The organism is Nonomuraea sp. NPDC059023, assembly GCF_042740095.1.
Classification (GTDB): Bacteria; Actinomycetota; Actinomycetes; order Streptosporangiales; family Streptosporangiaceae; genus Nonomuraea.
Map to the genome: position 1 here is coordinate 1 of NZ_JBHYIO010000003.1, position 55,796 is coordinate 55,796.

General features: G+C 72.0%; 54 protein-coding genes (1 of these 54 running past the window's edge). 11 read left to right on the forward strand and 43 right to left on the reverse strand.

Annotated features, from left to right (window positions below):
* Positions 1-278: 278 nt before the first annotated feature.
* From ACFWYW_RS05945 to ACFWYW_RS05985, 9 genes are read right to left on the reverse strand one after another with little or no spacing between them, the layout of a single operon-like run.
* Positions 279-1,481 (reverse strand): beta-ketoacyl synthase N-terminal-like domain-containing protein, encoded by a 1,203-nt coding sequence (locus ACFWYW_RS05945; protein WP_379618519.1) that lies wholly within the window; start codon positions 1,479-1,481, stop codon positions 279-281.
* Positions 1,478-2,767 (reverse strand): beta-ketoacyl-[acyl-carrier-protein] synthase family protein, encoded by a 1,290-nt coding sequence (locus tag ACFWYW_RS05950; RefSeq protein WP_379618521.1) that lies wholly within the window; start codon positions 2,765-2,767, stop codon positions 1,478-1,480. Before ACFWYW_RS05950 ends, ACFWYW_RS05945 begins: the two co-directional genes overlap by 4 nt.
* Positions 2,764-3,585 carry a cupin domain-containing protein gene (locus tag ACFWYW_RS05955; RefSeq protein WP_379618523.1) on the reverse strand — a complete coding sequence of 274 codons (822 nt, stop codon included), beginning with the start codon at positions 3,583-3,585 and terminating at the stop codon, positions 2,764-2,766. The genes ACFWYW_RS05950 and ACFWYW_RS05955 overlap by 4 nt, the downstream gene beginning before the upstream one ends.
* Positions 3,582-3,827 (reverse strand): acyl carrier protein, encoded by a 246-nt coding sequence (locus ACFWYW_RS05960; protein WP_379618525.1) that lies wholly within the window; start codon positions 3,825-3,827, stop codon positions 3,582-3,584. Before ACFWYW_RS05960 ends, ACFWYW_RS05955 begins: the two co-directional genes overlap by 4 nt.
* A gap of 10 nt (positions 3,828-3,837) precedes the next feature.
* Entirely contained in the window at positions 3,838-4,659 is an 822-nt protein-coding gene (locus ACFWYW_RS05965) for an SAM-dependent methyltransferase (protein WP_379618527.1), read from the reverse strand.
* A complete protein-coding gene (locus ACFWYW_RS05970; RefSeq protein ID WP_379618529.1) occupies positions 4,656-5,822 on the reverse strand; it encodes an FAD-dependent oxidoreductase in 1,167 nt (388 codons plus the stop codon). The genes ACFWYW_RS05965 and ACFWYW_RS05970 overlap by 4 nt, the downstream gene beginning before the upstream one ends.
* On the reverse strand, positions 5,819-6,127 hold the full coding sequence (locus ACFWYW_RS05975; RefSeq protein WP_379618531.1) for an antibiotic biosynthesis monooxygenase family protein: 309 nt from the start codon (positions 6,125-6,127) through the stop codon (positions 5,819-5,821). Before ACFWYW_RS05975 ends, ACFWYW_RS05970 begins: the two co-directional genes overlap by 4 nt.
* Complete coding sequence (locus ACFWYW_RS05980) at positions 6,124-6,843, reverse strand: SDR family oxidoreductase (protein ID WP_379618533.1); 720 nt, start codon at positions 6,841-6,843, stop codon at positions 6,124-6,126. The genes ACFWYW_RS05975 and ACFWYW_RS05980 overlap by 4 nt, the downstream gene beginning before the upstream one ends.
* Complete coding sequence (locus ACFWYW_RS05985) at positions 6,840-7,193, reverse strand: SchA/CurD-like domain-containing protein (RefSeq protein WP_379618535.1); 354 nt, start codon at positions 7,191-7,193, stop codon at positions 6,840-6,842. The genes ACFWYW_RS05980 and ACFWYW_RS05985 overlap by 4 nt, the downstream gene beginning before the upstream one ends.
* Before the next feature lie 353 nt (positions 7,194-7,546).
* Between ACFWYW_RS05985 and ACFWYW_RS05990 the strand changes: the two genes are divergently transcribed.
* The 6 genes from ACFWYW_RS05990 to ACFWYW_RS06015 all read left to right on the forward strand — a co-directional run bounded on the left by ACFWYW_RS05990 (position 7,547) and on the right by ACFWYW_RS06015 (position 13,030).
* A complete protein-coding gene (locus ACFWYW_RS05990) occupies positions 7,547-8,359 on the forward strand; it encodes a sensor histidine kinase (RefSeq protein WP_379618537.1) in 813 nt (270 codons plus the stop codon).
* Complete coding sequence (locus tag ACFWYW_RS05995) at positions 8,338-9,003, forward strand: response regulator (protein WP_379618539.1); 666 nt, start codon at positions 8,338-8,340, stop codon at positions 9,001-9,003. Before ACFWYW_RS05990 ends, ACFWYW_RS05995 begins: the two co-directional genes overlap by 22 nt.
* Before the next feature lie 161 nt (positions 9,004-9,164).
* Entirely contained in the window at positions 9,165-9,503 is a 339-nt protein-coding gene (locus tag ACFWYW_RS06000) for a TcmI family type II polyketide cyclase (protein WP_379618541.1), read from the forward strand.
* Positions 9,500-11,221, forward strand: coding sequence for an acetyl-CoA carboxylase carboxyltransferase subunit alpha (locus ACFWYW_RS06005; protein ID WP_379618543.1), 1,722 nt, complete (start codon positions 9,500-9,502; stop codon positions 11,219-11,221). The genes ACFWYW_RS06000 and ACFWYW_RS06005 overlap by 4 nt, the downstream gene beginning before the upstream one ends.
* Positions 11,214-11,663, forward strand: coding sequence for an acetyl-CoA carboxylase biotin carboxyl carrier protein (locus tag ACFWYW_RS06010; RefSeq protein WP_379618545.1), 450 nt, complete (start codon positions 11,214-11,216; stop codon positions 11,661-11,663). The genes ACFWYW_RS06005 and ACFWYW_RS06010 overlap by 8 nt, the downstream gene beginning before the upstream one ends.
* The gene (locus ACFWYW_RS06015; RefSeq protein WP_379618547.1) at positions 11,660-13,030 is read left to right on the forward strand and encodes an acetyl/propionyl/methylcrotonyl-CoA carboxylase subunit alpha; all 1,371 of its coding nucleotides are present in this window, start codon (positions 11,660-11,662) and stop codon (positions 13,028-13,030) included. Before ACFWYW_RS06010 ends, ACFWYW_RS06015 begins: the two co-directional genes overlap by 4 nt.
* Positions 13,031-13,190: 160 nt before the next feature.
* Here the strand turns inward: ACFWYW_RS06015 and ACFWYW_RS06020 are convergent, their stop codons facing one another.
* Genes ACFWYW_RS06020 through ACFWYW_RS06030 form a run of 3 tightly spaced genes read right to left on the reverse strand, consistent with a single transcriptional unit; the run spans position 13,191 to position 15,036 of the window.
* On the reverse strand, positions 13,191-14,120 hold the full coding sequence (locus ACFWYW_RS06020; protein ID WP_379618549.1) for an RluA family pseudouridine synthase: 930 nt from the start codon (positions 14,118-14,120) through the stop codon (positions 13,191-13,193).
* Positions 14,117-14,683, reverse strand: a complete 567-nt coding sequence (lspA, locus tag ACFWYW_RS06025; protein ID WP_379618551.1) for a signal peptidase II — start codon at positions 14,681-14,683, stop codon at positions 14,117-14,119. Before lspA ends, ACFWYW_RS06020 begins: the two co-directional genes overlap by 4 nt.
* Entirely contained in the window at positions 14,647-15,036 is a 390-nt protein-coding gene (locus ACFWYW_RS06030) for a TraR/DksA C4-type zinc finger protein (protein WP_184960723.1), read from the reverse strand. The genes lspA and ACFWYW_RS06030 overlap by 37 nt, the downstream gene beginning before the upstream one ends.
* 434 nt (positions 15,037-15,470) lie before the next feature.
* Between ACFWYW_RS06030 and ileS the strand changes: the two genes are divergently transcribed.
* On the forward strand, positions 15,471-18,605 hold the full coding sequence (gene ileS / locus ACFWYW_RS06035) for an isoleucine--tRNA ligase (RefSeq protein WP_379618554.1): 3,135 nt from the start codon (positions 15,471-15,473) through the stop codon (positions 18,603-18,605).
* Positions 18,606-18,822: 217 nt separating this feature from the next.
* Here the strand turns inward: ileS and ACFWYW_RS06040 are convergent, their stop codons facing one another.
* The 15 genes from ACFWYW_RS06040 to ACFWYW_RS06110 all read right to left on the reverse strand — a co-directional run bounded on the left by ACFWYW_RS06040 (position 18,823) and on the right by ACFWYW_RS06110 (position 37,726).
* On the reverse strand, positions 18,823-20,451 hold the full coding sequence (locus tag ACFWYW_RS06040) for a hypothetical protein (protein WP_379618556.1): 1,629 nt from the start codon (positions 20,449-20,451) through the stop codon (positions 18,823-18,825).
* 66 nt (positions 20,452-20,517) lie between these two features.
* Complete coding sequence (locus tag ACFWYW_RS06045; protein ID WP_379618558.1) at positions 20,518-21,381, reverse strand: DivIVA domain-containing protein; 864 nt, start codon at positions 21,379-21,381, stop codon at positions 20,518-20,520.
* A gap of 102 nt (positions 21,382-21,483) precedes the next feature.
* Positions 21,484-21,774, reverse strand: coding sequence for a YggT family protein (locus ACFWYW_RS06050; protein ID WP_184960716.1), 291 nt, complete (start codon positions 21,772-21,774; stop codon positions 21,484-21,486).
* A gap of 83 nt (positions 21,775-21,857) precedes the next feature.
* Positions 21,858-22,361, reverse strand: coding sequence for a cell division protein SepF (locus ACFWYW_RS06055; RefSeq protein ID WP_184960714.1), 504 nt, complete (start codon positions 22,359-22,361; stop codon positions 21,858-21,860).
* A gap of 117 nt (positions 22,362-22,478) precedes the next feature.
* On the reverse strand, positions 22,479-23,174 hold the full coding sequence (locus tag ACFWYW_RS06060; protein WP_379618561.1) for a YggS family pyridoxal phosphate-dependent enzyme: 696 nt from the start codon (positions 23,172-23,174) through the stop codon (positions 22,479-22,481).
* Positions 23,175-23,477: 303 nt separating this feature from the next.
* On the reverse strand, positions 23,478-24,908 hold the full coding sequence (gene ftsZ, locus ACFWYW_RS06065; RefSeq protein ID WP_379618563.1) for a cell division protein FtsZ: 1,431 nt from the start codon (positions 24,906-24,908) through the stop codon (positions 23,478-23,480).
* 1,019 nt (positions 24,909-25,927) lie between these two features.
* Positions 25,928-26,590 (reverse strand): cell division protein FtsQ/DivIB, encoded by a 663-nt coding sequence (locus ACFWYW_RS06070; protein WP_379618565.1) that lies wholly within the window; start codon positions 26,588-26,590, stop codon positions 25,928-25,930.
* The gene (murC, locus tag ACFWYW_RS06075) at positions 26,587-27,990 is read right to left on the reverse strand and encodes a UDP-N-acetylmuramate--L-alanine ligase (RefSeq protein ID WP_379618567.1); all 1,404 of its coding nucleotides are present in this window, start codon (positions 27,988-27,990) and stop codon (positions 26,587-26,589) included. The genes ACFWYW_RS06070 and murC overlap by 4 nt, the downstream gene beginning before the upstream one ends.
* A gap of 87 nt (positions 27,991-28,077) precedes the next feature.
* The gene (gene murG, locus ACFWYW_RS06080) at positions 28,078-29,154 is read right to left on the reverse strand and encodes an undecaprenyldiphospho-muramoylpentapeptide beta-N-acetylglucosaminyltransferase (RefSeq protein WP_379618569.1); all 1,077 of its coding nucleotides are present in this window, start codon (positions 29,152-29,154) and stop codon (positions 28,078-28,080) included.
* Positions 29,155-29,167: 13 nt separating this feature from the next.
* Positions 29,168-30,457: a putative lipid II flippase FtsW gene (ftsW, locus tag ACFWYW_RS06085; protein WP_379618571.1), complete on the reverse strand. Its 1,290-nt coding sequence runs from the start codon at positions 30,455-30,457 to the stop codon at positions 29,168-29,170.
* A complete protein-coding gene (murD, locus tag ACFWYW_RS06090) occupies positions 30,454-31,830 on the reverse strand; it encodes a UDP-N-acetylmuramoyl-L-alanine--D-glutamate ligase (RefSeq protein WP_379618573.1) in 1,377 nt (458 codons plus the stop codon). Before murD ends, ftsW begins: the two co-directional genes overlap by 4 nt.
* A complete protein-coding gene (mraY, locus tag ACFWYW_RS06095) occupies positions 31,827-32,885 on the reverse strand; it encodes a phospho-N-acetylmuramoyl-pentapeptide-transferase (protein ID WP_184960705.1) in 1,059 nt (352 codons plus the stop codon). Before mraY ends, murD begins: the two co-directional genes overlap by 4 nt.
* On the reverse strand, positions 32,882-34,330 hold the full coding sequence (gene murF, locus ACFWYW_RS06100) for a UDP-N-acetylmuramoyl-tripeptide--D-alanyl-D-alanine ligase (protein WP_379618576.1): 1,449 nt from the start codon (positions 34,328-34,330) through the stop codon (positions 32,882-32,884). Before murF ends, mraY begins: the two co-directional genes overlap by 4 nt.
* Positions 34,327-35,847: a UDP-N-acetylmuramoyl-L-alanyl-D-glutamate--2,6-diaminopimelate ligase gene (locus ACFWYW_RS06105; protein WP_379618578.1), complete on the reverse strand. Its 1,521-nt coding sequence runs from the start codon at positions 35,845-35,847 to the stop codon at positions 34,327-34,329. The genes murF and ACFWYW_RS06105 overlap by 4 nt, the downstream gene beginning before the upstream one ends.
* Positions 35,848-35,887: 40 nt before the next feature.
* On the reverse strand, positions 35,888-37,726 hold the full coding sequence (locus ACFWYW_RS06110; RefSeq protein WP_379618580.1) for a peptidoglycan D,D-transpeptidase FtsI family protein: 1,839 nt from the start codon (positions 37,724-37,726) through the stop codon (positions 35,888-35,890).
* A 195-nt stretch (positions 37,727-37,921) separates the two neighbouring features.
* On the opposite strand from ACFWYW_RS06110, the gene ACFWYW_RS06115 reads away from it, so the two are divergent.
* Entirely contained in the window at positions 37,922-38,200 is a 279-nt protein-coding gene (locus ACFWYW_RS06115; RefSeq protein ID WP_379618582.1) for a hypothetical protein, read from the forward strand.
* Between the two features lie 5 nt (positions 38,201-38,205).
* On the opposite strand, the gene ACFWYW_RS06120 is transcribed toward ACFWYW_RS06115, so the two are convergent.
* From ACFWYW_RS06120 to mraZ, 3 genes are all read right to left on the reverse strand, one after another.
* Entirely contained in the window at positions 38,206-39,156 is a 951-nt protein-coding gene (locus ACFWYW_RS06120) for a hypothetical protein (RefSeq protein WP_379618584.1), read from the reverse strand.
* Entirely contained in the window at positions 39,140-40,099 is a 960-nt protein-coding gene (gene rsmH, locus ACFWYW_RS06125; protein ID WP_379618586.1) for a 16S rRNA (cytosine(1402)-N(4))-methyltransferase RsmH, read from the reverse strand. The genes ACFWYW_RS06120 and rsmH overlap by 17 nt, the downstream gene beginning before the upstream one ends.
* A 214-nt stretch (positions 40,100-40,313) precedes the next feature.
* Positions 40,314-40,745, reverse strand: a complete 432-nt coding sequence (gene mraZ / locus ACFWYW_RS06130) for a division/cell wall cluster transcriptional repressor MraZ (RefSeq protein ID WP_184960700.1) — start codon at positions 40,743-40,745, stop codon at positions 40,314-40,316.
* Between the two features lie 409 nt (positions 40,746-41,154).
* Between mraZ and ACFWYW_RS06135 the strand changes: the two genes are divergently transcribed.
* The 3 genes from ACFWYW_RS06135 to ACFWYW_RS06145 are packed head-to-tail and all read left to right on the forward strand — an operon-like array spanning position 41,155 to position 45,877.
* Positions 41,155-42,204 carry an AAA family ATPase gene (locus ACFWYW_RS06135; protein ID WP_379618588.1) on the forward strand — a complete coding sequence of 350 codons (1,050 nt, stop codon included), beginning with the start codon at positions 41,155-41,157 and terminating at the stop codon, positions 42,202-42,204.
* A complete protein-coding gene (locus tag ACFWYW_RS06140; RefSeq protein ID WP_379618590.1) occupies positions 42,201-43,460 on the forward strand; it encodes a DUF58 domain-containing protein in 1,260 nt (419 codons plus the stop codon). Before ACFWYW_RS06135 ends, ACFWYW_RS06140 begins: the two co-directional genes overlap by 4 nt.
* Positions 43,457-45,877 (forward strand): DUF3488 and DUF4129 domain-containing transglutaminase family protein, encoded by a 2,421-nt coding sequence (locus ACFWYW_RS06145; protein WP_379618592.1) that lies wholly within the window; start codon positions 43,457-43,459, stop codon positions 45,875-45,877. The genes ACFWYW_RS06140 and ACFWYW_RS06145 overlap by 4 nt, the downstream gene beginning before the upstream one ends.
* Before the next feature lie 203 nt (positions 45,878-46,080).
* On the opposite strand, the gene ACFWYW_RS06150 is transcribed toward ACFWYW_RS06145, so the two are convergent.
* The 13 genes from ACFWYW_RS06150 to ACFWYW_RS06210 form a co-directional block, all read right to left on the reverse strand.
* Positions 46,081-46,479: a DUF3040 domain-containing protein gene (locus ACFWYW_RS06150; protein ID WP_379618594.1), complete on the reverse strand. Its 399-nt coding sequence runs from the start codon at positions 46,477-46,479 to the stop codon at positions 46,081-46,083.
* A gap of 183 nt (positions 46,480-46,662) precedes the next feature.
* A complete protein-coding gene (gene dinB, locus ACFWYW_RS06155) occupies positions 46,663-47,904 on the reverse strand; it encodes a DNA polymerase IV (protein WP_379618596.1) in 1,242 nt (413 codons plus the stop codon).
* Between the two features lie 26 nt (positions 47,905-47,930).
* Entirely contained in the window at positions 47,931-48,650 is a 720-nt protein-coding gene (locus ACFWYW_RS06160; RefSeq protein ID WP_379618598.1) for a methyltransferase domain-containing protein, read from the reverse strand.
* A 45-nt stretch (positions 48,651-48,695) separates the two neighbouring features.
* Positions 48,696-49,325 (reverse strand): C39 family peptidase, encoded by a 630-nt coding sequence (locus tag ACFWYW_RS06165; protein WP_379618600.1) that lies wholly within the window; start codon positions 49,323-49,325, stop codon positions 48,696-48,698.
* 20 nt (positions 49,326-49,345) lie between these two features.
* Entirely contained in the window at positions 49,346-49,681 is a 336-nt protein-coding gene (locus tag ACFWYW_RS06170; protein ID WP_379618602.1) for an MmcQ/YjbR family DNA-binding protein, read from the reverse strand.
* Positions 49,682-49,691: 10 nt separating this feature from the next.
* Entirely contained in the window at positions 49,692-50,699 is a 1,008-nt protein-coding gene (dmpG, locus tag ACFWYW_RS06175) for a 4-hydroxy-2-oxovalerate aldolase (RefSeq protein ID WP_379618604.1), read from the reverse strand.
* Entirely contained in the window at positions 50,696-51,568 is an 873-nt protein-coding gene (locus ACFWYW_RS06180; RefSeq protein WP_379618606.1) for an acetaldehyde dehydrogenase (acetylating), read from the reverse strand. The genes dmpG and ACFWYW_RS06180 overlap by 4 nt, the downstream gene beginning before the upstream one ends.
* A complete protein-coding gene (locus ACFWYW_RS06185) occupies positions 51,565-52,713 on the reverse strand; it encodes an alpha/beta fold hydrolase (protein ID WP_379618608.1) in 1,149 nt (382 codons plus the stop codon). Before ACFWYW_RS06185 ends, ACFWYW_RS06180 begins: the two co-directional genes overlap by 4 nt.
* A complete protein-coding gene (locus tag ACFWYW_RS06190; RefSeq protein WP_379618610.1) occupies positions 52,710-53,702 on the reverse strand; it encodes an amidohydrolase family protein in 993 nt (330 codons plus the stop codon). The genes ACFWYW_RS06185 and ACFWYW_RS06190 overlap by 4 nt, the downstream gene beginning before the upstream one ends.
* A complete protein-coding gene (locus tag ACFWYW_RS06195) occupies positions 53,699-54,241 on the reverse strand; it encodes a 3-hydroxyanthranilate 3,4-dioxygenase (protein ID WP_379618612.1) in 543 nt (180 codons plus the stop codon). Before ACFWYW_RS06195 ends, ACFWYW_RS06190 begins: the two co-directional genes overlap by 4 nt.
* Positions 54,238-54,666, reverse strand: a complete 429-nt coding sequence (locus ACFWYW_RS06200; RefSeq protein WP_379618614.1) for a RidA family protein — start codon at positions 54,664-54,666, stop codon at positions 54,238-54,240. The genes ACFWYW_RS06195 and ACFWYW_RS06200 overlap by 4 nt, the downstream gene beginning before the upstream one ends.
* A complete protein-coding gene (locus tag ACFWYW_RS06205; RefSeq protein ID WP_379618616.1) occupies positions 54,663-55,397 on the reverse strand; it encodes a 2-keto-4-pentenoate hydratase in 735 nt (244 codons plus the stop codon). Before ACFWYW_RS06205 ends, ACFWYW_RS06200 begins: the two co-directional genes overlap by 4 nt.
* Positions 55,394-55,796, reverse strand: the 3' portion of a protein-coding gene (locus ACFWYW_RS06210) for a 2-keto-4-pentenoate hydratase (RefSeq protein WP_379618618.1). It continues 380 nt past the right edge of the window; only the last 403 of its 783 coding nucleotides appear in the window; the start codon falls outside the window, past its right edge; the stop codon is at positions 55,394-55,396. The genes ACFWYW_RS06205 and ACFWYW_RS06210 overlap by 4 nt, the downstream gene beginning before the upstream one ends.

Consider the following 55,796-nt stretch of genomic DNA (forward strand, 5'->3'; position numbering starts at 1 on the left):
GCAGTACCGGAACCCTTGGGCTGACCCGATCGGGCCGCCGCCCCACCCGGGGCGGCGGCCCCTCCCGGACCCAAGCCCTTCCCGGACCAAAAGCCCCGCACGGACCAAAGCCCCTCGCGGATCCAAAAGCCCCGCACGGACCCAAAGCCCCGCACGGACCCAAAGCCCCGCACGGCTTCCAAACCCCGCACGGGGCGAGAGGCCGGCGCGGAGCGAAGGTCCGTGAGGGCGCCGGAAAGCCCGCCCCCGGGCGGGAGGCGGGCTGGGCGGGGTGGGGGTCAGGGGCGGGTGAGGACGGCGGCGGAGTTGAAGCCACCGGCGCCGCGGGCGGTGACGAGGGCGGCCGAGAGCCCGCGCACCAGGCGCGGCTCGGTGACCAGGTCCAGGTCGGTGGAGGTGGTGTTGATGGTGGGCGGGATGACCCCGTCGGCCAGGGCCAGCGCGGCCCACGCGAGGTCGAGCGCGGCGCCGCCCGAGCACAGGCGGCCGGTCATGGTCTTCGGGACGGTCACCGGCACCCGGCGCCCCCCGAAGACCTCCCGGAGCGCGGCCACCTCGGCGGCGTCCCGGTCCCGGCTGCCCGCGCCGTCGGCGAAGACGACGCCGATGTCGGCGGGGGTCAGCCCGGCTCTGGCGATCGCCTCGCGCATGGCCCGCGCGTACTGGCGGTGGTCGGAGCTGGGGTCGGTGACGTGGTGGGCGTCGTGGGTGGAGGCGGTCCCGGCGATCTCGGCGTAGACCGTGGGCGCGCCCCTGCCGTAGGCCGAGTCTCTCTCCTCGACCAGCAGGATCGCGCCCCCTTCCGCCGGTACGTACCCGGCGGCGTCCGGCGAGAAGGGCCGGTAGGCCAGGTCCGGGTCGGCGCCGCCGGACAGCGCCGTCTCGCTCGACTGGCAGGCCAGCGCGTAGGGAGACAGCGGCGCCTCGGTGCCGCCGGTGACGACCGCCTCGGTCCCGCCCCGTACGAGCCGCGCCGCCTCGGCCAGCGCGTCGATCGCCCCGGCCGCGTCGGCCACCAGGACGCCGCAGGCGCCCTTGAGCTGGTGCTTGATCGACAGCTGGCCGCTGCTGGCGGCGTAGAACCAGCCGATCGACTGGTAGGCGCTGACCGCCTTGGGACCCTGGTTCCACAGCGCCTGGATCTCCCGCTGGCCGAAGGCGTTGCCGCCCGAGCCGCTCGCGGTCACCACCGACAGGTCGTACGGGTTCTCCATGCCGGGGTCGAAGGCGGCGTCGGCCAGCGCCAGGTGGGCCGCGGCCAGCGCGAACCAGGTCCACCGGTCGGTCTGGACGCGCAGCTTGCTGTCGACGAACTCGCTGTCGTCGAAGCCGCGGACCTGACCGGCCAGGGGCACGGGGCCCGGGCCGACGGCGGCGATGCGATTCTCGCCGGCGAGCGAGGCCTCCCAGTGGTCGGTGACGCCCACCCCCGTGGGCGCCACCACGCCGAGGCCGGTGATGACCGCGCGGCGGGCGCTCACACCGCCCCCGAAGAGACGGCCCCGGAAGAGACGGAACCCGAGAAGACCATCGCCGACTGGAAGCCGCCGAAGCCGCTGCCCGCCGACAGCACGTGCCCGGCCCGGACCTCGCGGGCGACCAGCGGCGTGTAGTCGAGGTCGCACTCGGGGTCGGGCGTGGCCAGGTTGGCCGTGGGCGGCACGACGCCGCGCTTCAGCACCAGCGCGCAGGCGGCCATCTCGATCGAGCCGATGGCGCCGAGCGAGTGGCCGACGACCGACTTGATCGAGCTGATCGGCACCCGCCTGGCGTGCTCGCCCAGGGCGCGCTTGTAGGCGGCGGTCTCGTGGCGGTCGTTCTGCTTGGTGCCGGAGCCGTGGGCGCTGATGTAGCCGATCGCCTCGGGGCCGAGCCTGGCCTGGGCGAGCGCTGCGGAGATCGCCTCGGCCAGTTCGTGCCCGTCGGGCCGCAGGCCGGTCATGTGGAAGCCGTTGGCGCGGGCGGCGTACCCGGAGACCTCGCAGTAGATCGTCGCGCCGCGCCGCATGGCGTGCTCGAGCTCCTCCACGACGAGGATGGCGGCGCCCTCGCCGAGGACGAACCCCTTGCGGTCGGCGTCGAAGGGCCGCGAGGCGCCCTCCGGATCATCATTGCTGGGGGTGGTGGCGCGGATGGCGTCGAAGCAGGCGACGGTGATCGGGGAGATGGGCGCGTCGGCCGCTCCCGTGATCATGATGTCCGCCTCGCCGTCCTGGATGAGCTGGAAGGCGCGGCCGATGGCGTCGATGCCCGAGGTGCAACCGGTGGAGACCACCGCGGCCGGGCCGTGCGCCCCATAGCGTACGGCCAGCTCACTGGCCGCGCTGGAGGGCACGAGCGCCTGGTAGAGGAAGGGCCGCAGGTGGCGGTGGTCCACCTCCCAGTCGCGGCCGTGGTCACTGGCGACCACGTACTCGTCCTCCAGCGTGATGGTGGCGCCGACGGCCGAGCCGAGCGAGACGCCCATCCGGTCGCGGTCGGCCGCCTCCAGGTCGAGCCCGGAGTCGGCGAGCGCCTCGTCGGCGCAGGCCAGCGCCATCTGCACGAACCGGTCGGTGCGCCTGATCTCGCGCGGCGTCAGCCCCGCCGCGGCGGGGTCGAAGTCCACCTCCGCGGCGATCTGGGAGCGGAAGGGCGAGGGGTCGAAGGCCGTGATCCGCCGTACGGCCGGCTTGCCGTCCACGATCCGGTTCCAGAACTCCTCGCGGCCCACGCCGCCCGGCGCGATGACGCCCAGGCCGGTGACGACCACACGCCTGGAGTTCACGACGCTTCCTCGGTGTCGACGTGGCCCAGCTCGGGCCGGGGCGCGAGCGGGCAGAGCTGGAAGACGACGAGCGCCTCGACCTCGCCGACGTTCGTCAGCCGGTGGCGGACGTTGCGGGGCACGAACAGCGCCTGCTCGGCCTCCAGGACGACGGGCTCGCCGTCCAGGTCCACCTTGAGCGTGCCGGCGGCCAGGAAGAGGAACTCCTCCGAGTACGGGTGGTAGTGCTCGGCGACCTTCTCGCCGGGCGCGACGCGCACCGCGCCGCTGAAGCCCGCCGTGGCGCCGCAGGTGGCGGGCGAGAGCAGGGTACGCAGGTCACCGCCGCGCCGCTGGTTGGAGGGCACGTCGTGGAAGCCGATCACCGCGCGGCGACGGCTCTCCAGCTTCTCCTTGATCAGCCCCATCTGGACCAGCGTGTTGGTGTTGATCCGGTCGGTCATCGCGGCGGTGTCGATCGGGGCGCCGGGCTTCATGTGGAAGTCCTGGACCCAGCGCATCCGGGTGAGGTCGTCGGCCAGTTCCTCGTACACCCAGGTGATGTTCATGAACTCGAACGGGCCGGTCTCCACGCGGCGGGCCCGCACGGTCCAGGTGTCGCGGTCCCAGGAGCGTTCGGAGACCCAGCTCCAGACGCGGCCCTGCTCGTCGGGGTGCATGGTGAGGCGGAAGGTGACGGAGGACGCGGTCTCCTCCAGCACCTCGGCCTTGGCGTACTCGGAGAACAGCTCCGGCCAGGTGGTGACGTCGTTGGTGTGCTCCCAGACGAAGGCGGCCGGGGCGGCGATCTCGATCGCGTTGTCGGTGTGCCCGATCATCGGGTCACCGCCGTGAGGCGCTGGTTGACCAGCTCGCGTACCTCGGCGGGGGTGGCGTGCTCGGTGATGCGGTCCTCCACGTCGACGCCGAAGCGGTCCTCGATGCGGGTGGCCAGCTCGACGCGGGCCAGGGAGTCGAGGCCGAGTTCGTCGAAGGTGCGCTCGGCGGCGCCGTCTCCCGCCTGGGAGGGCAGGCCCACGGAGGCCAGCAGGTCGCGCAACGTGCTATCGGTGAATTCCATCATGATCCTTTCAGCTGAGGGCGGTGACAAGCCAGATACGGGCGGCGCCGACGACCGAGGAGTCGGCCATCGGGGGGACGGGGCGGCCGAGGCTCCTGGCGAGGTCGGCCTGGTGGGTGACCTCGGCGCGCCAGCCGAAGCCGGCCAGCCAGCCGACCGGGTCCTCGACCGACGACAACCAGGCGGCCCGGGTGGCCTGCAGGCGGTTCATGGCGGGTTTCATGGCGGGCTGGCGCAGGTAGGCCTCGTTGACGTGCTCGGCCGACAGCCGGCTGCCGGGCGCCGACAGTTCGCCGACGCGCTCCAGCACCCGCGCGCCGTCCTCGGGCGCCAGGTACATGAGCACGCCCTCGATCAGCCAGGCGGTCGGCCTCTCCGGGTCGAACCCGGCCTCGGTGAGCGCCGCGGGCCAGTCCCCGCGCAGGTCCGCGGCGACCGCCTTGCGCGCGCAGCGGGGCTGGGCGCCCTGGTCGGCCAGCACCTTCTCCTTGAAGGCCACCAGATCGGGCAGGTCCACCTCGAACAACGCGAGGTCCTCCGGCCAGCCGAGCCGGAAGGCGCGCGTGTCGAGCCCGGCGGCCAGCAGCACCACCTGGCGGATGCCGGCCGCGGCGGCCTCGGTGAGGCGGTCGTCGAAGTAGCGGGTGCGCAGCACGAAGTGGTCGGCGGCGCGCCGTCCCGCCTCGCTGACGCCGTCGATCCGCCCGGCCGCCTGGACCAGGGGGCGGGCGAGGGGGTCGTGGAAGAGGCCGCTCGGGCGCGCGCTCTCTCCCTCTCGTGCCTGCGCGATCAGCACGGCTGTACGGCTCACGCCGCTGGGCAGCCCGGTCATGGTGTGTTCCTCTCGGCGAAGTCGACGGCCATGGTGAGGTCGTAGGTCTTGCGGAAGACGAGGCGGTCGAAGGTCAGCCGCATGAAGGCGTCGCGGGCCGCGCAGGCCAGCGGGTTGCGCCAGCGGGTCAGCGCCCCGTTGGCCCGGGACCTGCGCGCGATGCGGGCGGTTCTGGCGACCCTCCTGGCCTCGTAGCGGGCGAGGGCGGTGGGCAGGTCCCGTTCGCCCATGACCTGGCCGAGGACGACGGCGTCCTCGATGGCCTGCCCGGCGCCCTGGCCCAGGTTGAAGGTCATGGGGTGGGCGGCGTCCCCGAGCAGCGTCACCGGGCCGTGGCTCCAGCGCGCGGCCGGCGGCCGGTCGTAGATGGGGACGGGGGTCAGGTCCGCCTCGGGGGTGGCGGCGATGAGCGCGGGCACGGGATCGGGCCAGCCGGCGAACTGCTCGGCCAGCAGGCCGGTGATCCTCGTGCCCAGCGGGGCGGTGATGTGGTCGCTGAGCACGCCGTCCCAGTAGACGTGCTCGCCGCCCAGCCGGTAGCAGACGAACCAGCGGCCCTCCCCCCAGGTGCTGAGGAAGGTGTGCGGGGGGACTCCGGAGCCGGGCAGCTTGATCACGCCTTGGAAGGCGGTGAAGCCCGCGTACCTGGGGGGCGGTTCGTGCGGGATGAGCCCGGCCCGTACGGACGAGCGCAGCCCGTCGGCGCCGACGAGCAGATCGGCATGCTCCTGCCGGCCGTCGTCGAAGCGGAGCGTGACCCCGTCTCCGCCGGCGGAGAAGCCGGTGCAGCGGGAGCCGAGCACCAGGTCGCCGCCGACCTCCTTGGCGAGGAGCTGGTGCAGGTCGGGACGGCTGACGCTGTAGACGGGCGCGTCGTAGACGGGGGCCATGTCGGCCATCGGCCAGGTGGCCAGCGTGCGGTCGCGCCGGTTGCGGAAGTGGTGGGTGTGCAGCTCGTAGCCGGCCTTGCCCGCGTCCAGGCCGAGCTGCCGCAGCGCCAGTACCGCGTTGTGCCAGAGCACCAGGCCGTGACCGGACTGGGCGGCGCGCAGCGCGGGCGCGCGCTCGTGCACGGTGACGGCGGCGCCGGCGCGGCGCAGCGCGATCGCGGCGCTGAGACCGCCGATGCCGCCGCCGACCACGGCGATCCTGCGCGCGCTCACGACGGGCTGCTGGTCTCTTGCCTGATGTGGAAGCGCAGCGAGCGCGCCTCGGTGATGCACTCGCGCATGGGCTTGACCAGCTCGCGGTGCTCCTCGCCGGCCTCCCAGGCCAGGAACGCGTCCAGGTTCGCCCACTCGCTGGTGATGAGCCACTGCTCGGGGTCGGTGGCGGACTGGCAGACCTGGTCCTTGAGGTGTCCGGGCACGCCGCCGGCGACCTCGTAGCGGATCTTCTCGTAGGCGGTGAGGAAGTCGTCGGTGCGCTCGGCGGGCACCCGGATGAGGAAGACGACGCGGGCGCTCATCGGGGCGGCCTTCCCGACAGCTCGGAGGTGAACTCGAAGCGGCCGAGCACCGGCACCACGCTGCCGTACAGGCCGTCGGACTCGGCGCTGGTCAGGAACGCCACCACGCGGGCCACGAGCTCGGGCGCGACCATGTGGTCGGTGTTGAGGTCGGGGCGCTCCCGGCGCTTCTGGGGCGTGTCGGCCATGGTCATGGACACGACGTTGGCGTGCACGCCGCCGCGCTTGAGCTCGTGGGCGATCGAACGCACCCAGGCGACGAGCGCGGCCTTGGATGCGGCGTAGGCCGACAGGGCCGGCATCGGCTCGTCGGCCAGCGGGGTGCTGAAGTACACGAGCCGGCCGCCGTCGGTGAGGTGCGGCAGCAGGGCCTGGGTGGCGGTGACGGCCGACAGGAAGTTGTCGCGCAGCATGCCCTCGTAGGCGGCCGGGTCCATGAGGAAGTACGGCCCGGCCCGGAACCCGCCGACCAGGTGCACCAGCCCGTCGATCCGCCCGAAGGCGGCCAGCGCGGCCTCGGCCGCCTCCCGGGCGCCGGCGGGGTCGGAGACGTCGGTGGCCAGCGTCTCGACGTCGTACTCCTTGCCCAGCTCGGCCAGCCTGGCCTTGTCGCGGCCGGTGAGCAGGAGGCGGTCGCCGCGCCCGGCCAGCCGGCTGACGACGGCGGGGCCGAGGCCGCCGGTGGCGCCGGTGACGATGAGCGCCGGCGCCGTCATCGGACGGGCTCCGCCACGCGGGTGGTGACGTGCTCCATGATCGCGGTCATGAAGAAGGCGCGGGCGCCGTCGGGCGTGCTCAGGTCGCGGGGCACGGCCAGGTGGGGGTCGAGCGCGCGCTCCAGCTTCTGGATGCTGGGCTGCCTGGACAGGTGCGCCATCACGCTCGGCAGGCTGCCGTCGATCTCGACGACGCGGATCACCGTGGTGTCCTTCATGAAGATCGAGGTGCTGACCAGCCGCGCGCCGTCGGGGGTGTCCCACTCGGGCGGATCGTAGGTGGCCAGCAGCTCGCGGACGGCCGCCTCAGAGCCGGGCTTGATCTGGAATGTGATCGCATGACGTTGCATGCCTTCAGCGTGTTCGGAGGGGGCCCGGGTGTCTTCCACCGCTTTGGCGAACCCGCGTCCCCTCACTTCGGGGGATCTCCTCCCCTCCTCGAATGAGACATAAAGGATTCACCCCAATAAAACCCAAATGTAAATTGTTGAAGCGCACACCATTTCGCCGTGTTACGTCGGCCATAGAGAAGGCATAGCGAACGCTGGGAGAACGCTGTGAGCGCTTGATCCGGGCAGGTCAGCATGGTATGCCCTGCGCAGACGGAGCTCCAGCGAACGGAATAACCCTCTATGTGAAGCCCCTGTGACCATTCTTACGATTTTCTTGTAACTGGTATCCGGGTCAACTAGGCTCCCCGATCATGGGGGTTAAATGGGGAAATACTCACTTACTTGGGGACATCCAGCTCCTTGAGGTAGAGGTACTGCTGGCCGTCCTTCTCGGCCTCACCACCGCGGCCCTGGTCGTCACCGGGGCGCACTGCCGGCTCAAGTCCGGCTCCATGCTGCGCGAGCGCAGCCGGATCGCCCGCGACCTGCACGACGGAGTCGGGCACGGCCTCGTCGTCATCGCCTTCCACGCCCGCCAGCTCGCCACCGCGCTGCCTTCGGCGCGCTGCGCGGCCGACGTCATCGACAGCACCGCGCAGGCCACGCTGGCCGAACTGCGCGGCGCCCTGGGCAGCCTGCGGGCCATGCCCGCTCCACCGCCGGGAGGAGAACCCGGCCTCGTGGCGCCATCCGCGACCCCCCTGGCGGTCCGGCTGGCCGAACTCACCGACCGCGCCCCGGAGGGACAGCTCACGCTCGTGATGGAGAACCTGTCCAGCGTCAAGGACGTGGGAGCGGACGTGGAGCACACCGCCTTCCGGGTCGCCCAGGAGGCGCTGACCAACGCGCTCAAGCACGCCGACGGCCCGATCCTGCTGTCGGCCTCGATCGACGGCTGCCTCACCGTCGAGGTGATCAGCCACGGCGGCGGCGGGCCGAAGGCGGTCCCGCCCGAAGGAGGGGGCGGCACCGGACTCGAAGGACTGCGCCAGCGCGTGGCCGAGCACGGCGGCGTACTGGAGTCGAGCCCGCTGGCCGGGGGCGGCTTCGCCGTACGGGCGCTGCTCCCGCTGGAGGGCGGCCACTTATGGGAGGACCGCCCGTGCGAACGATCCGCGTCCTGATCGTCGACGACCAGCCGCTCATCAGAACCGGCCTGCACGCCACGTTCAGCGGCGTGCCCGACATCACCGTCGTGGGCGAGGCGGCCAACGGGGTCGAGGCCGTCCAGGCGGTCAGGCGCCTCAGCCCCGACGTCGTGCTCATGGACATCAACATGCCGCGCATGGACGGCCTCACCGCGACCAGGGAGATCATCGGCGCGCGCAGCCCGGCCAAGGTCGTCATCCTCACCATCTACGACCAGGACGAGCACCTGTTCGACGCCCTGCGCAACGGCGCCAGCGGCTTCATACTCAAGCACGCCCCCACCGAGCGCGTCATCGACGCGGTACGCGAGGCCGCCGAGGGCGACGCCCTGCTGTCACCCTCGGTCACCCGGCGGCTCATCGACGAGTTCGCCAAGCGGCCCACACTCGCCAGCACGACCACCGGCAGCCTGCAGCAGCTCACCGACCGGGAGCGAGACGTCTTCCGCCTCCTGGTACGCGGCTACAGCAACGACGAGATCGCCCGGGAGCTGGTCCTCGGCGACAGCACCGTCAAGTCCCACGTCCAGCACCTCTACCAGAAGCTCGGCCTGCGCGACCGCGTCCAGGTCGTCATCTACGCCTACGAGAACGGCCTCGTCCCCTCCTCCGCGCGTTAGTGCTCTCCCCCGCGCGGAGGAGGCGGGCAATCAGGCATGCGGTGGGCGACACCCGCCCGGGGCGCTTCCTACGGTGAGAACGCCATTGCGTCTCCATTTCGCGAACGCTCATTCCGCAAAGGGCTCATTTCGCGAAGGGCTCGTTCCCCCCAGGAGGTCACGTGTCCGAAAGGATCCTCATCGTCGCCAGGCTCAGCCCCGGCAGCGCCCCCGAGGTAGCCCGCCTGTTCGGCGAGTCCGACGACGGCGAGCTCCCCCACGCGCTCGGGGTCCGGCGGCGCGAGCTTTACCAGTACCGCGAGCTGTACTTCCACGTCGTCGACTTCGACGGCCCCGCCGGCCGGGCGATGGAACAGGCCCGCGACCGCGCGGACTTCCGCGGCCTGAGCGAGGAGCTGAGCCCGCACGTCGTCCCGTACGACCCGGCCACCTGGCGCAGCCCCGCCGACGCCATGGCCACCCGCTTCTACCACTGGAGTCCCGGCGGAGGCGTCCAGTGACCGTCACCGCCACCGACGAGTGGACCCGGTGCTCCGGCTGCTCGGCCATCGTCTACCTGCCCCGCCTGGCCCGCGCCCACCAGGTCTGTCCCGAGTGCGGCCACCACCACCGCCTGCGGGCGATGGAGCGGATCGCCACGCTGGTCGACGAGGACTCCTTCCGCCCGGCCGTACCCCAGGTCAGGGGCGGCGACCCGCTGGGCTTCTCCGACACCCTCCCCTACACCGAGCGCTTGGCGCGCGCCAGGGCCAGGACCGGCCTCGACGACGCGATCGTCTACGGCCGCGCGAGCATCGGCGCCCGCCCCGCGGTCGTGGCCGCCATGGACTTCGCCTTCCTCGGCGGCAGCATGGGCTCGGCCGTCGGCGAGGCCGTCACCCGCGCCTGCGAACTGGCCGTGCGCACCCGCCTCCCGCTGGTGCTGGCCATCGCCTCCGGCGGCGCCCGCATGCAGGAGGGCACGCTCTCGCTCATGCAGATGGGCAAGACCGCCCAGGCCATGAGCCGCCTGCGGCAGGAGGGCCTGCTGTCGGTCTGCGTGCTCACCGACCCCACGTTCGGCGGCGTGACCGCCTCGTTCGCGACGCTGGGCGACGTGCTGGTCGCCGAGCGGGGCGCGCTCATCGGCTTCGCGGGTCCGCGCGTCATCGCCGCGGCCACCAGGGAGCGGCTGCCCGAGGGCTTCCAGAGCGCCGAGTACCTGTTCGCCGGCGGCATGCTCGACCGCGTCGAGCCCCGCGAGGGCCTGCGCCCGCTGCTGTCCCGCCTGCTCGCACTGACCACCCCGCACGCCGTGGTGGCGCGCGACCCGGACGAACTGACCGCCCCGCACCCGCCCGCCGTGGCGCGCGACCGGGACGAACTGACCGCCCCGCGCCCGCCCGCTGTGGTGCGCGATCCCGACGAGCTGACCGGCCCGCTGCGCCCCCATGAGACGGTACGGCTGGCCCGCGACACCGCCCGACCCACCGCCCTGGACTACATCTGGCACCTGTGCACCGACTTCGTCGAACTGCACGGCGACCGCCTGCACGCCGACGACCCCGCGATCGTCGGCGGCCCCGCGATGCTCGGCGGCGCACCGGTGATGATCGTGGCCCACCAGAAGGGCCACGACACCAAGGAGCTCGTCGCCAGGAACTTCGGCCTGGCCCACCCCGAGGGCTACCGCAAGGCGCTGCGCCTGATGCGCCTGGCCGACCGCCTGGGCCTCCCGGTGGTGACCTTCGTGGACACGCAGGGCGCCGCTCCCGGTGTCGGCGCCGAGGACCGCGGCCAGTCGTGGGCCATCGCCGAGTGCCTGGCCGGGATGTCGGAGCTGGCCGTGCCGGTGGTCGCCACCGTCATCGGCGAGGGCGGCAGCGGCGGCGCGCTGGCGCTGGCCGTGGCCAACCGGGTGCTGATGCTGCGCCACGCCGTCTACTCGGTGATCAGCCCGGAGAGCTGCTCCACGATCCTGCACGGCGACCCCTCGCACGCCCTGGAGCTGTCGTCGTCGCTGCGCATCACCGCGCCCGACCTGCTGCGGCTGGGCGTCGTGGACGGCGTCGTGCCCGAACCGGCCGGCGGCGCCCAGGAGAACCCCGCCGCCGCGATGGACGCGCTGCGCGAGGCGGTGCTGGAGGCGCTGGGCGAGCTGGCCGGAATGGACGGCGCCCAGCTGCGCAAGGACAGGTACGAGCGGTTTCGCCGGCTGGGAGTGGTCGAGGGTGGCTGAACAGGATCTGCACGCGGCGCTGCGGCTGCTGCGCGAGGAAGTGGGAAACCTGGTCAAGACCGTTCCCGGACCGGTCTCGTCGGTCTCGGTACGGCTGGGCGACTGCTCGCTGGAGGTGTCGTGGGCCGGGGCCGTGCCGGCGGCGCCCGCCGTACAGGCTGAGTGGGAGGAAGCGCCGCAGGAGGCGGCCGATCCGGCGCTGACGGTCGTGACGGCGCCGCTCGTCGGCACGTTCTACGTCGCGCCCGAGCCCGGAGCGGCGCCGTTCGTGCGCGCGGGAGACCGCGTGGAGGCGGGCCAGACGATCGGCATCGTGGAGGCGATGAAGCTGATGAACCCGGTGGCCGCCGAGCGGTCCGGCGAGGTCGTGGAGGTGCTGGCGGGCAACGCCGAGCCGGTGGAGTACGGACAGGACCTGGTGCGGATCAGGGTGGACGGATGAGGCCGCGCAAGATCCTCATCGCCAACCGGGGCGAGATCGCGGTCCGCGTGGCCAGGACCTGCCGGGAGCTGGGCATTCCCACGGTGGCCGTGTACTCGAGCGCCGACCGGGCGGCCAGGCACGTGGCGGCCTGCGACGAGGCGGTGAGCATCGGCCCGCCCCCGGCCCGCCGCAGCTACCTCTACGTGCCGGCGATCATCGAGGCGGCGCTGCGGACGGGGGCGGACGCGATCCACCCGGGCTACGGGTTCCTGTCGGAGGACGCCGACTTCGCCCGGATCTGCGCCGCCCACGGCATCACGTTCATCGGCCCGCGCCCCGAGGTCATGGACCTCGTCGGCGACAAGGCGCGGGTACGCGCGCTGATGGCCGACGCCGGGCTGCCGGTGCTGCCCGGCAGCGACGGCGCGGTGCCCTCGCCGGCCGACGCGGAGAAGATCGGGGCCGAGATCGGCTACCCGGTGATCGTCAAGGCCGCGGCGGGCGGCGGCGGGCGCGGCATCGCGGTCGCCCGCGACGCCGGCGAGCTGCGCGAGGTCTACCGCGCCACCACCGCGCTGGCCCAGCAGGTCTTCGGCGACGGGTCGGTGTACGTCGAACGGTTCGTCCCGGCGGCCAGGCACGTCGAGGTGCAGCTGCTCGGCGACGCCTCGGGCAGCGTCATCCACCTGGGCGAGCGCGACTGCTCGCTGCAGCGCCGCAACCAGAAGCTGGTCGAGGAGGCGCCATCCCCGCTGCTGCCGGACGACCTGCGCCGCCGGCTCGGCGCGTACGCGGTGGCCGGGGCCCGGCACGTCGGCTACACCGGCGCCGGCACGATGGAGTTCCTGGTCGACGCCGACGGCAACGCCACCTTCATGGAGATCAACGCCAGGATCCAGGTCGAGCACCCGGTCACCGAACTGCTCACCGGCGTGGACCTGGTCGCCGAACAGATCAGGGCCGCCTCAGGGGAACGGCTCTCGCTCACGCAGGAGCAGGTCACGCTGACCGGCGCGGCCATCGAGTGCCGCGTCAACGCCGAGGACCCAGCCACGGGCTTCCGCCCCACACCCGGTCTCCTCACCGTGTTCCGCCCGCCGGGCGGGCCGGGCGTCCGCGTCGACTCGGGCTTCGCCCAGGGCGACCGGGTGCCGCCCGACTACGACTCGCTCGTCGCCAAGCTGGTCGTGTGGGCGCCGACGCGGGCCCAGGCGATCGCCAGGGCCGACCGGGCGCTGGCCGAGTTCGCCGTCGAGGGTCCAGGCGTGGCCACCACCGTCCCGCTGCTGCGCGCGCTGCTGGCCCAGCCCGAGTTCGCCGCCGGCACCCACACGACCGCCTTCGTCACCGACTACCTCTCCCGCACCCCGGCCCCCACCGGCTAACACGCTCCCGGCCAAAGAGCGGGCCGGTCCAGGCGGCCAAGGGGGGCCGTGACGGTGGTGCGTCTGTCCGACGTGAGAAGCGACCCCCACGATCGGCGCCCGCGCGCGGCGGCGGGTGGCGTGGGGGCGGCTCGCCGTAACGGATAAGGCACGAGAAGGGTTAAGACTCGGAGCGCACCAGGTCGAGGGCTTTTTGGAGGTCTTCGGGATACTCCGTGGTGAAGGAGATCCACTCACCCGAAGATGGGTGCTCGAAGGCCAGGGACACCGCGTGCAGCCACTGGCGCGTCACGCCCAGCCGGGCCGCCAGCGTCGGGTCGGCGCCGTAGAGGAGGTCGCCCACGCACGGGTGCCGCAGGGCGGACATGTGCACCCGGATCTGGTGCGTGCGTCCCGTCTCCAGCTTGATGTCCAGCAACGACGCCGCCCGGAACGCCTCGATCGTGTCGTAGTGCGTCACCGACGGCTTGCCGCCCGCCACCACCGCCCAGCGCCCGTCCCCGGCCGGATGCCGGTCGATCGGCGCGTCCACGGTGCCGCGGAACGGGTCGGGATGTCCCTGGACGAGGGCGTTGTAGCGCTTGTCCACCGTGCGCTCCTTGAAGGCGCGTTTGAGGTGGGAGTACGCGTGCTCGCTCTTGGCCACGACCATCGCCCCGGTGGTGTTGGCGTCGAGCCGGTGCACGATGCCCTGGCGCTCGGCCGCGCCGCTGGTGGCGATGGTGTGCCCGGCACCGAGCAGGCCGCCGATCACGGTGGGGCCGGTCCAGCCGACGGTCGGGTGGGCGGCCACGCCGATCGGCTTGTTGACCACGACGATGTCGTCGTCCTCGTACACGATCGTCATGCCGGGCACCGGCTCGGCGACCGGCATCGGGGTGGTGACCGGGGGCGGCATCGTCACCTCCAGCCAGGCGCCCGCGTGCACCCGGTCGGACTTGGCCGCCTCGCTGCCGTCGACCAGCACCTCGCCGGCGCCGATCAGCTCGGCGGCGCGCGTACGGGAGAAGCCGAACAGCCGCGAAAGGGCGGCGTCCAGCCGCTCCCCCTCCAGCCCGTCCGGGACGGGCAGGCTGCGCTGCTCGCTCACTTCTTCACCTCGCGGGTGCCGTCGATCTGCAGGCCGCGCCAGGCCAGGATGACCGCCAGGATGCCGCCGCACACGATGGCGGAGTCGGCGATGTTGAAGACCGGGAAGTAGTCGATGATCGGGAAGTTGCCCGGCAGCACCTCGATGAAGTCGACCACGTGCCCCTGCAGCTGGGTCGACCGGCCGATGCCGGACGGCCAGCGCAGCAGCCGGTCGGTGAGGTTGCCCAGCGCGCCGCCCAGCAGCAGGCCCAGCGTGATCGCCCACGGCAGGCTGCGCAGCTTGCGGGCGGTGCGGATGATCGCCACCACCACGCCCGTGGCGATGATGGTGAACACGAACGTCATCCCGGTCCCGATGCTGAACGCGGCGCCGGAATTGAAGATCACCCGGAACTGGAGCACGCCCGAGATGATCACGTTGGGCGGCTCGCCTTCGAGCGTCCGCAGCACCACGGTCTTGGTGACCAGGTCTGCCGCGTAGATCACGAAGGCGAGCGCGCCCAGCAGGAGGAGGAGCTTGCGCTTTACCTGCGCTCCTCCCGCTGCTTGCACGTCACGCACAGCGTCGCCCTCGGGAACGCCTGCAGGCGCTCCTTGCCGATCGGCTTCTGGCACGATTCGCACACTCCATAGGTCCCTGCGTCGATCCTGGCGATCGCACGTTCGTTCTGCGCGACCAGGTCGCGCGCATTCAGGGTAAGGGCGATCTCGCGTTCGCGCTCATAGGTCTTGGCTCCGGCGTCCGCCTGGTCGTCGCCGGCGCCCTGCGTCACATCGCCCGAGGCGATCTCCGACTCGTGGCGGCGAATGTCGGCGTTGAGCTCGTCTATCTCCCTTTGCAGGGACTCGCGTACCTCGGCCAGCTCCTGCTCCGACCACATCGACGGTGTTGCGGTCTGCGTGACTGCCGCCATGGCTGCCTCCATGCTGATCAAGGCCGGTGAATGGTGCGGGCAGCTTAGGTGCCCGATAACGGATCGGCAAACGACCCGCCGTGCGGTTTACCCCTCCCGTACTATCCCGCCCCGCGAATTCAACTCCTCCGCTGGAGAGTCCATTCCCACCGCTTTGCCCGCCACGGACGCGGCCCGCGGAAAACGGGGAAGTCTTTCGCTCCACTCTGCGTTATGGTTTGAGCCTGCAAGGCGTTGATGGGGCCCGACTGTGAGGGATATCACCCCGGAGCCGCCGGAAGAACGGCTCGTCACCGAGCTCACTAGAACCGGCCGCAGCCCTGAACGAAGAGGGCCCCTTTTCCGGGGCCAAGAAGGGTGGTACCGCGGAGCCCTCCGGCTTCGTCCCTTCACGCACCTGTCAGCTTGTGACCAGCGTGGAGGTCCCGCCCGAGATGTCTTCCCACTCTTTCCGCTCTCTTCCCGCGCAGGTCGACCTGCCCGCGCTCGAGCGCGAGGTCCTCGACCGCTGGCGCGACGGGAAGATCTTCGAGCGCTCGGTGGAGCAGAACGAAGGCAACCCGTCGTGGGTCTTCTACGAGGGCCCGCCCACCGCCAACGGCCTGCCCGGCGTCCACCACGTCGAGGCGCGCGTCTTCAAGGACCTGTTCCCGCGCTACAAGACGATGCGCGGCTTCAGCGTCCCCCGCAAGGCCGGCTGGGACTGCCACGGCCTGCCCGTCGAGGTCGGCATCGAGAAGGAACTCGGCCTGTCCGGCAAGAAGGACATCGAGGCGTACGGCATCGCCGAGTTCAACGCCAAGTGCCGCGAGTCCGTGCTGCGCCACGTCGACGCCTTCGAAGAGCTCACCGAGCGGATGGGCTACTGGATCGACCTGTCCACCGCCTACCGGACCATGGACCCGTCCTATATCGAGTCGGTCTGGTGGTCGCTGAAGGTCATCTTCGACAAGGGCCTGCTGTTCCGCGACTTCCGCATCACCCCGTACTGCCCGCGCTGCGGCACCGGCCTGTCCGACCACGAGCTGGGCCAGCCGGGCGGCTACGAGACCGTGTCGTCGCCGTCGGTGTACGTGCGCATGCCGGCCACCTCGGGCCGCCTCCAGGAACTCGGCGCCTCGCTGCTGGTCTGGACGACGACGCCGTGGACGCTGGTGTCCAACACCGCGGTCGCCGTACACCCCGACGTCACCTACGTCGCCGCGCGCACCGCCGACGGCGAGGTGCTCGTGGTCGCCGAGCCGCTGCTCGGCGTGCTGGGCGACGGCGCCACCGAAGTGGCCCGTTTCACCGGCCGCGAGCTGGAGCACACCTCCTACACGCGCCCCTTCGACCTCGTCGACATCCCGGGCGCGCACTACGTCGTGCTCGGCGACTACGTCACCGTCGAGGACGGCACCGGCCTGGTCCACCAGGCGCCCGCGTTCGGCGCCGACGACCTCACGGTCTGCAAGAAGTACGGCATGCCGGTCGTCAACCCGATCGGCCCCGACGGCCGCTTCCTCGACGACGTGCCCATGGTCGGCGGCCAGTTCTTCAAGGACGCCGACGAGGGCCTCACCGAGGACCTGCGCGCCCGCGGCCTGCTGTTCCGCGGCGGCCACTTCGAGCACAGCTACCCCCACTGCTGGCGCTGCCACACCGCGCTGCTCTACTACGCGCTGCCCTCCTGGTACATCCGCACCACCGCGGTCAAGGACCAGATGCTCGCCGAGAACGAGAAGACCAACTGGTTCCCCGACACGATCAAGTGGGGCCGGTTCGGCGAGTGGCTGCGCAACAACGTCGACTGGTCGCTGTCGCGCTCGCGCTACTGGGGCACACCGCTGCCGCTGTGGGTGTGCACCGCCGACGAGAGCCACATCACCTGCGTCGGCTCCCTGGAGGAATTGGGCGAGCTGGCCGGGCGGGAACTGTCCGCGCTCGACCCCCACCGCCCGTTCGTGGACGACGTGTCCTTCCCCTGCCCGTCCTGCTCGGCCGAGGCGCGGCGCGTGCCCGACGTCATCGACGCCTGGTACGACTCCGGCTCGATGCCGTTCGCCCAGTGGGGCGCCCGCGGCAAGCCCGAGGGCGTCTACCCGGCGCAGTTCATCTGCGAGGCCACCGACCAGACGCGCGGCTGGTTCTACTCGCTCATGGCCGTCGGCACGCTGACCTTCGGCCAGTCCTCCTACGAGAACGTGCTCTGCCTCGGCCTCATCCTGGCCGAGGACGGCCGCAAGATGAGCAAGCACCTGGGCAACGTGCTGCAGCCCATCCCGCTCATGGACCAGCACGGCGCCGACGCCCTGCGCTGGTTCATGGCCTGCTCCGGCTCGCCCTGGGCGGCGCGCCGGGTCGGCCACGGCACGCTGGAGGAGATCGTCAGGAAGGTCCTGCTGACCTACTGGAACACCGCCTCCTTCTTCACCCTCTACGCCAACGCCTCGTCCTGGACGCCGCGGGACGCCTCCCCCGCCGCCGAGCGGCCGCTCATCGACCGCTGGGCGCTGGCCGAGCTCCACCGCACCGTCGCCGAGGTGAGCGCGGCGCTCGACGAGTACGACACCGTGCGGGCCGGGCGCCGGCTGGCGGAGTTCCTCGACGACCTGTCCAACTGGTACGTGCGCCGCTCGCGCCGCCGGTTCTGGCAGGGCTCGCAGGACGCCTTCGCCACCCTGTACGAGTGCCTGGAGACCGTCACGCGGCTCATGGCGCCGATCACCCCGTTCGTCACCGACTACCTGTGGGACGTGCTGCGCCGGGAGGGCGACCCCGCCTCGGTGCACCTGACCTCGTGGCCGGCCGTACGGGAGGATCTGCTCGACCCCGCGCTGTCCCAGCAGATGGCCCTGGTGCGGCGGCTGGTCGAACTGGGCCGCTCCGCGCGCGCCTCCTCAGGGGTGAAGACCCGCCAGCCGCTCGGCCGCGCGCTGGTCGGCGCCCACGACTGGCCCGCCCTGCCCAACGAACTGCGCGAGCTCATCGCCGACGAGCTGAACGTGCAGACGCTGGAGGACATGTCCGGCTACAGCGCCGACCTCGTCTCCTACACGGTCAAGCCCAACTTCCGCGCGCTGGGCAAGCGGTTCGGCTCCCAGACCAAGCTGGTCGCCGCCGCCGTCTCCGCCGCCGACGCCGCCTCCCTGGCGCGCACCCTGCGCTCCGGGGGTACGGCTTCGCTGGAGGCGGGCGAGCTCGGCACGGTCGAGGTGGGCCCCGACGACGTGATCGTCACCGAGCAGCCGCGCTCCGGCTGGGCGGTGGAGACCGGCGCCGTCGACACCGGCACCGGCGAGACCGTCGCCCTCGACCTGGCCATGACCGGCGAACTGCGCAGGGCCGGGCTCATCCGCGAGGTCATCCGCCTGGTGCAGGACGCCCGCAAGTCGAGCGGCCTGGCGATCACCGACCGGATCGACCTGTGGTGGGCGGCCGCCTCGCCCGACCTTTCCGAGGCGCTGCGGTCCGACGGCGGGCTGGTGGCCGACGAGGTCCTCGCCGTGTCGGTCACGGAGGGCTCGTCCGAGCTGCCGGTGTTCACCGACGCCGACCTGGGACTGACCTTCCAGCTACGCCGCGCCTAGAGGTGGGAAGACGCGGTCCCCTTCGCCTGGGGGCCGCGTCTTTCCATGTGCGAGGCCGCTTCGCCCCTTGGGCGGGGCGGCGTCAGCTTGGGCGCGGCGTGGTCAGCTTGGGCACGGCGGCGTCAGCTTGGGCGCGGCGTGGTCAGCTTGGGCACGGCGGCGTCAGCTTGGCACGGCGGCGCTTGGGCGCGGCGGCGTCAGCTTGGGCGGGGTGGCGTCAGCTGACCGATTCGCGGTCGTTCTGGCAGACCGAGCAGCTCGTCAGCCCGGCGGCTTCGGCCTGGGCCAGCGTCATGGTCTCCACGCCCGTGTCACCGGCGCCGCGGATCAGCGGGCAGGCGGTGCTGTGGTAGCGGCGCGTGCCGACGATGACCTTGACCGTGCCCGGCCGCGTGTCCTTGGCGGGAGCGTCGTCACCGGCGTCGCCCTCGGCGGCCGGCCGGGGCTTCGGTTCCGGCTTCGGCGCCTCCGGCTTGCCCTCCACCGGGGACTCGGCGGGCGTGGGCCGTGAGCCGGGCTCAGGCTTCTTCTCCGGGGCCGCGGGCTTGGCCTCGCCGTTGGTGGTCGCGGGGGCGACATAAGGCGCCACACGCGGCCCTGATGGGCTCTTGCCGGTGGGCCTGCCCTCGTCGGCGACCGGCGCCTCGGGCCGCCGGCCCGCGCCGTTGTCGCCGGTGACCGGATGCCCGGCCTTCTCCTCGGCCTGAGGCTTCTGTCCGGTCGAAGGCTTCTGCCCGGTCGGAGCCACATGCTCGGGCTTGCCTGTCGCGGGCTTGCCCGTCACGGGCTTCTCGTCCGTCCCGGACCTGTTGTCCGTCCCGGGCTGGGGGTCCCTCCCGGGCTTGTTGTCCGTCCCGGGCTGCTCGTCCTTCCAGGACTTGTCGGCCGCGGTGCTCGCAGGCCTGCCGCTCGCAGTCGGGGGCCGGCCGTCCGCGCTCGTGGGCTTGCCCGCCGCACTCGGGGGCTGGCTCGCCGGGCCCGTGGGGCTGCCCGTCGGCGGCTTGGACGGGGACTCCATGGCGGGGAGCCGGAGGTGCGGGTTGGTGGTCTCGGCGTCGGACTCGTCGTCCGGTCCCGGGGCGGGCGGGGTGTCGTCACCGGCCGCGGAGGGCTTCGCCGTACCGGAGGAAGAGGCTTTGGGGGCGAACCAGCCGCCAGGCTGGTCGGGCCCGGACTCCGGAGTGGGGGTGGAAGCGGCGGGGGCCGGCTTCGGCGCTGCGACGGGGCCCTGGGGCCGGATGTCGCGGGTCGCCTCGGAGGGTTCCGCCGGAAGCTCGGCGGAGACGGTCCTGGTCTCCGGCGAGGCAGCGGGGTGGGGCGTGACGGGCTCGGGGTCGGCGGCAGGCGGCAGCTGCCGTCCACCGAGCGCCGCGTCGGGCAGGCAGCTCGTGCAGGGCGTGAAGCCCTCCTCGCGCGCCTCCTCGAAGGTGAGCTCCTCGTGATCCCGTCCGATCAGCTGACGGCATCCCGGTACGTGGTAACGCTTGCGCCCGGGGATCACCAGGACGAGGGCGTCCGGGGAGATCCCGCGTGCCGCGGGCCGGCGGGGAGCCGGTGAGGGGACGGTCGCCGTCTGCTGGAACGTCTGGGGACGCGGAGGAGACGGCGGCGCTCCCGCGGGAGCCTGGTCGGAGTGCGGCGGCTGCGGGTACCCGAACTTCGCGGGTTCGGGAGGGGTGGCCGTGGCCCCGGCACGCCCGCCGGGGAACAGCTCATGACGCCGCAGCAGCGCCCCGATCACCAGGAACAACGCGGAAAGCACGCTCACCACGATGGACCACATGATCAGGAACGGCTTTGCCAGCACGAAGCCCGCGATCAGTAGTACGACCGCCGCGAGCACCAAACCAGCACTGATAAGGATCACTAGGGGGCTCTCTCGAGTGACGGGTCCTTGTGTTGACCCGCTACTTTACCGGCGGTCGTTGTGCGGGCCGTCGGCGCCGGGGAAGGCGCCCTGGGGAGCCTCGCCGCCGAACGGGCTGGGACCGCCGGGAAGCGGCTGCTGACCACCCTGGGGTACGGCGTGCGACATGGCCGGAGCGCCGGGGTTCGGCAGAACCGGGAACCCGCCGCTGCCCTCCGCGGAGACGTTCAGCTCGGCGAGCTGGTTCTCCAGGTAGAGCTTGAGGCGGCTGCGGTACTCGCGCTCGAAGCTGCGCAGCTCCTCGACCTTGCGCTCCAGCTCGTCACGGGTCTGGACGAGGGAGCCCATGGCCTGGCGGTGGCGCTCCTGCGCGTCGCGCTCCAGCGTCTCGGCGCGGGCACGGGCGTCACCGATGACCTGCTCGGCCTGGCGGCGAGCCTTGGTCAGGATGTCGTCGGCCTCGCGGCGGGCGCGGGTGACGGTCTCGTCCGCCTCGCGGCGGGCGTCGGCGATGGCCTGGTCGGCCGTCTGCTGGGCGAGGGCGAGCACGCGGGCCGCGGTGTCCATGTTGTCCTCGGCGGGAGGCATGTTCATGGCAACGGGCTGGGGCTGCGGCTGCATGGGCTGCGGCTCGGGGGCCCGCATGGGCTCCGGCTGCGGGGGCAGCTGCATCTCGGCCTTCGGCTCCTGCACCGGGGCGGAGGCCATGGGCATGTTCATGCCGCCGGGCACCTTCCCACGCAGGCACTCGGCCAGTTTGGCGCGAAGCTCCTCGTTCTCTTGGATCAGGCGGTCAAGCTCAGCTTCCACCTCGTCGAGGAAGGCGTCTACTTCTTCCTCGTCGTAGCCCGGCCGTAGCCGGGTGGTACTGAACTGCTTGTTCCGCACGTCAGCGGGCGTCAGCGGCATTTTTTGGTCTCCTTGGCGCGCTTGGAGTCTGTCCGGAGGGGGCAGACCCGAATCACTTCAGCGCGGACACGAGTCGGTTCTCGACCGGACCTCGCAGGCCCGTCACCTGGCGAGTGATCCAGCGATCTGGATCAGGATCAGCACCACGATGAACAGGACTGTGAAGCTTAGGTCAAAGGCCACCGTACCCAACCGGAGGGGAGGAATGAAACGGCGGAGAAACTTGAGAGGTGGGTCGGTTGCGGTGTATGTGGCCTCTGCGAGGACCAGCACGACGCCGGAGGGCCGCCACTGGCGGGCGAACGCCTGCACCGTCTCAAAGATCATTCTTCCGATGAGCAACACCAGGTAGAGGGACAGGACAACCACCAAGATCTGACCTACGATCCCCACGGCGTGGCCGCGCCTCCACTTCTGATGAGCCCTCCCGTCGGTCTCGGTGAGACCAGGTTGGGTCCGATAGACATACAGAGACTCTAACTCTGGTTGAAGAATCCGCGTTCCGCGATTCGAGCCTTGTCCTCGGCGGTCACCTCGACATTGGCAGGGGACAACAGGAACACCTTGTTGGTAACACGTTCAATGCTGCCATGTAGGCCAAAGACCAGACCTGCCGCGAAATCCACCAGCCGCTTGGCGTCGCTGTCAACCATTTCAGTCAAGTTCATGATGACCGGGGTGCCGTCCCGGAAGTGCTCTCCGATCGTACGCGCCTCGTTGTACGTGCGCGGATGGAGCGTGGTGATCCTCGCGAGGTCGGTGGTACGCCGCTCCAGGACCGTCGTCGAGGGCCTCGGCGCGGGTACGCCGGGGTCGGTCTCGTCATCGCGGTCCTGGACCGCGACGGCCCGCTCCTCACCGGTCCGCGGCGACTCCTCCTCGTACGGAGGGTCGTAGTCCGCGTAGGCCTCGTACCTCTCGTAACGGTCGTCCTCCACGAGACCGAGGTAGACCGCCATCTTGCGCATTGCGCCGGCCATACTACGTCGTCCTCCTGCTCATGGTCGCACTCGCTCGGGCGGGGACCCGAGGCGGTAGCCGTACCCCCTTGGAGCTCACCGCAGATCGACCTCTACTAAGACCCACTTGAGGGGACATTACCTGACGAAGGGCTTGCGGCGACCGAGCAACGCCGTACCGACCCGCACGTGTGTCGCGCCGTGGGCCACAGCCTCGGACAAATCCCCACTCATCCCCGCGGACACCATGGCCGCGCCCGGATGGCGCGACCGAAGCGCGAGCGCGATCTCCCGCAGCCTGCCGAACGCCTTGCCCGGGTCCTCCCCCAGCGGCGCCACCGCCATCACCCCGCCCAGCCGCACGCCGTCGGCCGCCGCGATCACATCGGCCAGCGCGGGCACGTCGGCGGGCAGCGCGCCGCCGCGTTCCGGGTCGTCGTCGAGCGCCACCTGTACCAGGCACGTCACCTCGCGCCCCGCCCTGACGGCCTCCTTGGAGATCGCCCTGGCCAGCCGTTCGCGGTCGACGGAGTGGATCACGTCCGCGTACCCGACCACCGACCTGACCTTGTTCGTCTGCAACTGCCCCACGAAGTGCCAGGTCAACGGCAGATCGGCGCATTCGGCGGCCTTGCCCGCGGCTTCCTGGTCGCGGTTCTCGCCGACGTCGCGGACGCCCAGCTCGGCGAGGATCCGCACGTCGTCGGCGGGGTAGGTCTTGGTGATCGCGATCAGCGTCACCTCCGCCCGGTCCCTGCCGGCGGCGCGGCACGCCTGCGCGATCCGCTCCTCCACCTCGCCCAGCCGCTCGCCGATCTCCGCCTTGCGCGTCACTTCACACCTTTCTCCCGGTACGGCAGGCCGCCGTCACCAGGAGGCCCGCCGTAAGAACGCTACTCCAGGGCAGGGTGGGGCCTCGCACGTGAGTTCGATCACTCTTTGCCCGCGGCGGCATGTCGCCAGCGGGAGAGCCCAGGGCCGGACGCCGGCGACAGGGCATCCACGCCACAGATCGGCGGGATTCGGCGGAAGGGCGTCCCTCGCCGCAGGCCGGTTGGATTCTCGCCGTGGGGTGGCGGGCGGTGAACAGCAGAGCGCCCGCGCCGGTTGCGGCGCGGGCGCACAGTGGAGCTGTGGCTACTTGAGGAAGTCCGGGACGTCCAGTTCCTCTTCCTGCTCCTCGAAGACCACCGGACGGCGCTTGGCCGGCTCCGACATCCGGGAGTTGATCGGTGTCGGCGGGTTCGGGGGCTCGGGGGCCGGGCGGGGGATGGAGACCGGGGCGGGCGGCTCCTCCGCGACCGGCTCCACCGCGGGAGCCACCTGGGCGGCGGGCGCGGGCTGCGCGGGCGCCGGTTCCGGAGTGTGCTGCTCGGCCGCGCGGACGGGCTCAGGCCTGGGCTCCGGCCGCTGGTCCGGGCGCATCGGCTCGGCGCGCAACTGCGAGTAGGGGACCGAGTCCGAGCGTACGGGCTCGGGGCGGGCGGGCTCCGCGCGCGGCGGCGCCACCGGCTCGGCCTTCACGCTCGGCGCCTGGACGCCGCTCGGGCGTACCGGGGCCGAGGCCTGGGCTGCGGTGGCCGACGATGCAGCCGGCCGTACGGCGGCCGGAGGCAGCTTGGGCACCTCGTCGAAGCCGGCGGCGATGACGGTGACCCGTACCTCGTCGCCGAGCGCGTCGTCGATGACCGTGCCGAAGATGATGTTGGCGTCGGGCGCGGCGGCCATCGACACCAGCTGGGCGGCCTCGTTGATCTCGAACAGGCCCAGGTCGGAGCCGCCCGCGATGGACAGCAGCACCCCGTGGGCGCCGTCGATCGAGGCTTCCAGCAGCGGGCTGGAGACCGCCATCTCGGCCGCCGCCACGGAACGGTCGTCACCCCGCGCATGCCCTATCCCCATGAGGGCCGAGCCGGCGCCGGACATGACGGATTTCACATCCGCGAAGTCCAGGTTGATCAGACCGGGCGTGGTGATCAGATCCGTGATGCCCTGGACACCGGACAGCAGCACCTGGTCGGCCGCCTTGAAGGCGTCCAGCACGCTGACCTGGCGGTCGGAGATCGACAGCAGGCGGTCGTTCGGGATCACGATCAGGGTGTCGACCTCGTCGCGCAGCGTCTCTATGCCCGCTTCGGCCTGCGAGGCCCTGCGCCGCCCTTCGAAGCTGAACGGCCTGGTCACCACACCTATCGTCAGCGCGCCAAGTGACCTGGCGATGTTGGCCACCACGGGCGCGCCACCGGTGCCGGTGCCACCGCCTTCGCCCGCCGTGACGAAGACCATGTCGGCGCCCTTGAGCACCTCTTCGATCTCTTCACGGTGGTCCTCGGCCGCCTTGCGCCCCACATCGGGGTTGGCGCCCGCGCCAAGTCCGCGCGTGAGCTCACGGCCCACGTCCAATTTCACGTCGGCGTCACTCATCAGCAGCGCCTGGGCGTCGGTGTTTATCGCGATGAACTCGACGCCCTTGAGTCCCTCTTCGATCATCCGGTTGACGGCGTTGACTCCGCCGCCGCCGATGCCGACGACCTTGATGACCGCGAGGTAGTTCTGCGGTGCTGCCACGACGAGGGGCCTTTCCGCTCGTTGACTTGCCATTTCGGTGCGGATTGTTCTCCGCCATTTCTCACTTCGGGTAACTCTCAACCTCAGGTTGAGATTTAGATTTATGTCAACCTGAGGATTGATACGGACAGTAGGAGTTACGCTCCGGGCGGGTCAACTAACCGCGCCGCAAGCACGTCCGGCGTGTCGCGGGCTGTCCGATTCGTTCCCGTGTCATGCCTGGCCGGGCTCCCGTCCGGGATACAGACTCTCACGCTCCACCCCCCGGATCGGACAGGCTCCACCCATTCTCCTCCCAAACCCTCACCACCCCAAGCCGCCGCGGCTTGCCCTGGAACTACCACGCACCGGGCAATCCATGTCTTAACCCACTCCCACCCCAGCTCAAGCCCCTCATAGAGGGGTACGGCAGGCCCCTGGCCCACCCCGCGGAGAACACCGCGCAGGGGGCATCCGGCGGATCACACGGCCGCTTCCGGAGCAGGCGCGCCGGGCGGCCAACGGGTTGCGAGCGGACACCGGAACCACCGGCCCAAGCACGCACACCGGCCATGGCGCCCCGGACAACCGGCCTGGGCGCACCGGCTACCAGAAAGACGCCACCGGGCAAGGCGGGCAAGGCGGGCGCGGGCGGCGCGGCGCGGGGCGGCGCGGCGGGGGTCGCCTGGCGGAGGGCACTGCGGGTTGGCGCGGGGCGGGGCGGGGCGGGTGCGACGGAGTGGCCCGGCGCAGCGGGTGCGGGGGGCGGGTGCGGGTGGGGCGGGCGCGGGGTGGGGCGGACGAGGCGGTGGGGCGGACGAGGCGATGGAGCGGGTGCCAGGCGGGAGGGGTAGCTCCTGGCAAGCCGTCGGCCCCATGACCGGGGGCCGTGACGGCGGGGGCCACGTCCGACGTGAGAAGCGACCCCCCCCGACCTGCCCCAGCGCACGTCGGCGGGTGGCGTCAGCCCGGCTTGCCGTAACAGAGAGGAAGCTGCACGCAAGAAGAACAGAGAGGAAGCTGCACGCAAGAAGACCGGATCACTTGAGCGTCACCACGTCGGGCGAGCTGACGTCGTACACGTCAGCCTTGCGGGACAGGAGGGAGAGCAGCACGGCCGCCTTGTCCTCGCCGCGGTCGGCGCCGCCCCACACCACGGTCCGCCCGTCGTTGAGGCCGAACGTGATCCCCTCGGCCGACGACGCCCGCACCGTCTTCACCTTCCCCGACAACGTGTCCGGCAGCGTGCTGACGACCTTGAGGGCGGCCAGCGTCACGGGGTCGGTCGGGCTGGGCCGGTCCATGTGCAGCACGGGCAGGTCGGGCGGCCCGATGGCGCGGATCTCGGTCACGACGCCCTGCTTGTCGACGAGCGCCGCCTTCCCGCCCACGGGCAGCACGGCGACCGGCTCGCGTTCGGCGACGGTGATCTCCAGCGTGGACGGCCACACCCGCGCGGCCTTCACGGTCGCGAGCTGCCGGATGCCCAGTACGCGGCTCTCGACCGAGGCCAGGTCGACGGTGGCCAGCGGGTGCAGGGCGGCGATCGCGGCCTGCTGCTCGATCTGGTCGGCCGGAACTGTGAGATTCCCCACGATCTCGACATTTCGCACGCCGAGGACAGGCGAGTAGAAAACCAGCCATACCGCCGTGCCCACGACCCCGGCGGTCAGCAGCCCGATGAAGGCGGTCCGTGCCCTCACCGGGTGGACAGCTCCGCGACGATCTGCGGCCCGAGCTCGGTGACGTCGCCCGCGCCCATGGTCAGGACGATGTCGCCCTGCCGCGCCTTGTCCGCCACCAGCGCGGGCACGGCGGCCTTGTCGGGCGCGTAGTCGACGTGGGATTCGGGCAGGTTGACCCGCTCGGCGACCATGGCCCCCGACACTCCCGGCTCGGGATCCTCGCGGGCGCCGTAGACGTCCAGGACGATCGCGCGGTCGGCCAGGCCGAGCGCCGCGCCGAACTCGTCGGCGAAGAACCGGGTGCGCGAGTACAGGTGCGGCTGGAAGACCGCGATGACCCGCCCGTCACCCGAGTAGGAGGCGACCACGTCGCGGGCGGCGCGCAGGTCGGCGGCCAGCTCGGTGGGGTGGTGGGCGTAGCTGTCGAAGACCGCCACGCCGCCCGCCTCACCCTTGGCCTCGAAGCGCCGCTTGGCCCCCGTGAAGGCCGCCAGACCGTCCCTGATCTCCTCGAACGGCAGGCCCAGGGCATCGGCCACGGCCACCACCGCGGTGGCGTTGAGCGCGTTGTGCGCCCCGGGAACGGCCAGCCTGACCTCGCCGCGCCCCTCGATCGTGAAGCGCGTGCCGAACCCGTCGGGCCGCACCCCGCTGACGCGGTAGTCGTCGGACGCGGTGCCGTAGGTCCTGACCCGCAGCCCGCGCTTGGCGGCCACCTCGGCCAGCGCCGCCGACCCCGGGTCGTCGGCGCAGATGACCAGCAGCGAGCCGACCCGCTCCACGAAGCGGTTGAAGCTGTCGTACACGGCCCGCGGGTCGCCGTAGTTGTCGAGATGGTCCGCCTCGACATTCGTCACCAGCGCGATGTCCGGCGCCAGCATCAGGAACGACCCGTCGCTCTCGTCGGCCTCGGCCACGAACACCTCACCGTTGCCCTCGTCCGCGCCGAGCCCGGTGGTGACCAGTTGCCCGCCCACGCAGTAGGACGGGTCGGCCCCGCTCTTCTGCAGCGCCACGGTCAGCATCGAGGTCGTGGTGGTCTTGCCGTGGGTGCCGGCGATGGCCACGGCGGTGCGCCCGGCCATCACCGAGGCGAGCGCGGCGGCCCGCGGGATGACCCGCACCCCGCGCTTGAGCGCCTCCCCCAGCTCGGGGTTGGAGTCGCGGATGGCGGTGGAGACCACGACGGTGTCGGCGTCCTTGACGTGGGAGGCGGCGTGCCCGATGTGCACGGTCGCGCCGAGCTCGCGCAGCTCGTTCACCAGGTCGGAGCCGCGGGCGTCGCTGCCGGTCACGCGTACGCCGCGCTTGAGCAGGATGCGGGCGATGCCCGACATCCCGGCGCCGCCGATGCCGATGAAGTGGACCCTCCCCAGGTCCTCGGCGGCGACCGGATCGACCAGCTTCACGAGACTCATCGGTCGCTCACCACTCCTCATTCGCTCCGCGGAGTGCCTCCTTCGTCGGCCCTCCACTCCACTCGCTGCGTCGGGTTCGCTCGCAACTCATTGGGCTATCTCCAACACTTTCCTGGCCAGCGTGATGTCCGCGTCCTTGCGTCCCAGTCCGACCGCGGCCTCGGACATGACGGCGACGCGTTCGGGGTCCCGCAGGATGGGCAGCACGTTCCGGATGATCCAATCAGGTGACAAATCGGCATCGTCGATGAGCAGCCCCCCGCCGCCCCCGGCGATGCGTTCGGCGTTGATCCGCTGCTCGCCGTTGCCGTGGGGCAGCGGCACGTACGCCGCGGGCAGGCCGACCGCGGTCAGCTCCGCGCAGGTGAGCGCGCCGCTGCGGCACAGGGCCAGGTCGGCGGCGGCGTAGGCGAGGTCCATGCGGTCGAGGTAGGGCAGCAGCACGTACTGCGGGTCGCCCGGCGGAGGCTCGCGCTCGACGGTGTTCTTGGGGCCGACGACGTGCAGCACCTGCACCCCCGCCGAGCGCAGGGCCGGCGAGGCGGCCAGCGCGGCCTGGTTGATCGAGCGGGCGCCCTGGGAGCCGCCGAAGACGAGCAGCGTCGGCCGGTCGGTCTGCAGGCCGAACCAGGAGCGCGCCTTGTCGCCCATCGACAGCCGGTCGAGCTGGACGATCTCGCGCCGCAGCGGCGTGCCGATGTACTCGGCCTTGGCCAGCACGCAGTCGGGGTGCCCGGTGAAGACGTGGTCGGTGAGCTTGGCGCCCAGCCGGTTGGCCAGGCCGGGGCGCGGGTTCGCCTCGTGCACGACGATGGGCACGCCGCGCCGCTTGGCCGCCAGGTACGCGGGCGTGGCCACGTACCCGCCGAATCCCACGAGCACGTCGGCCCGCACCCGATCGAGGACCGCGGCCGCGGCGTTGACCGCTCCGGCCAGGCGGCCCGGCATGGTCAGCAGCTGCGGGGTGATCGCCCTGGGCAGGGGTACGGCGGGCACGAGCTCCAGCTCATACCCCCGGGCGGGCACCAGCCGGGTCTCCAGGCCGCGGTCGGTGCCCATGCAGGTGATGCCGATGCCCGGGTCCAGCCCGCGCAGCGTGTCCGCTAGGGCGAGAGCGGGCTCGATGTGCCCGGCCGTCCCGCCACCGGCGAGGACCACCCTCATGATCGGTCACTCCCTAACGTCTCGCTCGGCCCCTGCTCGTTCTTCCCCCCAGGCCAAGCCAGCTTAGAGCCCGAGCGGCCGGTCCGGGGCCACGAGCGGCCAGCGCCTCGCGCGCGCCGGGTTCCTGTTTGGCGAACGACAGGAGCATCCCGAGCGCGGCCAGCGTCGGCAGCAGGGCCGAGCCGCCGTAGGAGACCAGCGGCAACGGGATGCCGGTGATCGGCAGCACGCCGATCACCGCGCCCATGTTGACGATGGCCTGGCCGCAGATCCAGGCCACGACCGCGGCGGCGGAGAGCCTGATGAACGGGTCCTTGACCCGCCCTGCCACCCGCAGCCCGGCGTAGCCGAGCAGGCCGAACAGCGCGACGACGACGAGCGTGCCCATGAGGCCGAGCTCCTCGCCGAGGATGGCGAAGATGAAGTCGCTCTCGCCGTGCGGCAGCCAGCTCCACTTCTGCCGGCTGGACCCGAGCCCGAGCCCGAACCAGCCGCCGGAGCCCATCGCGATCTGCCCCTGGACGGCCTGGTATCCGGCGCCCTGCGCCTCGGCCCACGGATCGAGGAAGGCGCCGATGCGGGCCATGCGGTACGGCTCGACCTTGATCATGATGACCGCGGCCAGCACCGCCACGCCGAGGATGCCGCCGAACAGCTTCAGCGGCGCCCCCACCACCCACAGCAGCGACAGGAAGATCATCATGAGCACGAGCGTGGTGCCGAGGTCGCGCCCGAGCATGACCATGACGGCAAGGATCGCGGTGCCCGGCATCAGCGGGATGAGCATCTGCCGCCACTCGATCCGCCCGGCGCGCGCCCGGCGCGCCAGCATGTCCGCGCCCCACAGCGCCAGGCCGAGCTTGGCCGGCTCCGACGGCTGGACGGTCAGCGGGCCGATGTAGATCCACCGCTGCGCGCCCAGCTCCGAGGAGCCGATGAACAGCACCATGACCAGCGCGATGATCGACAGCACCATGAGCGGGTAGCCCGCCCAGCGGAAGAACTTGTGCGGCAGCCGCGAGCACACGTACATCAGCGGCACGCCGATCGCCGCCGACACCGTCTGCCTGATGAACCACGAGAACGGGCTGCCGGTCTTGTTCAGCGCCTCGATGCTGGAGGCCGACAGCACCATCATGAGCCCGAGGATCAGCAGCAGCGCGCTGCAGCCGATGATCAGGTAGTAGGTGGTCAGCGGCTTGCCGAGCAGCTCGCGCAGCGCGCCCATCTGCTCGCGCGCCCACACCGACGGCCCCTCGACGGCGCCGCTCTTGCGGGGCCGCTCGTCCGTGGTCGCGCTCACGTCCGTGGCTCCCGGCGCAGACCGTGCTCGTGTACGGCTCGCGCGAAGGCCTCCCCCCGCGCCGGGTAGTTGGCGAACATGTCCAGCGAGGCGCCCGCGGGCGCCAGCAACACGGTGTCCCCCGGGGAGGCGAGCGCTGCGGCTTCGGTGACGACGCGGTCCATCACCCCAGTGTCTTGGTCGGCGATGTCCACCACGGGGACATTCGGCGCGTGTCGCGACATCGCTTCGGCGATCCTGGCGCGGTCCACGCCGATCAGCACCGCCCCGCGCAGCCTCGGCGCCGCCTTGCGGACGAGGTCCTCGACGTCGGCGCCCTTGAGCTGGCCGCCGGCCACCCAGACGACCGACGGATAGGCGGCCAGGGCCGCGGCGGCGGCGTGCGGGTTGGTGGCCTTGGAGTCGTCGACGTAGTCGACCTCGGCGACCCGCTCGACGAACGACATGCGGTGCGGGTCGGGCACGAAGTCCCGCAGGCCCTGCCGTACCGCCCCGGCCGGCACGCCGTGCGCGCGGGCCAGCGCGGCGGCGGCCAGGGCGTTGGCCACGTTGTGCGGCGCGAACGGGCGCACGTCGGCCAGGTTCGCGAGCTCTTCGGCGGCGTGCACGGGATCGGGGCAGAAGGCCCGGTCTACGATGAGGTCCTCCACCACGCCGATCTCGCCCGCCCTCGGCACCCGCAGCGTGAACCCCACCGCGCGCCGGTACGGCGCCGCCAGCTCCGCCGCGATCGGGTCGTCGGCGTTGTAGACCACGGTCGCCGCCCGCTCGAAGATCCTGGCCTTGGCGGCGGCGTACTCCTCCAGGGAGCCGTGCCAGTCGAGGTGGTCGGGGGCGACGTTGAGCAGCGCGGCCGCCTCGGGCGCCAGCGAGCCCGACCAGTGCAGCTGGAAGCTGGACAGCTCCACGGCCAGCACGTCGTACGGCTCGGCGACGGCCTCCACGACCGGCACGCCGACGTTCCCGACGGCCAGCGCCTTCTCCCCCGCCGCCAGCAGCATCGAGGTGAGCATGCGCACGGCGGTGGTCTTGCCGTTGGTGCCGGTCAGGGCCAGCCAGGGGGCCGCCTGCTCCGGGCGCAGCCGCCAGGCCAGCTCGACCTCGCCCACGACCTCGACCCCGGCCGCGAGCGCGGCGGCGATCAGCGGGTGGTGGGGCGCCCAGCCGGTGGTGACCAGCCGGGTGGTCTCCCCGGGCAGTTCCATGGGGCCGAAGCGCACCTCGACGCCCAGGCGGGCCAGCTCGGCCGCGACGAGGCGCTGGCGCTCCCCCTCGACCGCCTCCAGGACGACGACCCGCTCGCCCCGCTCGGCCAGCACCCGGGCGGCGGCCGTACCGGAGACTCCGAGCCCCGCGACACACGTCAACGTCATGGGCGCGGCATCCACTCCACGTAGAACAGTCCGAGTCCGACGGCCGCGCACAACCCGGCGATCAGCCAGAAGCGGACCACGATCGTGGTCTCCGCCCAGCCCTTCAGCTCGAAGTGGTGCTGCAGCGGCGCCATGCGGAAGACCCGTTTACCGGTCATCTTGAAGAACCCGACCTGGATGATCACCGACATCGTGATGATCACGCAGAGGCCGGCCAGGATGATCAGCAGGAGCTGCGTGCGGGTGGCGATCGCCAGACCCGCCAGCACGCCGCCCAGCGCCAGCGAGCCGGTGTCGCCCATGAAGATCTTGGCGGGCGGGGCGTTCCACCACAGGAACCCGATCAGCGAGCCCAGCACCGCCGCCGCCACCACCGCCAGGTCGAGCGGGTCGCGCACCCAGTAGCAGTTGGGCCCGAGCTGGTCGATGCAGTTGTTGCGCAGCTGCCAGTTGCCGATCAGCACGTACGCGCCCAGCACCACGGCGGTCGCGCCGCTGGCCAGGCCGTCGAGGCCGTCGGTGAGGTTCACCGCGTTGGAGAACCCGACGATCATGATGAGCACCCAGATGGTGAACCCGACCAGGCCGATCGACGGCCCGAAGTCGCGCAGGAACGACAGCCGGGTCTCGGCGGGCGTGATGCCGTACACGTTGGCCTGCTGGGTCACCAGCACCGCGAAGACGGCGCCGACGATCAGCTGGCCCAGCGCCTTGGCGCCCGAGCGCAGGCCGAGGCTGCGCTGCTTGTAGATCTTGATGAAGTCGTCGAGGAAGCCGACCGCGCCGAGCCCGGTCATCAGGAACAGCACCAGCAGGCCCGAGATCGTCGGCGACTCGAACGTGACCAGGTGCGAGGCGCCGTAGGCCAGCAGCGAGGCCAGCACGAACACCACGCCGCCCATCGTGGGCGTGCCCTTCTTGCTCAGGTGCGCCTGGACGCCGTCCTCGCGGACCTCCTGTCCGTAACCCCGCCTGGCGAACAGGCGGATCGCGAGGGGGGTGCCGAGCATCGACAGGATCAATCCCACCGCGCCGGCGATGATGATGTTGGTCACCGCGCGCTCCCGAGTACACGCTCGGCCGTGCGTTCGAGCCCCATCGCCCGCGGGCCCTTGACCAGCACCACGTCACCGGGCAGCAGCCACGACGCGAGCTCCCGCGCCGCCGCCTCCGCGTCGGCCACGTGCACGATCCGCGTGCCCTGCTGTGGGTACGGCCCCGCCGGCGGCGCGCCCGGTGGCGGCGCCCCCTGGGCCGCGGCCACCTGGCTGGAGGCGGCGAAGGCGCCCTCCAGCACCGGCCCGGCGTCGGGCCCCGCCACGATCAGCCCGGCCAGCCCGGCACTTCCCGCCAGGCGGCCCAGCTCCTCGTTGAGCGTGGCGCTCTCCTCGCCGAGCTCGCGCAGCGCGGCGATGACGGCGAAGCGGCGCCGTCCGGCGCCGACCACGCCGAGCGCCTCGAAGGCGGCCCGCATGGAGTCGGGGTTGGCGTTGTAGGCGTCGTTGATGACGGTCACGCCGTCGTGGCGGTCGGTGACCTCCATGCGCCAGCGGCTGCGCGGCTCGGCCTCCGACAGTTCCTCGGCGATCGTGGCCACCGGCAGCCCGAGCTCGTAGCCCGCCGCCGCGGCGGCCAGCGCGTTGTCGACGGCGTGCTCGCCGTACAGCCGCAGCCGCACGTAGGCGACGCCGGACGGCGTGCGCAGCCGGAAGGAGGCGCGGCCACGCTCGTCGACGGTCACCTCCTCGGCGCGGATGGCAGCCTCCTCGCCGCGGCCGAAGAACGTGACGCGGGCGTCGGTGCGCCCGGCCATGTCGCGCACCAGCGGGTCGTCGGAGTTGAGCACGGCCACGCCGGTGGCGGGCAGCGCCTCGACCAGTTCGCCCTTGGCCTTGGCGATGGCGTCCTTGCCGCCGAAGACGCCGAGGTGGGCGGTGCCGACGTTGAGCACCACGCCGATGCTCGGCGGCGCGATGGCGGCCAGGTGGGCGATGTGCCCGGCGTCGCGGGCGCTCAGCTCCAGCACCAGGAAGCGGGTGTCGAGGTCGGCCTTCAGGACGGTCAGCGGGTGGCCGATCTCGTTGTTGAACGAGCCGACCGGCGCGATCGTCGGCCCGATGCGGCCGGTCAGGCGGGCCAGCAGGTCCTTGGTGGTGGTCTTGCCGGCCGAGCCGGTCACGCCGAGCACGGTCGCCTGCGGCAGCGAGCCGGCCACCGCGGTGGCCAGGGCCGCCAGAGCGGCGGCCACGTCGGGGACGATCACCGTGGGCGCCTCGACCGGACGGCTGGCCAGCACGGCCACCGCGCCCGCGCGCACCGCCTGGACGGCGTACTCGTGCCCGTCGACGTTGGCGCCCCGGAAGGCGGCGAACAACGATCCCGGCTCGACCTGCCGCGAGTCGATCACGACGGGGCCGCGCACCACGGCCCGAGGGTCGGCCATGCCCGACAGAGCGCCCGAGGTGAGCTCGGCGATCCTGGCCAGTGGCAACGGGATCATTGGTAAACCTTCCTGTGGATCGCTTCGGCGACCACCTCGCGGTCGTCGAAGGGGATCACTTCGCCTGAGATGTACTGGCCCTGCTCGTGGCCCTTGCCCGCCACGACGATCACGTCGCCGCGCCCGGCCCGGCGTACTGCCAGGTCGATCGCCGCCGCGCGGTCGGGCTCAATGATCACATGAGCGCGCTCATGCCGGGGAACGCCGAGTGCCCCCTCCATCATCGCGGCAAGGATATGGAGAGGATCCTCTGTGCGTGGATTGTCGCTGGTGAAAATGGCCACATCCGCGAGGCGCGCCGCAGCTTCTCCCATCATGGGCCTTTTGCCCCTATCGCGGTCGCCGCCGCAGCCGAGCACGATGGTGAGCCTGCCAGAAGTCACCTGGCGCAGCGAATTGAGCACCGACTCGACGGCGCCGGGCTTGTGGGAGTAGTCGACCACGGCCTGGAAGTCGTCCTCGGACGTCGTCACCCGCTCCATACGGCCGGGAACGCCCTTCAGCGTGCCCACGCCGTGCACCGCGGCCTGCAGCGGCACGCCCGCCTCCACGAGCGTCACGATCGCGCCCAGCGCGTTGGCGACGTTGAACGAGCCCGGCAGCGCCACCTGGGCGTCGGCCTCGACGCCGCCGGGGCCCACGACGCGGAAGGAGCTGCCGTCGGCGCCCAGCCGTACGTCGAGCGCCCGCCAGTCGGCCTCCGGGTCACCCGTGGGCGAGAACGTCGTCATCGGGATCTTGGCCACCGTCAGGAGCTCGCGCCCGTGGGGGTCGTCCAGGTTCGTCACGCCGGCCCGGCTCAGCTCCGGCTGGAACAGCCTGACCTTCGTGGCGAAGTAGTCGTCCAGGTCGCGGTGGAAGTCGAGATGGTCCTGCGACAGGTTCGTGAACAGGGCCACGTCGTAGAAGATCCCGTCGATGCGGCCCAGCGCCAGCGCGTGGCTGGAGACCTCCATCACCGCCGAGGAGACGCCCTGCTCGCGCATGAACGCGAACAGCCCGTGCAGCTCCGAGGCCTCCGGCGTGGTCAGCCGCGACTCGAAGCGCACCTCGCCCGCCCGGATCTCCACGCCGCCGATCAGGCCCGTCGTGTGGCCGGCGGCGCGCAGCCCGGCCTCCAGCAGGAACGTTGTCGTGGACTTGCCGCTGGTGCCGGTCACGCCGATGACCGACAGGTCGTGGGACGGCTGGCCGTACACCCAGGAGGAGATCTGCCCGAGCAGGGCGCGAGGTTCCGGCACGACCAGCACCGGCAGCCCGGTCGCGACCGCGGCGTCGCGGCCGGCCGGATCGGTGAGGACGGCGACCGCGCCGTTGGCCATGGCCTCGGCGGCGAAGCTCGCCCCGTGGGCGTGGCTGCCGGGAAGCGCGACGTAGAGGTCTCCGCGCCGCACCTGGCGGGAGTCGATGGTGACGCCGGTGATCGCGGCATGCGGCGAACGCGCCGTGCCGGAATCGGCGTCGAGCATGGTGGCCAGGCCGGTCAGCGGGCGCGGCGGGCTGGTCGTGGGACGCATAGACGACGGGGGACGCACGGCGAGAGCGTACCTTCCCCGGTCACTGTCCGGCGCTCAACCGCACCGGAGGCGCGGTCGAGCTTGTGGGCGGGATCTTCCTGCTCTTGATGGCGAACGTCATCACCTGCTTGAACACGGGGGCCGCGAGCTGCCCGCCGAAGTGGCCCTTCTGCGGGTTCTGCAGCACCGACAGCACCACCAGGCGGGGCGCGTCGGCGGGCGCGAAGCCCACGAAGGATGCGGTGTAGCCGTCGTAACGGCCCAGCTTCGGATCGTAGCGGTTCGCGGTACCGGTCTTGCCGGCCACGCGGTATCCGGGGATGGCCGCCAGGCCGCCGGTGCCCTCCTCGCTGGCCGCGCTCTCCAGCATCGCGGTGATCTCCGTCGCCGTCCGTTCGCTGACCACCCTGGTCTGCTTGCCGGCGGCGGCCGCTTTGAACCTGCCGTCCTCGCCGGTGGTGCCGGCGACGATCTGCGGGGGCACCCTGACGCCGCCGTTGGCGATCGTCTGGTACACGCTGGCCATCTGCAGGGCCGTGACCGAGACGCCCTGGCCGTAGGCGATCGTGCAGCTCTGGCTGCCCGACCAGGACTTGTAGTCGGGCAGCAGCCCGGCCTCCTCGCCCGGCACGCCGCCGCCCGGCTTGGCGCCGAACCCGAAGGACTTCAGCATGCCGTGCAGCCGCTGCGAGCCCACCTTGCGGGCGGCCATGATCGTGGCGACGTTGCTGGACTTGGCGATCGCCGTCTGGAACGTCATCGTCTCCGGCGGGTGCGGCTCGGCGTCGCGCAGCGTGCGGTCGTAGCAGCGGATGTTGTCCTTGACGCGGAAGCTCGTCGTCGGCCTGACCGCGCCGCTCTCCAGCGCCGCCGCCGCGGTGATCACCTTGTTGGTGCTGCCCGGCTCGAACACGTCGGCCGCCGCCCGGTTGATGTAGTTCTCCTGGGGGGCCTGACGCCAGTTGTTCAGGTCGAGCTCGGGGGCGTTGGCCATGGCGACGATCTGCGCGGTCTTCACGTCCATGACGATGACCGTGCCGCTCTCCGCGCCCACTGCCTTGACCTGCTCGGCGATCGACTTCTGGGCCGCCCACTGGATGTCGCGGTCGATCGTCAGCCGCACGTCGCTGCCCTCCAGGGGCGCCTGGCGCTGGCTGTGGGTCATCGGGATGCGCTGGCCGTCGCGGCCCTGCTCCACCCGCTGCTTGCCGTCGCGGCCGGCCAGGAGCGAGTTCTTGGCCTCCTCCAGGCCGCCCAGGCCGGTGCCGTCCACGCCCACGAAGCCCACCAGCGTGCCGGCCAGGTCGCCGGCCGGGTAGATGCGCTTGTACTGCTTCTTCGCGGTCAACGCCGGGATCTGCGCCTTGAGCAGGCGGCTCGCCACGACCGGGTCGACGTCCTTGGCCAGGAGCTGGTACTGGGTGGTGTCCTTGGCGAGCTTGCCGGCGATCTCCTGCTGGGACTTGCCGAGCTCGGCCGCCAGGACGTTGGCCACCTTGGCGCGTACGCTCGGGTGCACCTTCGACGGGTCGATCGCCACCTCGCGGGCCTCGACGGTCATGGCCAGGGCGTGGCCGTTGACGTCGGTGATCGAGCCGCGCTTGGCGGGGATGACCTCGGTGATCATGCGCTGGCCCACGGCCTTGGCCTCGTAGATCTTGGAGTCGAGCCCCTGCATCTGGATCAGGCGGCCGGCGAAGATCGACAGGATGAACGTCATGGCGATCATGCCGATGTTGATGCGGCGGCGCGGGTTGCCCAGCCTGAGCACCAGCGGCGGCCTGGGCGGCCGCGGCGGAATCGGCGGCCTGCGCGGCGGCATGCCGCCCCTGCGGGCGCCGCGCTCCGGGTCGGCGGGCCCGCCACGCGGTCGCGGCACCTCACCCCTGGGCCGTCCTCCGTCGGCGCCGGGCCTGACGGGCCGTGTCCGCGGGTCACGCGCCTCGCGCTCGTCCCGCCCGTCGGTCCTGCCCGGCCGCTGCCGGGTCTCGCGCGCACCGTCCTGAGCGCCCCGCCGTTCGCGGGAAACACGCCCTTCCTGAGACGTGCGACCCTCTTGAGAGGTACGGCCCTCTTGAGAGGTACGGCCCCGCGGCTCCTGGGGCGAGCGCTCGCCCTCCTGGGAGGTGCGGCGGCGTGGACGCTCGTCCTGCTGCCCGTCGCCGGTCTCGGGGCGGCGGCGGTCGTCGGTGAAAGGCAGGTCGAACGGGTCGTCGCCCGCCGCCGGTCGCCCGGTCCTACCGGTCCGCCCGGTGCCGCCCGTGCCCCGGGGCGTACGCCGAGCGGCGCCGGGCCCTCCTTGAGCGCCGGCGCCGCCTGGTCCGCGACCGGGTCCCTGCCCGCGGCCGCCTGAGTCCCTCACCGGTTCGCGCCGCCCACCTTGCTGGAATCCTCGCTGGCGGGGGTGATGACGTTGGGGTCCTTCCAGTCGGGCTGGAGGTGCTGCCGCTCACCGGCCTCGGCGATCTGGCTCGGCTGCTTGCGGCGCTCGTTGTCCACCCCGAGCTGCTGGTTGCCGAGCTCGAGCTGGGCGATCTCGGACTTCAGGTTGCCCGCCCGGATGGAGTCCTGCGCCAGCACGGTGTTGAGCAGCAGCAGGCTGACCAGCCCGCCGCCGAGCAGCCCGAGCACCAGCACGATGAACGGACCGCGCTGCCGCCGCGCCGGGCCGCGCCGCGCGCTCGCCGGCCGCCGCGCCCCCTGAGGCCGCACCGACCGCCCGCGTGTCCGCGCAGCGACGCCGGGCTCACCCTCGGCCTGCGGCGAACCAGCGGACCGCCCGTCGCGAAGCTCGTCACCCTGACGCGTCCGCAGCGCCCCGGCACGCTCGCCGGCACCGTCCTCCGCACGCCGCGTGGCGACACGCTCGCCACCCTCGGCACGCCGGGTCGTCACACGCTCCTCACCGTCGGCACGCCGCGTGGCGACACGCTCGCCACCCTCGGCACGCCGCGTGGCGGCACGCCCGTCACGGTCGGCGCGGCTCGCCGAGCCCCGCCCGTCACGGTCGGCGCCGCGTGCCGGGGTGCGGTCGTCGGTGTCCTCGGTGCGGCGGGCGCGGCCGGTCGGGCCGCGGCGGGCGCGGGTGGCGGCGGTGCGCTCGTCGCGGGGCTCGGCGCCCTGGCGGGGCCGTACCGCGCCGGTACGCTCGTCGCGGGCCTCGTCGGCGTGGTCAAGGGTGGAGGCGGCGGGACGCGGGGGCGGGACGGGCTTGTTCGCCGAACCGGACCTGCCGGCGCCACTCTTCGGCGTGCCGGCGCCGCGTGCGGGCGCGCTCCTCCTGATCTCCTGCTCAGTCCTCGTCGTCAACACGGATCCTCTCTGCCGCCCTCAGCCGGGCCGAGGTCGCCCGCGGGTTGCGGGTGACCTCTTCTTCACTTGGGAGCTCCGCTCCCCTCGTCAGCAGGCGGAACCTCGGCTGGTGTGCCGGGAGCGGGACGGGCAGCCCGTGCGGGCTGGTGTCCCTGGTTCGCGCCGTGAGAACCTGCTTGGCCAGCCGGTCCTCCAGGGAGTGGTAGGCGAGCACGACGACTCGCCCACCCAGCACCAGCGCGTCGAGGGCGGCGGGCAGCGCCGCCTCCAGGGCGGCGAGTTCCGCGTTCACCTCGATGCGCAGCGCTTGAAAAGTCCTCTTGGCGGGGTTTCCCCCTGTGCGCCGGGTAGCGGCAGGAATCGCCTCTCGGACGATGTCGGCAAGCCGCTTAGTCGACGTTATGGCCTCCTTGGCCCTTTCCTTGATGATTAGGCCTGCGACACGCGGTGCGAACCGTTCCTCTCCGTAATCACGAAGGATGCGAGTTAGCTCCCCGGCCGAGTAGGTATTGACCACCTTCTCCGCCGTGAGGTCCTGGCTCGTGTCCATCCGCATGTCGAGCGGAGCGTCGTAGGAATAGGCGAACCCGCGCTCGGCCTCGTCGAGCTGAGGCGAGGAGACGCCCAGGTCGAACAGCACTCCGTCGACCTTCTCACGGCCCAGCCGCGCGAGCACGGAGGCCAGCTCGTCCGATGTCGCGTGGACGAGCGAGATCCGCTCTGCGTACGGCGCGAGCCGCCGCGTGGAGAACTCGATCGCGAACGGGTCGCGGTCGATCCCGATCACGTGCAGTGAAGGGTGGGCGGCGAGCAGGGCTTCCGTATGGCCACCGAGGCCGAGGTTGGCGTCGACGACAACGGGGTGCGCACCGGCCAACGCCGGCGCCAGCAACTCCAGAACGCGCTCGAGCATCACCGGAACGTGAGCGCTCTCTGCCATCTCTCCAACCCCCCTCTCGCGTCCTTGCTCGCGGATGACGCGACGGCCGATCCTTCCAAAGGTCCCCACCCGGTGCCCGTCCGGCCAGGTCCCCATCCGCATCCTCTTCGAGATACCGGTACATCTGACACCGGGGAAGGTGCATCAGCTGCCGGACAGTGGTTGCGGGTGGAGACCTCGCCGAACGACCACACCGTCGAATCGACCGTGACGATTACAGAATCCCTGGCAGCACCTCCTCCGAGAGATCGGCGAAGGCCTGCTCCTGTGCGTTGAGATAGGTCTCCCAGGCCTGCGCGTCCCAGATCTCCAGGCGGGTGTTGGCCCCGATGACCACGCAGTCACGTTCCAGGCCCGCGTACGTGCGCAGGCCCTGCGGGATCGTGATGCGTCCCTGCTTGTCCGGAGTCTCGTCGGACGCGCTGGCGAAGAAGACACGGCTGTAGTCACGCACCGCCTTGGCGGTGACCGGGGCGGTGCTGAGAGCCTCGGTAATGCGCTGGAACTCCTCCACCGGAAAGACGTAGAGGCATCGCTCCTGGCCTTTGGTAATCACAAGACCCTCCGCCAGCTCCTCACGGTACTTAGCCGGCAGGAACAGCCGTCCCTTGTCGTCGAGACGCGGCTGATGGGTGCCGAGGAACATCGGCCCCACCTCCCGTGCCTCATGAAGCGCCTAGCGCTGGTGCACCGGCCCTCCACTGCGCACCACCATACTCCACTTCTCCCCACCGTCAACTGATTACAACCCAGGTCGCCGCCTATACGTCTTGCAAAACCCCAGGTCAGAGCGATGGCGCTCGGTGGAGCGGGCTGGGCGGCCGGTCAACCCTCATGGGCGTGTCGAGAGTTGAAACGCCCCACGGAATGGGGCCTGGAGGGGTCCCGCGGGGGCAGTGGTGGAGGAAAGTGGAGCGCTTCGCGCCACCGACTGTCACGGGATTCGCACCGCGACGGGACAAGAACACGAAGGTTCCTTCGAACACTGTCAGGACTGGAGGAATACCGACAAATGTCGCTCAAGAACCCCCAGCGTCGTAGGGTCGGTACACACAATGGAAAAGGAATGGCATGGCTCCCGCCAACGCACGCTCCAGCGGGACAGCCGTCGCACTTCTCATGGAGGCCTGGTGGCAGTAACCCATGATGTCCCTCAGCGGCTGGAAGAGCTCGTGTCCACCGCGCACCGGATTCGGCAGGCCATCGAGTCGGTGATCGAGGGCAAGAGCGACGCCGTCCGCCTCACCCTGACGGTGCTGCTCGCCGAGGGGCACCTGCTCATCGAGGACGTGCCCGGAGTCGGCAAGACCATGCTCGCCAAGGCCCTGGCGCGCTCCATCGACTGCCCGGTGCGCCGCGTGCAGTTCACGCCCGACCTGCTGCCCAGCGACATCACCGGCGTCAGCGCCTACAACCAGCAGACGCGCGAGTTCGAGTTCAAGCCCGGTCCCGTCTTCGCCAACATCGTGGTCGGCGACGAGATCAACCGCGCCTCCCCCAAGACGCAGTCCGCCCTCCTCGAGTGCATGGAGGAGCACCAGGTGACGGTCGACGGCGTGACGTACCACCTTGAGTCGCCCTTCATGGTCATCGCCACGCAGAACCCGATCGAGATGGAGGGCACCTACCCCCTCCCCGAGGCCCAGCGCGACCGCTTCACCGCCCGCGTGGCGATGGGCTACCCCGAGCCGGCCGCCGAGCTGGAGATGCTCGACGTGCACGGAGGCACCCCTCCGCTGGACAAGCTGGAGCCCGTGGCCACCACCGCCGAGGTGCGGGCGCTGATCGAGGCCGTGCGCGGCGTGTACGTCTCGCAGCCGGTCAAGAAGTACGCCATCGACCTGGCGGTCGCCACCCGCCACTCCCCCGACCTGCGGCTGGGCGCCTCCCCGCGCTCCACGCTGCAGCTCGTACGCGCCGCCCGCGCCCACGCGGCCCTGTCCGGACGCGACTACGTCATCCCCGACGACCTCCAGGACCTGGCCGTGCCGGTCCTGGCCCACCGGCTGCTGCCCAGCGTCGAGGCGCAGGGCCAGCGCCGCCTGCCCGAGCAGGTCGTGGGCGATCTGGTCAGGAGGGTGCCCGTACCGGAGACCCGGGCGTGAGAACGGGACTGCGCGCACTGACCGCGCGCGGCAGGTCGTTCCTCGCCGCGGGGCTGGCGGCGTTGCTCATGGCCCTGTTGCTCGGTGAGCACGACCTGCTGCGCATCGGCGTGCTGGTGACGGCGCTGCCGCTGCTGGCCGCGATGGTGGTGGCGCGCACCCGGTACCGGCTCAGCTGCGCCCGCCGCCTGTCGCCCTCGCGGGCCGAGGTCGGCGGCGAGGCCACCGTGACGCTGCGGCTGGAGAACGTCACCCGGCTGCCCACCGGCCTGCTGCTGATCGAGGACACCGTCCCGTACGCCCTGGGCGTACGCCCGCGCTTCGTCCTGGACCGGGTGGAGGCCAAGGGCATCCGGGAGATCGACTACCGGGTCCGCTCCGACCTGCGCGGCCGGTTCACCATAGGGCCGCTGTCGGTGCGCATCGCCGACCCGTTCGGGCTGGTGGAACTGGCCCGCGCCTTCACCATCAGCGACACGCTCGTGGTGACGCCGCAGGTCGTGGCGCTGCCCCACGTACGCCTGTCGGGCGAGTGGACCGGCGGCGGCGACAGCCGTACCAGGAGTGTGGCCGCGGCGGGCGACGACGACGTGGCGCCGCGCGAGTACCGGCAGGGCGACGACCTGCGGCGCGTGCACTGGCGCTCCACCGCCCGCCACGGCGAGCTGATGGTGCGGCGCGAGGAGCAGCAGTGGCAGAGCCGCGGCGCGCTCCTGCTGGACACCCGGCGCTCGGCGCACCGCGGCGAGGGCCCGCGCTCGTCGTTCGAGGTGGCGGTCTCGGCCGCGGCCTCCATCGGCGTGCACCTGGCGCACGAGGGGCTCGGCCTGCGGCTGGTCACCGACCAGGGCGCCGAGCACCTGACCGACAGCGGGCTGAGCTGGTCGCTGCTCGACACCCTCGCGATGGTCCGCAACAGCCCGGCGCGCTCGCTGGAGATCGGCGTCTCGGCGCTGCGGCAGGGCAGCGGCGACGGCCTGGTCGTCGCCGTACTCGGCGCCATGGACCCGGAGGAGGCCCGCGACCTGGCCAGGATCAGGCACAGCGGCATCACCGGCGTGGCCGTCCTGCTCGACGTCGACACCTGGGACGCCGCCCAGCCGAACACCTCGGAGAGCTACCTGGCCGTCCAGACCGTCCTCGCCGGGTACGGCTGGCGCACCGTCAGGCTCCCGGCCGGCACGTCCATCGCCTCGGTGTGGCAGGACGCCGCCAGCCGGGGCCGCTTCGCCGTCCATCCCGGAGGTGCGGCATGAGGCTGTCCGTCGCCGCGGCCGTCGCCACGTTCTGCGCGGCCATCCTGCTGCACCCGTTGTTCGAGGGCGGCGCCTGGTTCTGGGGCTCCCTGGGCGCGGTCCTGACCATCCTGGTCGCCAGCGCGATCAGCGGCCGGCTGTCACTGCCCACGTGGGCGGCGGCGCTGGTCAGCCTGGCCACGCTCGGCGTCTACCTGACCGCCTCGTTCGCCGGTGACAAGGCGTGGGCGCTGTTCGTGCCCACGAAGGGCTCGGCGGCCGAGCTGCTGAAGCTGCTGGCCACCGGCTGGGACGACATCCAGCGCTTCGCCGCGCCGGTGCCCGGTGACAACCCGGGGATCGCGCTGCTGACCACGGGCGGCGTGGGGATCATCGCGATCGCGGTGGACCTGCTGGCCGCCCGGATGCGGCGGGCGGCCCTGGCCGGGCTGCCGATGCTGGCGCTGGCGACCGTTCCCGCGACGATCCTGCTGGAGCCGATCGCCTGGTGGGCGTTCATCATCGCCGCGCTCGGCTTCACCGGCCTGCTGATCGCCGACGGGCGCGAGCGGGTCGGGCACTGGGGCCGGGCGGTCCTGGTACGCAGGACCCGCGCGGCCACCACCCCGTCGCCGGGCGAGAGCGCGGACACGCGGGGCCTGCGGCTGTCGGGCAAGCGGATCGGGTTCGCCGCGATCGCGATCGCCGTGGTGGTGCCGGCGTTCCTGCCGCCGCTGGAGCCGGTGTCGTTCTTCAGCTTCGGCGTGGGCGGCCAGGGCACCGGGGGCAGGGGGAACATGATCCAGATCCCCAACCCGGTCACGAACATGAAGGGCCAGCTGACGCTTCCCGAGAAGCGGACCGTGCTGACCTACACCAACAACGACGACGTCCCGCGTTACCTGCGGATCTACTCGCTGGACACCTTCGACGGCGACCAGTTCGGCCTGACCAAGCCGAAGGGCGCGGCGGAGAACCGCACCGACGCCGGCCCGCTGCCGCCTCCTCCGGGGCTGGGCGGCGGCGTCGAGACCGTGAACGCGGTGACCGACATCAAGATCAGCGAAGAGGTCGAGAACCTGGCGTTCCTGCCGCTGCCGTACCCGCCGCGCGAGGTGCGGGCGGACGGCGACTGGCGGGCGGACGTGAGCACGCTCATGGTCTTCTCCACCCGCGACAGCGCCTCCGGCCTGGAGTACCAGGTGGCGACGAGCGAACCGAAGCCGACGCCCGACCAGTTGCGCGCGCTCCAGCGGCCGCAGCAGCCCAACGTCGAGGCGCGCTACCTGCGGCTGCCGGAGGACTTCCCCTCCGACCTGCGCGACCTGGCCTATGAGCAGACCAAGGGCGCCGAGACGCAGTACGACGCGGCGCTGAAGCTGCAGGAGTTCTTCACCAAGACCGGCAACTTCACCTACGACCTGCGCACGCAGGGCAGCAGCACCTCGGCGCTGCGCGACTTCCTGCTGAGCAGCAAGGTCGGGTACTGCGAGCAGTTCGCCAGCGCGATGGCGGTGCTGGCCAGGGCGATCGGCATCCCGGCCCGGGTCGCGATCGGCTACACCGGCGGCGACAAGACCGGCGATCAGTGGACGGTCGGCACCGACGACTCCCACTCCTGGCCGGAGCTCTACTTCGAGGGCGTCGGCTGGCTGCCGTTCGAGCCGACCCCGGCGGGTTCCGCCGGTCAGGGCAGCGCGCGGGTCCCGGAGTACGCCCGCCCGCAGCCGACGCCGGCCACGACCTCCTCCAGCCCGACGCCCGGCGCCACCGCGCAGGGCGAGGAGCTGCCGCCCGGTCAGCAGCCCGGCCGCAACCCGCGCGAGATCGACGACCGCGAGGCCAGGCTCGGCGGCAACGGCCTGCCGGCGGAGGAGCCGACGCCGCTGATCGCCAAGATCGGCATCGGGGTCGCGATCCTGCTGCTGATCCTGCTCATCCCGGCGGCGATCCGGCAGATCACCCGCAGCCGCCGGGTGCGCGCGCTCGGCTGGAAGGTCTCCGCGCCCTCCGACGAGCTCACCGCGCGCGTGATCGCGGGCAGCCACCCGTCGGTGGCCGCCGCGTGGGCGGAGCTGGACGACATCCTGTACGACTACGGCATGGCCCGCGAGCCCAGCGAGACGCCACGGGCGCTGGCCCGGCGGCTGACGCAGCGCTACGAGTTCGACGCCGAGTCGGCGGCGGCCATGACCTCGATCGCCGCGACGGTCGAGCGGGTGCTGTTCGCGCGCGACCCCGGCGTGGTCGGACCGCTGGGCAAGGACCTGCGCAAGGTACGGCGGGCCCTGGCGGCCACGCTCTCGCGGGGACGGCGGATCAGGGCGGCGCTGCTGCCCCCGTCGACGCTGCGCAGGCTGCGGTCCATGGGCGAGGGCGTGCTGGACGGCTTCGACCGCCTGGAGAACCTCAGGTTCAGGAGAAGCGCGACCAGGTAGATCGGATGAAGGAAGGTGGCTTGCCCGGTTCCGGGCAGGCCACCTTCGTCTGTGCGCCCGTGTCAGATCGTCCCCGTCAGCCGGTCGGGCGTGACCGTCACGGCGGGGACCACGTCCGACGTGAGAAGCGATCCCCCCGATCGAGGCCAGCCCTCATCGGCGGGTGGCGGTGGGGCGGCACCGCCGTAACGGATGGAGAAAGGTCAGCGGTCGTCGTGACGACGACGCCAGCGCTCCTCCATACGCTCCATGAACGAGCCACGGCTCTTCCTGACTCCCTTGCTGCTGCCGGGCACCGGAGCGCCTTGGGCAGAGCCGGAGTCACCGAACCCGTTCATACGTTTCCAGCTGGACAGACCCCACAGACACGCGGCGAGCATGACCACGAAACCGCCGACGCCGAGCGGGATCATCTGGATGACGACGCCAACCATCATGATGACGACGCCCAGAGCAAAGCCGATGGAGGCTTTGATCAGGCGACGCTTGTAATGGCTGCGCGGGTCACTGATCCTTACGGTGTTGGCCCACTTCGGGTCCTCGGCGTAGAGGGCCTGCTCGATCTGGTCGAGCAAGCGCTGCTCGTGCTCAGAGAGCGGCACGGCGCCTCCCAAGGACGGCCCCAGGACGGGGAAGACGGCAACGGACGACACGGGGTGTCCGAACCTCGCGGTCGGTTATCCCCAGAATACGAGCCTGTAGACGTAGGCGAAAGGAAACGTCCAACGCAGACCAAACCGGAGGTGACGTCATACCTCCATTTTGGGCCATTCGCGACATGGGCGTCATGCCTCCATTTCATCAAGTCTGCCCCGAACTAGCGAAGCCGGGAGTACCGCATCCGGCCCGAAGCGCCGGATCGCCTTGTCCATCGCCTGTTCGGCCTCGCGCCAGCCGGTCTCCCGCGCACCCAGGCTGAGCTGGCGGGACGCCGCCTGCGCCGGGCCGAGGTTCTCCATCCGGACGCCCACCAGGCGCAGCCGCACGCGCTCCAGGCCCGCCGCGTCGAACAGGTCGCAGGCCGTGGCGTAAATCTCCTGGGCCACGTCGGTCGCCTCCCTGAGCGTGCGGGAGCGGCTGATCGTGGAGAAGTCGGCACGGCGCAGCTTCACACTCACCGTCCTGCCCACGTGTCCGCTCTTACGCATCCTCGCGGCGACCTTCTCCGACAGGCGGAGCAGCTCACGCTTGATCGTCTCGGGATCGTCGACGTCTGTGGCGAATGTCTCTTCGTTGCCGATGCTCTTGTCGGGCGTGTGGACGGTCACGGCGCGCTCGTCGCGTCCCCAGGCCAGCGCCGCCAGATGACCGCCCGCGGCGGGGCCCAGCTCGCGCTGGAGCGTCGTGGGCGGCACCCTGGCCAGATCGCCCACGGTACGGATGCCGAGGCGGACGAGGGCCTGCTCGGTGCGCTCACCCACTCCCCACAGCGCCGAGACCGGCAGCGGATGGAGGAAGCCGACGATCTCGCCGGCCGGCACCACCAGCAACCCGTTGGGCTTGCACTGTTTTGAGGCGAGCTTGGCGATGAACTTGCTCGCCGCCACGCCCACGGAGCAGGTGATGCCGTATCTTTCCCGAACCTGTTCCCGGATCAGGACCGCGATCTCCGCGGGCGAGCCCAGCCGGCGCCGCGCCCCGCCGACGTCGAGGAAGGCCTCGTCGGAGGCGATCGGCTCGACCAGCGGGGTGATCGAGTGGAAGATCTCCATGACGCCCTTGGAGACCTCGGAGTACTTCCCGTGTCCGGGCGGGATGATCACGGCCTGCGGGCACACGCGGCGCGCCCTGCTCATGGGCATCGCCGAGTGCACGCCGAACGCCCTGGCCTCATAGGTCGCGCTGAGCACCACGCCGCGGCCCGCGGGCGAGCCCACGATGACCGGGCGGCCCCTGAGCTCGGGCCGCTCCAGCAGTTCGACGCTGGCGAAGAAGGCGTCCATGTCGACGTGGAGGATCGGGCAGCCGGTGTCGTCGGCCCCGGTGGTGGGAGCGGGGCCGATGCCGGTGATCTGCTTGCGTGCCACTCCGTGATTCTATCCGAACAGACGTTCTATGGCTTGTGGGCGAGGATGTGGACCTGGGCGGCGATCTCCCGCAGGACCGGATGGGCGGCGGCGGCCTGCTCCAGCGCCACCAGCGCTTCCACGGCCCCCGGCTCGCCGTCGACCAGCCTGCTGGGCACCAGGTCGGCGAAGACCCGCACCCCGAGCGCCGGCCCGACCGCGAGCCCGGTCACCGCCAGCAGCTCCGACAGCGCGGCGGGCGTGAAGCGGCGCGGCGTGGGGTCGCGATCGCCCCAGCGCCCCTGAGGATCGTCCAGTACGGCGAGCGCCTCGTCGAAATGGCCGGTGAGCGCCCGGTGCAGGGCGCTGGCGAGCGGGTTGGCGGCCAGCACGCTGACGGCTCCCCCGTGGCGCAGCAGCCCGGAGACGGCGGTCAGCGCGCTGATGGGGTCCTCGACGTACTCCAGGACGCTGTGGCACAGCACCAGGTCGGCGCTGTCCTTGGGCAGCAGCTCGCCGAGGTCGGCGGCGTCGCCCTGGATCGCCCTGACCCCGACGCCCTTCTCCTTGGCCCGCCGCTCCAGCGCGGCCAGCGAGTCGGGGCTGGGGTCGACGACGGTGACGTTGTGCCCGAGCTCGGCCAGCGGTACGGCGAAGCCGCCCGTGCCCCCTCCGGCGTCCACGATGTCGAGCACGCCGCGCCCGGCGGATCCGGCCCGTTCGGCCAGCACTGCCCGCAGAGCGTCCCAGACCACGGCAGTGCGCACCGGGCTTCTCGTCACGTGTTCCCCTCCCACTCGAGCCAGCCGGTGTCAGCCTACGCTCTCCGGCGCCACCCTGGTGTCCGGGGCGGGAACGCTGATGCCCCGCCCGGCGAAGAAGTCGCCGAAGCGGGCCAGCGGCAGCCTGGCCCGCCTGCTGTCCTCGGTGTGGCCGGAGGGGTTGTTGAAGCGCACCGTCCCGTCCGCGGCCCCGGTGACCAGGACCAGGTGCCCGCCCCGGCCGGGCGCGGGACGCTCTGGGCGGCGGATCTCCGGGTGGACGGAGGCGATCACCATCCGGCCCGCGGCCAGCAGCTCTTCGAGCTCGCCCAGGTCCATCAGGGGGTGGACCTCGGCGGCCAGGCCGTGCTCGGCCCGCGCGTAGTCGGCGAAGGGGGCGTAGTAGAGGCCCTTGATGCCCTCGGGCTCCTCGCGGTAGCCGCCGTAGGCGCGGCAGCCGTACACGAGGTCGAGCAGGGGTGGCGCGTGGCCGTCGCGGTGGTGCAGGAGCATGCGCAGGCAGGCCATCCCGCACGCGTGGCGGCACCAGCGGGCGTACTCCTCGCGGGTGCGCGCGCCCGACCGCCGCCACAACGGGTCCTCGCCCGGGTCGGCGCCGCCGTAGACGTAGGAGGCGATCCGGTCGGCGCTCATGAACTGCGTGAAGGCGGCTACCTGCATGAACGCTCAGGGTAGCGGGCTCAGGGGACGAGAGGGCGCAGCTTCCCGGGCGCGCGCAGCCGCCAGGCGTCGGTGAGCAGTTCGGCCATCTCCTGCTGCCCGACGACCGGCATGCGGACCAGGACGACGGCGTAGCCGTCGTAGTGCGGGAGGGTGAAGAAGACGTCCGGGTCGGCGGCGATCAGCTCGTGTTTGTCCTCCTCCGCGGCCAGCGGCAGCGCCAGGACGTCACCCTCCTCGCGGATGCGGGCGAACCATCTGGCCTTCACGTAGAAGGCGGGCGTGCCGTACATGAGCTTCTCGCCGGTCTCCGGCAGGGCCAGGGCCAGCCGGCGGACGTCTTCCTCGGTCACCATGAACCGATTGTCACCCCCGGCGGCCGGCCAGATCGAGCGCGATGTCCACGATCATGTCCTCCTGGCCGCCGACCATGCCGCGGCGGCCGACCTCCACGAGGATGGCGCGGGTGTCGAGCCCGTAGCGGGCGGCGGCGTCCTCGGCGTGGCGCAGGAAGCTGGAGTAGACGCCCGCGTAGCCGAGCGTGAGGGTCTCGCGGTCCACCTGGACGGGGCGGGTCTGCAGGGGGCGGACGAGGTCGTCGGCGGCGTCCATGAGCGCGAACAGGTCGCAGCCGTGCTCCCAGCCCATCAGGTCGGCGACGGCAACGAACGCCTCCAGCGGGCAGTTGCCCGCACCGGCGCCCATGCCGGCCAGGGAGGCGTCGACGCGGGTGACGCCGTTCTCGACGGCGACGACGGAGTTGGCGACGCCGAGCCCCAGGTTGTGGTGGGCGTGGATGCCGAGCTCGGTGCCGGGGTCGAGGATCTCGCGGTAGGCGCGCACGCGCTCCTTCACGCCGTCCATGGTCAGCCGGCCGCCGGAGTCGGTGACGTAGACGCAGTGCGCGCCGTACGACTCCATGAGCTTGGCCTGGCGGGCCAGCTCGGCGGGCGGGGCGAGGTGGGACATCATGAGGAAGCCGGAGACATCCATGCCGAGCTCGCGGGCGACGCCGATGTGCTGGGCGGAGATGTCGGCCTCGGTGCAGTGGGTGGCCACGCGCACCGAGCGGACGCCGAGCGCGTGGGCGCGGCGCAGGTCGGCGATGGTGCCGATGCCGGGCAGCAGCAGCGTGGTGAGGACCGCGCGGTCCATGGCGGAGGCGGCGGCCTCGATCCACTCCTCGTCGGGGCAGGCGCCGAAGCCGTAGTTGACGCTGCTTCCGGCCAGGCCGTCGCCGTGGGCGATCTCGACGGCGGCCACCCCGGCGGCGTCGAGGGCGCGCGCGATGGCCGCGACCTGGCCGGCGGTGTACTGGTGGCGGATGGCGTGCATGCCGTCGCGCAGCGTCACGTCCTGGATGTAGAGCTTCATCGGGCCGCCATCCTCTCCGCGACGCGCAGCGCCGCCGACGTCATGATGTCCAGGTTGCCGGCGTAGGCGGGCAGGTAGTGGGCGGCGCCCTCGACCTCCAGGAAGACCGAGACGAGCGTGCCGCCGTCGGCCGGTCGGAACTGCACGTCCTGCTTGAGCCGGTAGCCGGGCACGTAGGCGGCCACGGCGGCCACCATCTCCTTGACCGAGGCGGCGACCTCGGCCTCGTCGCAGCCGGGCACGAGGCAGTAGACGGTGTCGCGCATGATCACCGGTGGTTCCGCGGGGTTGAGCACGATGATCGCCTTGCCGCGCTCGGCGCCGCCGATGCTCTCCAGGGCGCGCGCGGTGGTCTCGGTGAACTCGTCGATGTTGGCGCGGGTGCCCGGACCGGCCGAGCGGGAGGCGATCGAGGCGACGATCTCGGCGTAGCGGACGGGCGCGACGCGGGAGACGGCCGCGACGACCGGCACCGTGGCCTGGCCGCCGCAGGTGACCATGTTGACGTTGTCCTCGCCGAGGTGGTCGCCGAGGTTCACGGCGGGCACGACATACGGGCCGATGGCGGCGGGCGTCAGGTCCACGACCTTCTTCCCGTACGGCGCCAGCGCCGCCGCGTTGTGCCGGTGGGCCCCGGCCGAGGTGGCGTCGAGCACCACCGCGACCTCCTCGAAGCAGGGCAGCGCGAGCAGGCCCGCAACGCCCTCGTGGGTGGTGGCCACGCCCATCCGCCGGGCTCTGGCCAGGCCGTCGGAGCCGGGGTCGATCCCGGCCATCGCGGCCACCTCCAGCGACGCGGACGTGCGCTTCACCTTGATCATCAGGTCGGTGCCGATGTTGCCGGACCCGATGATGGCGATCTTGCTCATGTGTCCTCCTCGCCGCGGCAGAACCGGGCGAACTCCTGGGTCATCTCCGGCACCGGCTTGTGGCCGGTGAACGGGGTGCCGTGGTTGCCGAAGTACAGCGGCACGTCGGCGAGGTGACAGGCGCCGAGTTCGACGCCGTCGCGCGTCATGGGTGAACGCGCGTCGCTGACGAGATGGCGGGCGGGGCCGGGGTGGACGCGCACCAGTTCCCGCGCGGGCTCGGTGAAGATCTCGCGGGTGGACGGCTCGCCCATGCCGGCCGCGGCGAACAGCCGCCCCTCCTGCGCGGTGGTGGTCACCAACAGCGGCACTTTCGCGAGATTTCCTGACATGGGGTGTTCCTTCAGCAGGTCGCCGTCCAGCACCGGGGCGACGGGCAGCAGTCCTCCCGCCGGGGGCCGCGCGCGGGCGGCCCGTTCCTCCCCCGCCAACAGCGTCTCGATCGGCGCCGTGGCGGGGTCGGCGACGGCGGCCGCCCTGGTCCAGGCCTCCGCCTGGCCGGGGGTGGCGAAGCCGTAGGGGACGGGGCTCATGGCCGCCGCCCGCGCGTACAGGCCGGGGGCGCAGGCCAGCAGGGCCAGGACGCTGGTGCCGCCCGCCGAGTGCCCGGCGAGCGTCACGTCGCCCGGGTCTCCGCCGAAGGCGTCGATGGCGTTCCGTACCCACGTGAGCGCCGCCATCTGGTCGCGCAACGCCAGGTTGGACGGCACTCCCGGGCCGTACCACAGGCCGGTGGCCCCGAACCGGTAGTTGACGGTCACCACCACGAGGCCGTGCTCACGCGCGAGCACGGTCCCGTCGTACATGGCCTGGGCGCCCGAGCCGAACACGAACGCGCCCCCGTGCAGGAACACCAGCACCGGGCGGCGGCCCTCGGTGCCCGAGGTCCAGACGTTGAGGAACAGGCAGTCCTCGCGGCCCGCGGCCGGGTCGATCTCCAGGCCGGGCACCCACGCCATCCGCCCCGGCCGCTGCGGCGCCGGTGGGCCGGGGGTGAGCGCGTCGCGTACCCCTTCCCAGGGGCGGGGCGGCTCGGGGGCGGTGAAGCGGCGGGCGGGGGCGGCGTACCTGATGCCCTTGAACGCCAGCGCTCCCCCGAGTCCGAGCCCCCGCAGCGTGCCCTGCGGGGTGTGGGCGAGCGTCATGCGCGCGGCGCGCTCTCGGTCAGGCCCAGGAAGCGGGCGGCGTTGCCGCCGAGGATCGCCTCGCGTTCGGCCTCGCTCAGCCCGGGGCAGGCGCGCACGACCGAGCCCGGGTCCTCCTCGCCCAGGGGGAAGGGGAAGTCGGTGCCGAGCATGACCCGTTCCGCGCCCATGACGTCGACGAGCAGGCGCAGCGCCCGCGGGTCGAAGACGGCGGAGTCCACGGAGAAGCGGTCGGTGTAGGCGGAGGGCGGCTTGGGCGAGTCGCGGCGGACCAGGTCGCGCCGCTGCCAGGCGTTGTCGGCCCGGCCGAGCAGGAACGCGAAGCTGCCGCCGCCGTGGCAGAAGCACAGCCGCAGGCCGGCGGGCAGCTTCTCGAAGGCGCCGGAAAGGATCATCGTGAGGATGCCGAGCTGGGTCTCGGCGGCCATGCCGACCAGCCAGGGCAGCATGTAGCCGCGCATGCGGTCGGCGGCCATCATGTCCCACGGGTGCACGAGGACGGGCATGTCCTGGTGGGCGCAGTGCTCCAGGAAGGCGAGCAGATCGGCGTCGTCGAGGTTGCGCGGGCCGACGTGGTTGCCGATGTGCACGCCCCGGTGCCCGGCGGCCTTCGCCCTGGCCAGGGTCTCGGTGGCGCGCCCCAGGTCCTGCAGCGGCACCTGGCACAGCGGGACGAGCCGGGCGGGGTCCGCCGAGCAGTACGCGAGGATCCGGTCGTTGACCATGTCGCACCAGTCGGCGGCGCGGCCGGGCTCGGCCTCGTAGCCGAACAGCAGCGGCGTGGAGGAGACGGCCTGCACCGCCACGCCGGTGCGGTCCATGGCGGCCAGGCGCGCCCCGGCGTCCCACAGCTCGGGGGTGACGGGGCGGTAGTCCTCGTCGCCGCTCATCATCATGCCCTCGCGCAGCCACGGCTCGCCGGCCCCCGCCAGGGTGCGCGCCTCCTCGCGGGAGATCCGCGGGAAGACGTGGGCGTGGATGTCGATCACTGGACCACCGGGCGGAGCGCGTCGGGCCAGTCCTTGCCCGGGTGTACGGCGCCGCAGTGCGGGCAGGTGCGGTCGCTGCCGTAGAAGGCGTTGAAGACCGGCGGCAGGTCGTCCACGATCGACTCCAGCTGCACCTCGGCGCGGTGCACGAGGCGGTGGCAGTTGACGCAGTACCACTCGAAGGCGTCCAGGTCGCCCTGCGGGCGGGCGTACTCGACGACCAGGCCGATGGAGCCGGGCACCGGCCGCTGCGGGGAGTGGCGCACGTGCGGCGGCAGCAGGAAGACGTCGCCCTCGCGGATCTGGATGTCGACCGGCGGCTTGCCCTCCTCCTCCATGACACGCAGCACCATGCCGCCCTTGAGCTGGTAGAAGAACTCCTCGATCGGGTCGTCGTGGAAGTCGGTGCGCTGGTTGGGGCCGCCGACGACGGTCACCATCAGGTCAGCCTCCTTCCAGATCTGGACGTTGCCCACGGGCGGCTTGAGCTGGTCGGCGTGCTCGTCGATCCAGGTGGCGAGGTTGAACGGAGGGATCATGGGATGCTCCTCGTCGGGATGTGGGCGGTGCAGGAGATCTCGATCAGCAGGTGCGGGTGGGGCAGCTGGTGGACGGCGACGGTGGTGCGGGCGGGGCCGTGCTCGTCGAAGTACGTGCCGTAGACCTCGTTGTAGCCGCCGAAGTCGTTCATGGAGACCAGGTACGTGGTGACGTTGACGACGTCGGCCAGCCCGCCTCCGGCGGCCTTGAGGATGTCGGCGATGTTGCCGATGACGGCGCGGGTCTGCTCGCGGATGTCGAGGCTGGTGGTGCCCATCTCGTCGGCGCTCGCCCCGGCGAAGGTGCCGTCGGGGCGGCGCGAGCTCGTACCGGAGACGAAGACCAGGTCGCCGGCCCGCCTGAAGTGCGGGAAGCGCCCGCGCGGGCGCGCCTTGCCCGGCACCAGCATCGACTCCTCGCTCACGTGGTCACCTCCGCGTGGCCGAGGCCCTGGCCGCTGACGCGCACGTGGGCGCCCGGCGGCAGCGGGACGGCGGCGGTGGCCGCCCCGGCCAGGACGATCCAGCCCGCCTCCAGCTCGATCCCGGCGGCCTGGGCCAGGCGGGCGGCGGCGTGCAGGGAGCGCATCGGGTCGCCGAGGATGGCGGCCGACGACCCCGAGGCGACGGTCCGCCCGTCGATCTCCAGGGTCAGGCCGACGTTGGCGACCGCGCGCGGCGTGTGCCAGGGGCCGAGGCCGAACCCGCTGGCGGAGGCGTTGTCGGCGATGACGTCCTCCAGCGTGAAGGAGAAGTCGGCGAAGCGGGAGTCGAGCACCTCGTAGCCGACCGCCACGCCGCCGACGGCCGCGCCCACGTCGGCGGGCGAGCGCACCGGGCGCTCCAGCAGGAAGGCGATCTCGGGTTCGACCCTCGGGTGGATGAGCGTGCCCGTGTCCAGGTGCGACTCGATCAGCATGGCGTCGGTCAGCAGGCCCCAGATGACGTCGTCCACACCCATCTGGATCATCTTGGCCCGGCTCGTGAAGCCCATCTTGACGCCGATGAGCTTCTCGCCGCGGGCCTCGCGGCGGGCGATGACCTCGCGTTGCACCCGGTAGGCGGCGGGCACGTCGAGCGCCGTCTCCTCGGTCAGCTTCGCGATGGCGGTACGGCTCAGCGCCGCCTCGTCCAGGCGCTGCGCCAGGCGGTTCACGCGCTCTCCTTCGCGAAGGCGGCCCGGACGTCGCCGAGCCCGTCGATCCTGGCCTCCAGCACGTCGCCGGGCACGACCGGCACCACGGGCCCGAGCGCGCCGGTCAGCACGGTGTCGCCCGCCCGCAGCGGGCGGCCGAGGCGGGCCAGGGTGTCTGCCAGCCAGACGGCGGCGTGCAGCGGGTGGCCCAGGCACGCGGCGCCGATCCCGGTCGAGACCTGCTCGCCGCGGCGCTCCATGACCATCCCGGCCAGGCGCAGGTCCAGGTCCTTCAGCGGGACGGGCCGGTTGCCCAGCACGTACAGGCCGGAGGAGGCGTTGTCGGCGACGGTGTCGGCCAGCGTGATGTCCCAGCCGCGGATCCGGCTGCCGACCACCTCGATCGCGGGCAGCGCGAAC

Excerpts from the sequence above, each read along its gene's own strand:
- ACFWYW_RS05955 (WP_379618523.1), bottom strand. The coding sequence starts at position 3,585 with ATGATCGGGCACACCGACAACGCGATCGAGATCGCCGCCCCGGCCGCC.
- ACFWYW_RS05960 (WP_379618525.1), bottom strand. The coding sequence starts at position 3,827 with ATGGAATTCACCGATAGCACGTTGCGCGACCTGCTGGCCTCCGTGGGC.
- ACFWYW_RS05965 (WP_379618527.1), bottom strand. The coding sequence starts at position 4,659 with ATGACCGGGCTGCCCAGCGGCGTGAGCCGTACAGCCGTGCTGATCGCG.
- ACFWYW_RS05975 (WP_379618531.1), bottom strand. The coding sequence starts at position 6,127 with ATGAGCGCCCGCGTCGTCTTCCTCATCCGGGTGCCCGCCGAGCGCACC.
- ACFWYW_RS05980 (WP_379618533.1), bottom strand. The coding sequence starts at position 6,843 with ATGACGGCGCCGGCGCTCATCGTCACCGGCGCCACCGGCGGCCTCGGC.
- ACFWYW_RS05985 (WP_379618535.1), bottom strand. The coding sequence starts at position 7,193 with ATGCAACGTCATGCGATCACATTCCAGATCAAGCCCGGCTCTGAGGCG.
- ACFWYW_RS05990 (WP_379618537.1), top strand. The coding sequence starts at position 7,547 with ATGGGGGTTAAATGGGGAAATACTCACTTACTTGGGGACATCCAGCTC.
- ACFWYW_RS06015 (WP_379618547.1), top strand. The coding sequence starts at position 11,660 with ATGAGGCCGCGCAAGATCCTCATCGCCAACCGGGGCGAGATCGCGGTC.
- ACFWYW_RS06030 (WP_184960723.1), bottom strand. The coding sequence starts at position 15,036 with ATGGCGGCAGTCACGCAGACCGCAACACCGTCGATGTGGTCGGAGCAG.
- ileS (WP_379618554.1), top strand. The coding sequence starts at position 15,471 with ATGTCTTCCCACTCTTTCCGCTCTCTTCCCGCGCAGGTCGACCTGCCC.
- ACFWYW_RS06045 (WP_379618558.1), bottom strand. The coding sequence starts at position 21,381 with ATGCCGCTGACGCCCGCTGACGTGCGGAACAAGCAGTTCAGTACCACC.
- ACFWYW_RS06055 (WP_184960714.1), bottom strand. The coding sequence starts at position 22,361 with ATGGCCGGCGCAATGCGCAAGATGGCGGTCTACCTCGGTCTCGTGGAG.
- murC (WP_379618567.1), bottom strand. The coding sequence starts at position 27,990 with ATGAGTCTCGTGAAGCTGGTCGATCCGGTCGCCGCCGAGGACCTGGGG.
- murG (WP_379618569.1), bottom strand. The coding sequence starts at position 29,154 with ATGAGGGTGGTCCTCGCCGGTGGCGGGACGGCCGGGCACATCGAGCCC.
- murD (WP_379618573.1), bottom strand. The coding sequence starts at position 31,830 with ATGACGTTGACGTGTGTCGCGGGGCTCGGAGTCTCCGGTACGGCCGCC.
- murF (WP_379618576.1), bottom strand. The coding sequence starts at position 34,330 with ATGATCCCGTTGCCACTGGCCAGGATCGCCGAGCTCACCTCGGGCGCT.
- ACFWYW_RS06105 (WP_379618578.1), bottom strand. The coding sequence starts at position 35,847 with ATGCGTCCCACGACCAGCCCGCCGCGCCCGCTGACCGGCCTGGCCACC.
- rsmH (WP_379618586.1), bottom strand. The coding sequence starts at position 40,099 with ATGGCAGAGAGCGCTCACGTTCCGGTGATGCTCGAGCGCGTTCTGGAG.
- mraZ (WP_184960700.1), bottom strand. The coding sequence starts at position 40,745 with ATGTTCCTCGGCACCCATCAGCCGCGTCTCGACGACAAGGGACGGCTG.
- ACFWYW_RS06135 (WP_379618588.1), top strand. The coding sequence starts at position 41,155 with ATGGAAAAGGAATGGCATGGCTCCCGCCAACGCACGCTCCAGCGGGAC.
- ACFWYW_RS06145 (WP_379618592.1), top strand. The coding sequence starts at position 43,457 with ATGAGGCTGTCCGTCGCCGCGGCCGTCGCCACGTTCTGCGCGGCCATC.
- ACFWYW_RS06165 (WP_379618600.1), bottom strand. The coding sequence starts at position 49,325 with ATGCAGGTAGCCGCCTTCACGCAGTTCATGAGCGCCGACCGGATCGCC.
- ACFWYW_RS06170 (WP_379618602.1), bottom strand. The coding sequence starts at position 49,681 with ATGGTGACCGAGGAAGACGTCCGCCGGCTGGCCCTGGCCCTGCCGGAG.
- dmpG (WP_379618604.1), bottom strand. The coding sequence starts at position 50,699 with ATGAAGCTCTACATCCAGGACGTGACGCTGCGCGACGGCATGCACGCC.
- ACFWYW_RS06180 (WP_379618606.1), bottom strand. The coding sequence starts at position 51,568 with ATGAGCAAGATCGCCATCATCGGGTCCGGCAACATCGGCACCGACCTG.
- ACFWYW_RS06185 (WP_379618608.1), bottom strand. The coding sequence starts at position 52,713 with ATGACGCTCGCCCACACCCCGCAGGGCACGCTGCGGGGGCTCGGACTC.
- ACFWYW_RS06195 (WP_379618612.1), bottom strand. The coding sequence starts at position 54,241 with ATGATCCCTCCGTTCAACCTCGCCACCTGGATCGACGAGCACGCCGAC.